At 58.0% G+C, this 56894-nt stretch carries 55 protein-coding genes (2 of these 55 only partly in view); 23 read left to right on the top strand and 32 right to left on the bottom strand.

All coding sequences use genetic code 11. The features are described 5' to 3' along the window. Positions 1 to 14, bottom strand: the start of a protein-coding gene (locus YBN1229_RS11260) for a threonine synthase (RefSeq protein WP_046479216.1). Its footprint begins 1129 nt before the window's first position; the window shows 14 of its 1143 coding nt (coding positions 1-14); the start codon lies at positions 12 to 14; its stop codon lies off the left edge, out of view. Positions 15 to 128: 114 nt separating this feature from the next. Between YBN1229_RS11260 and YBN1229_RS11255 the strand changes: the two genes are divergently transcribed. Then, positions 129 to 1217, top strand: a complete 1089-nt coding sequence (locus YBN1229_RS11255) for a zinc-binding metallopeptidase family protein (protein WP_076605346.1) — start codon at positions 129 to 131, stop codon at positions 1215 to 1217. Here YBN1229_RS11255 and YBN1229_RS11250 read toward each other — a convergent pair. From YBN1229_RS11250 to YBN1229_RS11210, 9 genes are all read right to left on the bottom strand, one after another. Continuing rightward, positions 1214 to 2089 (bottom strand): transglutaminase family protein, encoded by an 876-nt coding sequence (locus tag YBN1229_RS11250; protein WP_046479217.1) that lies wholly within the window; start codon positions 2087 to 2089, stop codon positions 1214 to 1216. The two genes, YBN1229_RS11255 and YBN1229_RS11250, sit on opposite strands and share 4 nt — an antisense overlap. Then, positions 2086 to 4629 (bottom strand): circularly permuted type 2 ATP-grasp protein, encoded by a 2544-nt coding sequence (locus YBN1229_RS11245; RefSeq protein ID WP_046479218.1) that lies wholly within the window; start codon positions 4627 to 4629, stop codon positions 2086 to 2088. Before YBN1229_RS11245 ends, YBN1229_RS11250 begins: the two co-directional genes overlap by 4 nt. Positions 4630 to 4869: 240 nt before the next feature. After that, positions 4870 to 8166 carry a DUF2126 domain-containing protein gene (locus YBN1229_RS11240; RefSeq protein WP_046479219.1) on the bottom strand — a complete coding sequence of 1099 codons (3297 nt, stop codon included), beginning with the start codon at positions 8164 to 8166 and terminating at the stop codon, positions 4870 to 4872. Positions 8167 to 8220: 54 nt separating this feature from the next. After that, on the bottom strand, positions 8221 to 9288 hold the full coding sequence (locus YBN1229_RS11235; RefSeq protein WP_052743878.1) for an alpha-E domain-containing protein: 1068 nt from the start codon (positions 9286 to 9288) through the stop codon (positions 8221 to 8223). Then, positions 9285 to 10766 carry a circularly permuted type 2 ATP-grasp protein gene (locus YBN1229_RS11230; RefSeq protein WP_052743877.1) on the bottom strand — a complete coding sequence of 494 codons (1482 nt, stop codon included), beginning with the start codon at positions 10764 to 10766 and terminating at the stop codon, positions 9285 to 9287. The genes YBN1229_RS11235 and YBN1229_RS11230 overlap by 4 nt, the downstream gene beginning before the upstream one ends. 265 nt (positions 10767 to 11031) lie before the next feature. After that, a complete protein-coding gene (gene otnI, locus YBN1229_RS11225) occupies positions 11032 to 11826 on the bottom strand; it encodes a 2-oxo-tetronate isomerase (protein ID WP_046479220.1) in 795 nt (264 codons plus the stop codon). 66 nt (positions 11827 to 11892) lie between these two features. Continuing rightward, the gene (gene arfB, locus YBN1229_RS11220; RefSeq protein ID WP_170832454.1) at positions 11893 to 12315 is read right to left on the bottom strand and encodes an alternative ribosome rescue aminoacyl-tRNA hydrolase ArfB; all 423 of its coding nucleotides are present in this window, start codon (positions 12313 to 12315) and stop codon (positions 11893 to 11895) included. A gap of 43 nt (positions 12316 to 12358) precedes the next feature. Then, the gene (locus tag YBN1229_RS11215; protein WP_197540865.1) at positions 12359 to 12883 is read right to left on the bottom strand and encodes a flavin reductase family protein; all 525 of its coding nucleotides are present in this window, start codon (positions 12881 to 12883) and stop codon (positions 12359 to 12361) included. A gap of 126 nt (positions 12884 to 13009) precedes the next feature. Then, on the bottom strand, positions 13010 to 14632 hold the full coding sequence (locus YBN1229_RS11210) for a phytoene desaturase family protein (protein ID WP_046479222.1): 1623 nt from the start codon (positions 14630 to 14632) through the stop codon (positions 13010 to 13012). A gap of 213 nt (positions 14633 to 14845) precedes the next feature. On the opposite strand from YBN1229_RS11210, the gene YBN1229_RS11205 reads away from it, so the two are divergent. Then, entirely contained in the window at positions 14846 to 15127 is a 282-nt protein-coding gene (locus YBN1229_RS11205; RefSeq protein ID WP_046479223.1) for a hypothetical protein, read from the top strand. A 401-nt stretch (positions 15128 to 15528) separates the two neighbouring features. Here YBN1229_RS11205 and YBN1229_RS11195 read toward each other — a convergent pair whose 3' ends face one another. After that, positions 15529 to 16425 (bottom strand): branched-chain amino acid aminotransferase, encoded by an 897-nt coding sequence (locus YBN1229_RS11195; RefSeq protein ID WP_046479224.1) that lies wholly within the window; start codon positions 16423 to 16425, stop codon positions 15529 to 15531. 295 nt (positions 16426 to 16720) lie between these two features. Here YBN1229_RS11195 and YBN1229_RS11190 point away from each other — a divergent pair, with 295 nt between their 5' ends. From YBN1229_RS11190 to YBN1229_RS11180, 3 genes are all read left to right on the top strand, one after another. Continuing rightward, positions 16721 to 17224, top strand: coding sequence for a MarR family winged helix-turn-helix transcriptional regulator (locus YBN1229_RS11190; RefSeq protein ID WP_046480676.1), 504 nt, complete (start codon positions 16721 to 16723; stop codon positions 17222 to 17224). 37 nt (positions 17225 to 17261) lie between these two features. Continuing rightward, positions 17262 to 17966 (top strand): response regulator, encoded by a 705-nt coding sequence (locus YBN1229_RS11185; RefSeq protein ID WP_082101105.1) that lies wholly within the window; start codon positions 17262 to 17264, stop codon positions 17964 to 17966. Between the two features lie 139 nt (positions 17967 to 18105). Next, positions 18106 to 19533: an ATP-binding protein gene (locus YBN1229_RS11180; RefSeq protein WP_082101104.1), complete on the top strand. Its 1428-nt coding sequence runs from the start codon at positions 18106 to 18108 to the stop codon at positions 19531 to 19533. Positions 19534 to 19535: 2 nt separating this feature from the next. Here YBN1229_RS11180 and YBN1229_RS11175 read toward each other — a convergent pair whose 3' ends face one another. The 5 genes from YBN1229_RS11175 to YBN1229_RS11155 form a co-directional block, all read right to left on the bottom strand. Next, on the bottom strand, positions 19536 to 20276 hold the full coding sequence (locus YBN1229_RS11175; protein ID WP_052743876.1) for a TetR/AcrR family transcriptional regulator: 741 nt from the start codon (positions 20274 to 20276) through the stop codon (positions 19536 to 19538). 59 nt (positions 20277 to 20335) lie between these two features. After that, positions 20336 to 20743, bottom strand: coding sequence for an arsenate reductase (glutaredoxin) (gene arsC, locus YBN1229_RS11170; RefSeq protein WP_046479226.1), 408 nt, complete (start codon positions 20741 to 20743; stop codon positions 20336 to 20338). A 97-nt stretch (positions 20744 to 20840) separates the two neighbouring features. Further along, on the bottom strand, positions 20841 to 21665 hold the full coding sequence (proC, locus tag YBN1229_RS11165) for a pyrroline-5-carboxylate reductase (protein ID WP_046479227.1): 825 nt from the start codon (positions 21663 to 21665) through the stop codon (positions 20841 to 20843). A gap of 31 nt (positions 21666 to 21696) precedes the next feature. After that, positions 21697 to 22194: a YbjN domain-containing protein gene (locus YBN1229_RS11160; RefSeq protein WP_046480679.1), complete on the bottom strand. Its 498-nt coding sequence runs from the start codon at positions 22192 to 22194 to the stop codon at positions 21697 to 21699. 288 nt (positions 22195 to 22482) lie between these two features. Then, on the bottom strand, positions 22483 to 22740 hold the full coding sequence (locus YBN1229_RS11155; protein ID WP_046479228.1) for an accessory factor UbiK family protein: 258 nt from the start codon (positions 22738 to 22740) through the stop codon (positions 22483 to 22485). A gap of 185 nt (positions 22741 to 22925) precedes the next feature. Here YBN1229_RS11155 and lgt point away from each other — a divergent pair, with 185 nt between their 5' ends. The 5 genes from lgt (at position 22926) to YBN1229_RS11130 (ending at position 28240) form a co-directional block, all read left to right on the top strand. Further along, the gene (gene lgt, locus YBN1229_RS11150; protein WP_046479229.1) at positions 22926 to 23753 is read left to right on the top strand and encodes a prolipoprotein diacylglyceryl transferase; all 828 of its coding nucleotides are present in this window, start codon (positions 22926 to 22928) and stop codon (positions 23751 to 23753) included. After that, entirely contained in the window at positions 23750 to 24877 is a 1128-nt protein-coding gene (locus tag YBN1229_RS11145) for a class I SAM-dependent methyltransferase (RefSeq protein WP_046479230.1), read from the top strand. The genes lgt and YBN1229_RS11145 overlap by 4 nt, the downstream gene beginning before the upstream one ends. Positions 24878 to 24917: 40 nt before the next feature. Beyond that, entirely contained in the window at positions 24918 to 25703 is a 786-nt protein-coding gene (gene pgeF, locus YBN1229_RS11140; RefSeq protein ID WP_244464945.1) for a peptidoglycan editing factor PgeF, read from the top strand. A 199-nt stretch (positions 25704 to 25902) separates the two neighbouring features. Then, positions 25903 to 26979, top strand: a complete 1077-nt coding sequence (locus YBN1229_RS11135) for a hypothetical protein (protein ID WP_052743875.1) — start codon at positions 25903 to 25905, stop codon at positions 26977 to 26979. Between the two features lie 283 nt (positions 26980 to 27262). Next, a complete protein-coding gene (locus tag YBN1229_RS11130; RefSeq protein WP_046479231.1) occupies positions 27263 to 28240 on the top strand; it encodes a ribose-phosphate pyrophosphokinase in 978 nt (325 codons plus the stop codon). 37 nt (positions 28241 to 28277) lie between these two features. Here YBN1229_RS11130 and YBN1229_RS11125 read toward each other — a convergent pair whose 3' ends face one another. Genes YBN1229_RS11125 through YBN1229_RS11115 form a run of 3 tightly spaced genes read right to left on the bottom strand, consistent with a single transcriptional unit; the run spans position 28278 to position 30209 of the window. Further along, a complete protein-coding gene (locus tag YBN1229_RS11125; RefSeq protein WP_046479232.1) occupies positions 28278 to 28742 on the bottom strand; it encodes a cupin domain-containing protein in 465 nt (154 codons plus the stop codon). Between the two features lie 45 nt (positions 28743 to 28787). Next, complete coding sequence (locus tag YBN1229_RS11120) at positions 28788 to 29099, bottom strand: MoaD/ThiS family protein (RefSeq protein ID WP_052743874.1); 312 nt, start codon at positions 29097 to 29099, stop codon at positions 28788 to 28790. Positions 29100 to 29126: 27 nt separating this feature from the next. Next, a complete protein-coding gene (locus tag YBN1229_RS11115) occupies positions 29127 to 30209 on the bottom strand; it encodes a WD40/YVTN/BNR-like repeat-containing protein (protein WP_046479233.1) in 1083 nt (360 codons plus the stop codon). Between the two features lie 91 nt (positions 30210 to 30300). Here YBN1229_RS11115 and YBN1229_RS11110 point away from each other — a divergent pair, with 91 nt between their 5' ends. The 4 genes from YBN1229_RS11110 (at position 30301) to YBN1229_RS11100 (ending at position 34131) form a co-directional block, all read left to right on the top strand. Beyond that, the gene (locus YBN1229_RS11110) at positions 30301 to 30747 is read left to right on the top strand and encodes a MarR family winged helix-turn-helix transcriptional regulator (RefSeq protein ID WP_046479234.1); all 447 of its coding nucleotides are present in this window, start codon (positions 30301 to 30303) and stop codon (positions 30745 to 30747) included. A gap of 125 nt (positions 30748 to 30872) precedes the next feature. Continuing rightward, positions 30873 to 31805 (top strand): AEC family transporter, encoded by a 933-nt coding sequence (locus tag YBN1229_RS11105; RefSeq protein WP_139165329.1) that lies wholly within the window; start codon positions 30873 to 30875, stop codon positions 31803 to 31805. 129 nt (positions 31806 to 31934) lie between these two features. Then, positions 31935 to 32171 carry a hypothetical protein gene (locus tag YBN1229_RS18705; protein ID WP_152025025.1) on the top strand — a complete coding sequence of 79 codons (237 nt, stop codon included), beginning with the start codon at positions 31935 to 31937 and terminating at the stop codon, positions 32169 to 32171. A gap of 550 nt (positions 32172 to 32721) precedes the next feature. After that, positions 32722 to 34131, top strand: coding sequence for a sodium:proline symporter (locus YBN1229_RS11100; RefSeq protein WP_046479236.1), 1410 nt, complete (start codon positions 32722 to 32724; stop codon positions 34129 to 34131). A gap of 76 nt (positions 34132 to 34207) precedes the next feature. On the opposite strand, the gene YBN1229_RS18560 is transcribed toward YBN1229_RS11100, so the two are convergent. Then, the gene (locus YBN1229_RS18560) at positions 34208 to 35791 is read right to left on the bottom strand and encodes an OmpA family protein (RefSeq protein WP_244464946.1); all 1584 of its coding nucleotides are present in this window, start codon (positions 35789 to 35791) and stop codon (positions 34208 to 34210) included. 257 nt (positions 35792 to 36048) lie between these two features. On the opposite strand from YBN1229_RS18560, the gene YBN1229_RS11090 reads away from it, so the two are divergent. The 3 genes from YBN1229_RS11090 to ychF all read left to right on the top strand — a co-directional run bounded on the left by YBN1229_RS11090 (position 36049) and on the right by ychF (position 38704). Beyond that, positions 36049 to 36702 (top strand): 50S ribosomal protein L25/general stress protein Ctc, encoded by a 654-nt coding sequence (locus YBN1229_RS11090; protein WP_046479237.1) that lies wholly within the window; start codon positions 36049 to 36051, stop codon positions 36700 to 36702. 98 nt (positions 36703 to 36800) lie between these two features. Further along, the gene (gene pth, locus YBN1229_RS11085; protein ID WP_046479238.1) at positions 36801 to 37544 is read left to right on the top strand and encodes an aminoacyl-tRNA hydrolase; all 744 of its coding nucleotides are present in this window, start codon (positions 36801 to 36803) and stop codon (positions 37542 to 37544) included. 62 nt (positions 37545 to 37606) lie between these two features. Beyond that, complete coding sequence (gene ychF, locus YBN1229_RS11080; protein ID WP_046479239.1) at positions 37607 to 38704, top strand: redox-regulated ATPase YchF; 1098 nt, start codon at positions 37607 to 37609, stop codon at positions 38702 to 38704. 80 nt (positions 38705 to 38784) lie between these two features. Here the strand turns inward: ychF and YBN1229_RS11075 are convergent, their stop codons facing one another. Further along, positions 38785 to 40200, bottom strand: coding sequence for a PLP-dependent aminotransferase family protein (locus tag YBN1229_RS11075; RefSeq protein WP_046479240.1), 1416 nt, complete (start codon positions 40198 to 40200; stop codon positions 38785 to 38787). A gap of 109 nt (positions 40201 to 40309) precedes the next feature. Between YBN1229_RS11075 and YBN1229_RS18700 the strand changes: the two genes are divergently transcribed. After that, the gene (locus YBN1229_RS18700) at positions 40310 to 40525 is read left to right on the top strand and encodes a DUF1127 domain-containing protein (protein ID WP_046479241.1); all 216 of its coding nucleotides are present in this window, start codon (positions 40310 to 40312) and stop codon (positions 40523 to 40525) included. Between the two features lie 16 nt (positions 40526 to 40541). Here YBN1229_RS18700 and sthA read toward each other — a convergent pair whose 3' ends face one another. The 4 genes from sthA to YBN1229_RS11045 all read right to left on the bottom strand — a co-directional run bounded on the left by sthA (position 40542) and on the right by YBN1229_RS11045 (position 44974). Then, a complete protein-coding gene (gene sthA, locus YBN1229_RS11065; RefSeq protein ID WP_046480685.1) occupies positions 40542 to 41966 on the bottom strand; it encodes a Si-specific NAD(P)(+) transhydrogenase in 1425 nt (474 codons plus the stop codon). A 190-nt stretch (positions 41967 to 42156) separates the two neighbouring features. Then, the gene (locus YBN1229_RS11060; protein ID WP_082101102.1) at positions 42157 to 42966 is read right to left on the bottom strand and encodes a class II aldolase/adducin family protein; all 810 of its coding nucleotides are present in this window, start codon (positions 42964 to 42966) and stop codon (positions 42157 to 42159) included. Next, positions 42963 to 44054 carry an S-methyl-5-thioribose-1-phosphate isomerase gene (gene mtnA / locus YBN1229_RS11055; protein WP_046479242.1) on the bottom strand — a complete coding sequence of 364 codons (1092 nt, stop codon included), beginning with the start codon at positions 44052 to 44054 and terminating at the stop codon, positions 42963 to 42965. The genes YBN1229_RS11060 and mtnA overlap by 4 nt, the downstream gene beginning before the upstream one ends. 389 nt (positions 44055 to 44443) lie before the next feature. Then, complete coding sequence (locus YBN1229_RS11045) at positions 44444 to 44974, bottom strand: adenine phosphoribosyltransferase (RefSeq protein WP_082101101.1); 531 nt, start codon at positions 44972 to 44974, stop codon at positions 44444 to 44446. Between the two features lie 148 nt (positions 44975 to 45122). On the opposite strand from YBN1229_RS11045, the gene YBN1229_RS11040 reads away from it, so the two are divergent. Next, positions 45123 to 45551: a hypothetical protein gene (locus tag YBN1229_RS11040; protein WP_046479244.1), complete on the top strand. Its 429-nt coding sequence runs from the start codon at positions 45123 to 45125 to the stop codon at positions 45549 to 45551. A gap of 82 nt (positions 45552 to 45633) precedes the next feature. Here YBN1229_RS11040 and YBN1229_RS11035 read toward each other — a convergent pair whose 3' ends face one another. From YBN1229_RS11035 to petA, 5 genes are all read right to left on the bottom strand, one after another. After that, positions 45634 to 45849 carry a 2TM domain-containing protein gene (locus YBN1229_RS11035; protein ID WP_046479245.1) on the bottom strand — a complete coding sequence of 72 codons (216 nt, stop codon included), beginning with the start codon at positions 45847 to 45849 and terminating at the stop codon, positions 45634 to 45636. 136 nt (positions 45850 to 45985) lie between these two features. Further along, entirely contained in the window at positions 45986 to 46861 is an 876-nt protein-coding gene (locus YBN1229_RS11030) for an S-methyl-5'-thioadenosine phosphorylase (protein ID WP_170832452.1), read from the bottom strand. A 195-nt stretch (positions 46862 to 47056) separates the two neighbouring features. Continuing rightward, positions 47057 to 47938 carry a cytochrome c1 gene (locus tag YBN1229_RS11025; protein ID WP_046479246.1) on the bottom strand — a complete coding sequence of 294 codons (882 nt, stop codon included), beginning with the start codon at positions 47936 to 47938 and terminating at the stop codon, positions 47057 to 47059. Positions 47939 to 47969: 31 nt separating this feature from the next. After that, positions 47970 to 49268 carry a cytochrome b gene (locus YBN1229_RS11020; RefSeq protein ID WP_046479247.1) on the bottom strand — a complete coding sequence of 433 codons (1299 nt, stop codon included), beginning with the start codon at positions 49266 to 49268 and terminating at the stop codon, positions 47970 to 47972. Positions 49269 to 49286: 18 nt separating this feature from the next. After that, complete coding sequence (gene petA / locus YBN1229_RS11015; protein WP_046479248.1) at positions 49287 to 49859, bottom strand: ubiquinol-cytochrome c reductase iron-sulfur subunit; 573 nt, start codon at positions 49857 to 49859, stop codon at positions 49287 to 49289. 337 nt (positions 49860 to 50196) lie between these two features. Here petA and YBN1229_RS11010 point away from each other — a divergent pair, with 337 nt between their 5' ends. Further along, on the top strand, positions 50197 to 50682 hold the full coding sequence (locus YBN1229_RS11010) for a tRNA (cytidine(34)-2'-O)-methyltransferase (protein WP_287958987.1): 486 nt from the start codon (positions 50197 to 50199) through the stop codon (positions 50680 to 50682). 20 nt (positions 50683 to 50702) lie between these two features. Here YBN1229_RS11010 and YBN1229_RS11005 read toward each other — a convergent pair whose 3' ends face one another. Then, complete coding sequence (locus YBN1229_RS11005) at positions 50703 to 52553, bottom strand: ABC transporter ATP-binding protein (RefSeq protein ID WP_152025026.1); 1851 nt, start codon at positions 52551 to 52553, stop codon at positions 50703 to 50705. A 244-nt stretch (positions 52554 to 52797) separates the two neighbouring features. Between YBN1229_RS11005 and hemF the strand changes: the two genes are divergently transcribed. Both hemF and YBN1229_RS10995 read left to right on the top strand, forming a co-directional pair. Then, on the top strand, positions 52798 to 53700 hold the full coding sequence (hemF, locus tag YBN1229_RS11000) for an oxygen-dependent coproporphyrinogen oxidase (protein ID WP_046479249.1): 903 nt from the start codon (positions 52798 to 52800) through the stop codon (positions 53698 to 53700). 228 nt (positions 53701 to 53928) lie between these two features. Further along, the gene (locus tag YBN1229_RS10995; protein WP_052743871.1) at positions 53929 to 54711 is read left to right on the top strand and encodes a DUF2147 domain-containing protein; all 783 of its coding nucleotides are present in this window, start codon (positions 53929 to 53931) and stop codon (positions 54709 to 54711) included. A 244-nt stretch (positions 54712 to 54955) separates the two neighbouring features. Here the strand turns inward: YBN1229_RS10995 and YBN1229_RS10990 are convergent, their stop codons facing one another. Further along, a complete protein-coding gene (locus tag YBN1229_RS10990; RefSeq protein WP_152025027.1) occupies positions 54956 to 56173 on the bottom strand; it encodes a hypothetical protein in 1218 nt (405 codons plus the stop codon). Positions 56174 to 56457: 284 nt separating this feature from the next. Between YBN1229_RS10990 and YBN1229_RS10985 the strand changes: the two genes are divergently transcribed. After that, positions 56458 to 56894: the 5' portion of a CoA pyrophosphatase gene (locus YBN1229_RS10985; protein WP_046480692.1), read on the top strand. 232 nt of this gene lie beyond the right edge of the window; 437 of the gene's 669 nt are visible here — the first part of the coding sequence; it begins with the start codon at positions 56458 to 56460; its stop codon lies beyond the right edge, outside the window.

Genomic DNA, 56894 nt, shown 5'->3' with positions numbered 1-56894 from the left:
CCCACGGCAGTCATGACCTCATTCGCTTTTGAAGCAGGCGGCGCAACCCATCAGATTGCTCGTACGTTATTCAGGACGGTTTTCTTCAACTCAACCGGGGTTACCCGACATTAGGGTATCGTTGTTCCATGCAGAAATTCAACTGCTCGAATTGCGGGCACATCGTTTATTTTCAGAACGTGCATTGTGTGCGGTGCGGTAGCCCGCTTGGTTTTCTCCCCGAGCGGCTGACGATGTCCGCGCTGCAGCCCACGCCAGATAATGAGTTGGAAACGATCGGTGAGCAGCCCCTCAGGGTTCATTATTGCAGCAATTCACAGCATGGCGTGTGTAATTGGCTGATGCGGCGGGGGGACTTAAGCGGTCTATGCCGAGCATGTGACCTCAACAGAACCATTCCCAACCTTTCCGATAACGGTAGCACCGCCGCATGGGCAGCTCTCGAGGATGCCAAGAAGCGGCTTATCTATGCTTTGATGCGGCTCTCCCTTCCCTTCGACGAGGAGATCGATGGCAAACCCGGATTGAAGTTCGATTTTGTCAGCGGGGCGATGACGGGTCATGCAGATGGCTTGATTACCGTCAACCTGGCGGAAGCCGATGCCGTGGAGCGTGAGCGTGCGCGTCAGCTATTTGCTGAACCCTATCGGTCCCTTCTCGGTCACCTCCGGCATGAAAGCGGCCATTACTACTGGACAATTCTTGTCGACCGTACGCCGCACATCGATAAGTTCAGGCGCTTGTTTGGAGATGAACGCATCGACTATGAGTGCGCGCTCTCACAGTATCGTGCGGCAGGTCCGCCGACTGACTGGCAATCCAGCTATGTGTCGGCGTATGCCAGTTCACATCCGTGGGAAGACTGGGCAGAGACCTGGGCGCATTATCTGCACATAATCGACGCTGTCGACACCGCCGAGGCAAATGGCATTACGCTCGCGAACGATCAAGATTCCGCCAATAGGTTTGACAGCTATTCAGCAGAAGCCTTCGATGCTCTCATTGAACGGTGGGTGCCTCTGACACTGGCGCTCAACAGCCTCAGTCGCAGCATGGGGCATCAGGATTTCTATCCTTTCGTCAACCCGTCAGCGGCGCTGGAGAAAATGGCCTTTGTTCACGGCTTGGTGCAAGCTGTGGGAAAAGAGCGGGCCGTCCGCCGGGCAAGCGGCTGGCATGGTGAGCAAAAGGTTCTGCCTAACCTTTCCAATCACTAGCTAGTGGGTACGACGTCAACGGCGACACGTACCCCGTGCTCGCGTCCGCCCAACAGGACGCCACTGATCGGACATACATCATCATAGTCACGGCCATAGGCGATGGTGATGTGCTCCTCGCCTGGCATGATCTTGTTGGTCGGATCCATATCGACCCAACCGCATTCCGGCGCCCAAATCGACACCCATGCATGGGAGGCATCGGCACCCTGCAACCGCTCGCCCCCTTCAGGTGGCTTCGTCAATATGTAACCGCTCACGTAGCGTGCCGGGAGATGCATCGCGCGCAAGCAAGACAGCATAAGATGCGAGAAATCCTGACAAACACCGCGGCGGTTCCGCAGGACTTCACTGAGCGGCGTAGAGAGATCCGTGGCGGTCGCGTCGAACTTGAAGTCTTGAAAAATGCGTTGCGCAAGATCCCAGGCTGCCGCGATGGCTGGCCGCCGCTCCGGAAACGACGGGCGCGCATAAGTCAGAATCGCCGGTATTGGCTGCGTCAGCCGCGACGGTGACAAGTACTGGATCACATCAAGGTCCAAGTCGCCGTTCCCTGTCGTCACGCGTTGCTGCACATCTTCCCACGCGCAAGTCGCTTCTGGATCAACGGGCTCTGGAGGTTCTGCGACGATCGTAGAACGGGCATGGACGACGAATTCGGAATGCGCCCCGTCGATGCTAAGGATCGAGACAGGATTGCCGAAGTAATCAATCCTATCGATGCGGGTCGTCGGCGCCGGCTCGATCATCAGACTGTGACGCTCGACAGTCTGACGGGCGATAGGGCGGGGCGTCAGGTGCACGCAATGGCTGGAGTGGGAGACCATTGCTGAATAATTGTAGACAGTCTTGTGACTGACGTCGAACTTCATTGAGTGGGCTCTAACCGTGTGAACACACGACTTGGACGCTCGTCGCTCGGATTAAAATAACTACGCATTATGGCATCGGACAATCGCGGAAGCTTGTCCATTTGTTCGGTTAGAACATCCCGGAGCTGGCTATCGCCACTCTTGTCGGCCAGCAATTCGGCCTGCGCGAGCTGGACCGAAGTCCGCAGCCCCAGCACCAGACGCCGCTCCTCCGAAAGGGTATTTCCGAGCCGCCCCTTGGGCAGGTGCTCGAGATGGTTTGAAATAGCAGCGAGCTGGAACGCTATGCTCCGCGGATTTGCTTCGTCGAGGCACAATAAATCTAGCACAAGATGCAGCATTGGCTCGAGACGATAACGGGAGCGATACGTCATAAAGCTATCGCCCAGTTCAAGCAAAAGAACCAATTCCGCGGAGGAATGTTCTTCGCTTTTCACGATCAGGGCATCGATCGCTTCTGAGAGATTGTAAGCGCGCTCCAGCCGCCTTCCCATATCGAGGAAAGCCCAACCGAAGTTGCGTGTCATGTTCTCGTGGACCAGGCCATTAAACGCGGCAATGGAGGTCAGCCCATCTTCAAGCCATTCCAGCGCGTCGATACGTGCGACGCCACGCAAATCCGCTGCGCGAAGCCGTCTGAGCGTGCGCCATGCTTCGAGTGATAGCCGATCCCGAATATGTCCGAGTGTCCGATGAAGTGCCTCGACGGTTTGGATGAGGCCGCAGACGTGGGTGTCATTGCAGAGCAGCTGGCCGATCATCCAGTTCAACGCATCGACGTCGGATACTTCAGGCCCCGGCAGGTCCACGTCGCTGTCGCGCGCAATCAAACTGGACAAACAGCGCCGTGCCGCTCGCGGTCCGTCAGGCGAAGCCCCCACATCCTGATCAAGCCGCTCCAGAGCACTCCGCAGCGCTCGCATAATCCAATCCGTCCGTTCGGCGTAACGTCCCAGCCAAAATAGGTTGTCGGCGACGCGGCTTTGCAGCGCGCGCTGCGACCGATCTACGGTGGCTGTTTCTATTGCCGGACGCCACAAGCTCGTGTGCGGGCGGCTACGGGTATCGGAACTGATCCAGACGTCTCGGGTCAATGCAGAGGGGGCGCTCAGCGCGACGGATTGGGTCTCCACGGTCATCGCAATGCCACCGGGCATCACCCGATACCCGTCCTCAGTCGCGCTGACGAATATGCGAACGGCGTACGGCACGGGATGCAGACCGTTCTCTCCCAGCGAGGGTGTCGTTGCGAACCCTACGGGTGCTTCCGCGACCATGGACTGACCGAACAGTTCAACCTCTGTGCGGAGCGACTCGGTCGTCCCGGAATCGAGTGCGGAAAGAATGCGGCCCGCTGTTGCACGGCCCGGTCGTCCTGTTCCTTCGTGCGCGGCGCGGAAAATCCATTTGTCCGGATTCCGCAGCACTTGCTCGCGGGCCTCCGCATCACCCAGCCAATAACGCGGCGCATCTCCTAACGTCAGGGGTTCGCCGAGCAGTTCCTGGCACAGTCTCGGAAGGTAACCGCTCAAACCACGGTTTTCGACGATCGCTGATCCCAGAGCGTTGACGATCAAATCCGGGTTGTATTGGGCAGCTTGAACCAACCCTACCGGGCCGCCGAAATCGCTGGGGTTCAATTCGAGCGGATCAGACGAGGCCGCCTCGGTGCAGCGCACCACTTGATCGATGGCCTTCAATCCCTCAAGCGTCTTCAAGTACAGACGCTCGTTCACCACGCTGAGGTCGCCTCCCTCAACAAGGAGGCACCCAAGATATCGAGCGATGTAGGCGTGCGAGAAATAATCGCTATTCGTCGGCCCTGACGTCAGCAGTGCAATGCGGGGATCAGGTCTTTCCGACCGTGCGAAGAGGCTGGCCTGCATGTCGCTGAAAAACGACGACAGGCGCATGATATTTGCGGTTTTAGACAGGTCGCCAGCGACCTGGGTCAGCACAACGCGATTGGCTAGTGCGAAGCCGATGCCGGCCATCGTTTCGGCATGGCTATCTATGATCCGCCACATGCCGTCCGCGCCGCGTGCGATATCCGCTGCGTAAAATTGAAGGGGGGAGCCTGTCGGTTTTATACCAACGCAAGGGCGCAGAAACGCCGGGTCGGAGAATACGAGAGATGGCGGCAAAAGGTTGCGCCGCATGAGGTTTTGTTCGCCGTAGACGTCCTTGAGGATCTCGTCCATCAGGCGCGCGCGCTGGATCATCGCCGCTTCAAGCCAACGCCACTCAGCGGGAGAAATGATCAGCGGAATGAGATCCAGATGCCAGGGTTGTTCGGTGTTGCTCGGGTCAGCGTAGATATCATTCGCTATGCCGAGTTCGCGAACGCGATGGTTAAGACGGTCAGAGCGCTGATGCCGCTCGTGATCACCGAGACCTTCAAGAGCTTCTAGCACATCAGCCCAATGAGCCCGGAGCCGGCCGTGCTCATCGAGCAGTTCATCACGAACGCCTGCGATGGGCCGGTAACCGGCTAACAAGCTCCCACTAGGGGGCAAGGCTTGCTGTGCACTCATCGTCATCTATTCGGTGCTCCAGGTCACCGCAGGTACTCATGGTCACGTAGGGAATACATTGCGCGTCCTTTTGAGTTCGCGCCATGTCTTTCAAGAAACGTGCTTTCGGCTGGCTTCTACTTACCGACGACTCGCCCCAAGCTGTCCGATTATAGGAGGCTGCTTTGCCAATCAACGTGACCAAATGAATACACTTGGCCTATGTTTCGGCAGATTCGGCGTAGATTTATGCTCATACGGGTCGAATTAGCGCACAAGACGCAGGTCCAGGGTGACCGGATAGTCCGGATTTCTGGGAGGATTGATCGGCGTGGTGGCTCCTGCCGTGTGGCCATTCCCCTCGAATCTGGCCAACCGCCGTCCCTCCGCCTCAAACGCATTGACCGGAAAGTTTTCGAAATTGCGGCCGCCTGGATGCGACACATGATAGCGACATCCGGCTACGGCACGGCCGCTCCAGGTGTCGTAGATGTCGATGGTCAAGGGCACGTGTGGTCCAATCGTGGGATGGAGGCATGAGGGTGGCTGCCACGCCCGGTAACGTATCCCTGCGACCGCTTCGCCCGCACCACCCGTTTTGGTAAGGGGGAGCTTCACCCCATTGCAGGTGATTTCAAAGCGGTTGTCCGACTGCCCTGTGACCTTGATCTGGACACGCTCAAGCGAGGAGTCGACGTAACGCGCGGTGCCGCCGACAGCACCTTCCTCTCCCATAACGTGCCAGGGTTCGAGCGCCTGGCGTAACTCAACCGTCAATCCGTGGGTCGCAACCTGGCCATAGCGCGGGAAACGGAACTCAAAGTGGGGCTCGAACCAGGATAGCTCGATGGGAAGGCCCGCGGCTCGCAAATCAGCCACAACATCCGCAAAATCCGACCACACGAAGTGAGGCAGCATGAAACGATCATGGAGTGACGTGCCCCAACGGACGAGAGGCCGACGATAAGGCGTTTCCCAGAACCACGCGATGAGCGCCCGCAGAAGTAGTTGTTGCGCCAAGCTCATGCGCGGGTGCGGCGGCATTTCAAACGATCGAAATTCCACGAGGCCCAGGCGACCGGTCGGGCCATCGGGCGAATACAGCTTATCGATGCAGATTTCGGCACGATGGGTGTTGCCCGTCACATCGATGAGCAGGTTTCTAAAGATACGGTCGACGAGCCAGGGTGGCAGGTGCCCCTCCCCGGGGCCCGGCACCTGGGCAAGCGCGATTTCCAGCTCGTACAGACTTTCGTGCCGCGCTTCATCAACACGCGGAGCCTGGGAGGTGGGGCCGATGAACATCCCGGAGAATAGATAGGACAGTGAGGGATGGTTCTGCCAATAGGCGACAAGGCTCGCCAACAGATCCGGCCGGCGCAAGAATGGACTGTCGGCCGGCGTCAGCCCACCCAACACGATGTGATTGCCGCCCCCCGTACCCGTATGCCGGCCGTCGAGCATGAACTTCTCTGTACCGAGCCAGCACTGATGTGCATCTTCATATAGCCCCTCCGTCACTTTGAGAGCCTCCGCCCAGGAACTCACCGGCTGCGTGTTGACCTCAATGACGCCGGGGTCCGGCGTGACCTTGATTTCGTTCAATCGGCTATCGTGAGGTGGGGAATACCCCTCGATGTGGACCTTTACTCCCGTTTTTCCAGCCGCTCCCTCAATCGCACCTGCGAGGGCCGCATAGTCTTCAGCGTCCTCAAGCGGAGGCATGAATACACATACGCGGCCATCTCGCGGCTCGACGGCAAGGGCCGTGCGCACGGCCCCATAAATTTCATCCTTCTCCGGTGCTGTCACGGGCTGTTGCGCCGTAAGCGTCACTGTGCGTCGACGCTGCAAAAGCACTTGCCGTTGCGGCAGCGGCTCGCGGGGCACTTGCGGATCGCGAGGGATGACTTGTGGGTAGTCGACGGGGGCTGCGTAGTTCAGCGAGGCTAAAGGCAACCGGAATCCGATCGGGGAGTCGCCCGGCGTGAGGAAAAGTTTGTCCCGCCGTAGCGCCCAGCGTTCGGTGACCCAACGCCGGCCGCGGTCGTGCGTCTGCCACACCTGAATAGGTAAAACATAGCCCACCGGAGCTCCTAGCCCGCGCTCAAATACCCGGATAAGACGGGCGCGGTCGGCTTCATTTTCGAGCTTGTTGTCTTCCGGTGTCAGGTTGATCGGTAACTTCTGCTCAATGAGCATGAAGTGAGCGACATCCTCGTATGCGGGAATCCCGCTATCGTCGGGCAAGCCCAGTTCATCGCACAACGCTTTCGTGAATTTTTCTGCGTCCAGCTTTGTGGGTGGTGGCCCCTCTTGCGCCTCGGGAGCTATGAGCGCGTCATCGGTCCAAAGCGGTTCCTGATCAGCGCGCCAATAAATCGAGAAGGACCAACGCGGAAGCTCTTCACCAGGATACCATTTGCCCTGACCGTAGTGCAGCAGGCCGCCCGGCGCGAAGCGGTCGCGCAGACGACGCACAAGATCCTCTGCGTACCGCCGTTTGGTCGGTCCGACTGCCGCCGTATTCCATTCGGCGCCATCCATGTCGTCGACAGCGACGAATGTCGGTTCACCGCCCATCGACAAGCGCACGTCGCCTTTGCTCAACTGCACATCGACGGCGCGACCTGCATTCACGATGTCTTGCCACTGAGCATCGTCGTATGGCTTTGTCACGCGCGGCGTTTCGCGCACGCGTGTTACGGCCATTTCGAAGTCGAACTCGACTTCGGCTTTTTCATGCGCGCCTGTAATGGGCGCCGCGCTCACGGGATGCGGTGTCGCGGCTAGCGGAATATGGCCTTCTCCGGCTAAGAGGCCGGACGTCGGGTCGAGGCCGATCCACCCAGCGCCCGGAACGTAAACTTCGGCCCAGGCATGCAGATCCGTGAAATCCGTTTCGGCCCCGGATGGCCCCTCGAGGGCTTTCACATCCGGCTTCAGCTGGATCAGGTAGCCAGAGACGAAGCGCGCCGCCAATCCGAGATTTCTCAGGATCTGAACAAGCAGCCAGGCGCTATCCCGGCACGAGCCGGAGGCGTTGGTCAGCGTTGTCTCCGGCGTCTGGACGCCTGGCTCCATCCGGATCAGATACCGCACGGCGGATTGCAGTTGGCGGTTCAGGTCGCAGACAAAATCGATCGTCGTTTTCGCAGAACGATCGATGGTCGCAAGGTAAGCCTTCAGCTCGGGGCCTATCTCTTCCGGCAACAGGTAGGGCTGAAGTTCCCTTTGCAGAGCCGGATCGTAGGCAAATGGCCATTCCGCCGCGCTCTCTTCGATGAAGAAGTCGAACGGATTGATGACGGCCATATCGGCGATCAGATCAACCGTTACCGAGAACTCATCCGTCGGTTCCGGCAACACGACCCGGGCCAGGAAATTACCGAACGGATCCTGTTGCCAATTGAGCCAATGCGACTTCGGGGACAATGTGAGCGAGTAGCTCAAAATCGGTGTTCGACAATGTGGGGCAGGACGCAGACGGATAATCTGCGGGCCCATGTTGATTGTCCGGTCGTAGCGATATGTGGTCCGGTGAGTCAGTGCGACATGAAGCATGGAGACCGATGATGAGGTTGCAGCAACGAAGACATTTCGGTCGGGGGAGCGTGCTTAGGAGGGCGCCGAGCCTTGGCTCTGACTTTGGCTCTGACTTTGGCTCTGACTTTGGCTCTGCGTCACATTTCCGATCACAGGCATTCCCGGCTCTGGTGTCTGGACGATTGGTTGATGCGGTGCGTATCCGAAGAACGTCGCCCCCAATTCATCGGCAATTGCGTTGAGGCGCCGCTGAAGGCCGTCGTTGAAGACATGCAGGTTCCCGACCAGATCGGCATGCTGCTGAGCCACCTGCAGGTATGCCGTCAATTCATCGAGATGATGCAACGCACGTCCTGTCCTCGCCAATCGACACCGCATACGTAGTTCGTGCAGCAGGCGTTCCATCTGATGGGTGCAGAAGGAAACGGAGCGCGGATGGCTTGGGTTGAGAAGTAAGAAGACAGCGATGCGATCCGGGTCGACGCGGCAGGCTTCGATCCGCTGGAATGCCTGATACGCGGACGCCGAGCGCAAAACCAATGCCCAAAATGTCGTGTCGGCGATGCGGTCTTGCGGAGACTCTTCGGCAGCGAGCTGTGCGAACTTCACATCGAGCAGCCGGCTCGTCTGGTCGGCACGTTCAAGAAATTGGCCCAGGCCGTAGAAGCGCCAGCCTTCATCGCGATAAAGCGTGCTGTCGGCGATACCAAACTGAGCCTGGCAACCGCTCTTGATCATGCCACACGTGCGCGAGAGGTGTACGATGTCGATTTCCGCTTCGCCTGTCAGCATGATGCGATTGTAGAACTCGTTGAGCTGCGACCACATCTCTGTCGGCAGATAGGCCCGGAGTGCGCGCGCGTTCTCCCGCGCCGCCTTTATAGCCGACAAAATCGAACCTGGATGGTCCAGGTCTCGGATGTAAAAATGCAGGACGTTACGCTGAGATGCGTCGGTGTATTTTTCCTCGAACTCCTCGTCATCTGCGTAGAGCTGCACGAGCCACTTCCACGACGTCTCGGACTCGCGCCCTCGATCGTAGGCCGCATGCGTTTCAATAATTCGGGCGAGACTGTCAGCCCGCTCCATATAACGGGCCATCCAGAACAAGTGCTCGGCGTAGCGCGCCAGCAGACTCACTTACACGCCTCCTTCAACACCCACGTATCCTTCGTGCCGCCGCCTTGCGATGAATTGACGATGATTGACCCTTCCTTCAACGCCACTCGGGTCAGGCCGCCGGGAAGCACCCAGGTGTCACGTCCCGTAATCGCATAGGGCCGCAGATCGACATGTCGTGGGCGCAAACCGTGTTCGGTCAGGGTGGGGCAGACGGAGAGGTCTATCATTGGTTGCGCGATGAAGTTCGCCGGATCGCGCAGGATGCCCTCGCGGGCCTCGTCGAGCTCGGCTCGTGTCGCCTTCGGACCAACGACGATACCGTAGCCTCCCGATTCACCGACCGGCTTAACCACCAGCTTGTCCAAGTTGGCGAGCGTATAGGATAGCCCTTCCTTCTCCGCGCAGATGTGTGTCTCAACGTTCCCGAGGATCGGCTCTTCGTTGAGGTAGTACTGGATAATGCGCGGCACATAAGCATAAACCGCCTTGTCGTCCGCAACGCCAGTTCCGACGGCATTGGCGAGCGTGACATTACCACGGCGCGCCGCGCGCATGAGCCCCGCGGCCCCAAGCATGCTCTCGGGATTGAATGCCTCTGGATCGAGGAAATCGTCATTTAGACGACGATAGATGACATGGACCGGCTCTAATCCGGCAACGGTTTTCATAAAGACGCGATCGTTCTCGACGATCAGGTCACGGCCCTCGATGAGCGGGACGCCCATTTCGCGCGCGAGGAAGATGTGTTCGAAGTACGCCGAGTTGTAGACTCCCGGCGACAGAAGAACGACCGTGGGATCAGTCACGCCCTCTGGCGCGACTTCCGCCAGCTTGTGATGGAGGCGTTCGCCATAGTCGGAGACCGAACGCACCTTCAACCCCTGCATGAGATCGGGGAAGGCCCGCTGCATCAAGTGGCGGTTTTCTACGACGTATGAGACGCCAGAAGGCGCGCGGCCATTGTCCTCAAGGACCAGAAACTCTCCATTGGCGTCACGAATAATATCTGTGCCGTTAATGTGGATGTAAGTGCCGCATGGCGGATCGAGGCCAATCATTTCTTCGCGGTAATTGGCATTCTTCAAAACGAGATTGGCTGGAATGACGCCATCTCGAAGGATTTTCCGTTCGTGGTAGACGTCCCATAAAAAGAGATTCAGCGCTTTCACCCGCTGCTGAATTCCCTTTTCCAACAGGTCCCACTCATTGGCCGGAATGATACGGGGGATCACGTCGAAGGGAAGAATACGGTCTATCGCCGTGCGCTCGGTATAGACGGTGAATGTAATACCTAAATTGAAGAGTTCATTAGCCGCTTCAGCGGCTCGCGTTTGCAACGCGTCGAGGCCGAGAGACTGAAGACGCTGCCAGATGCCTATGGCGCTGCTTCCGGGTTCCAGTTTCGTGCCGAGGAGTTCGCAATAGTGACCCCTTGGATCATAATTATCGAAGGGTGCTGGCTGGGTCGGATCCGTCAAGGCTGCAATTGTTGCCATCGATTGCTCTGTAGCTTGAGCCTGTGGAGAGCATTAGCTGTCTTATTGCTAAGCAATCGCAGTATCACCCAGGCAATCGTTAGCCGCAACGATAGTCTTTTGGGCGATGTGCTGAATATATAAGCAGACAACGCGCCAATAACGCATCGTGTTCCCGATTATCGTAGCAAAACTAAAATCTATCTCGACGGGCTGAGAGATCATCTCCCGCAGGTAAAAAATTGTAACAGCGAAATAACACGCATTATCCCGGCTTTTGCGTCGATCAAGCTGTATTGGGTTTGCCGTCAAAACGGACACCGCAGCGCTGCGCCCACATAAGCCCCTCTTTGGTGGCGGCGCGCGGACGATATTCGCAACCGACCCATCCGCGAAAATCACTAGCATCCAACAGATTAAAAATCGCCGCGTAGTCGAGATCGCCAGCATCGGGCTCGCCACGATCGGGAGGGCCGGCGACCTGATAGTGGCGCGCGAGATAACCGAATTCCGTAATGGCGTTTTCCACGCCGCCCTGCTCGATGTGCCGATGATAAAGGTCGAATTGCAGGCCGATGTTGGACACGCCGACAGCTTCAATCGTTGTGCGCGCATCCTCTGTCCGGTTGAGCAGGTAGCCCGGCATATCGCGGGAGTTGATCGGCTCAATCAGGATGTCGATCCCGTGGGATGCCGCCATGCGCGCAGCGCGTGAGAGGTTCGCGTAATAGGTTTCAAAATTTGCTCCGTGCTCGGCTAATCCCGCCATGGCGTGGAGGCGCAGACAGCCAAGTTCGTCAGCATAGCGCAAGGCCTGAGCCACGCGCTCCTCAAAGTCGGCTTCACGACCCGGGATGCCTGCGAGCCCGCGTTCCCCTGCAGCCCAGTCGCCGGGCCAAATATTGAAGAGGACCAAGGTGAGGTCATTGGCCTTAAGTGCCGCGGAAATCTCGCTCGCGGGCCAATCGTAAGGGAACAGGATCTCGACCCCTTCAAAACCAGCCTCAGCAGCAGCCGCAAAGCGGTCCAGGAATGGCAGCTCTGTGAACAGAAAACTTAAATTGGCGGCAAAGCGAGGCATGATCGTTCTATTCCGTTATTGTTGAGGATTAGGCAGACAGAACTCATGCCGCCGCCTTTATGGACTTCAACTCAGATCGGGCTTGGAACGGCGCAGTCGCTTGACATCACTACGCTGCGTTTTGGCCCGTAGACGTCGCTCTTTAGAGGCCCGCGTCGGTTTGGTTGCGATGCGGCGCTTGGGTTCGATGAGAGACTCGCGGATCAGGTCAGCCAGTCTCTCGCGCGCGTCAGCCCGGTTGCGCTCCTGCGTGCGGAAACGGTCGGCCTTGATGATGATCACATCATCATCTGTCAAACGCGCACCAGCTAAACGCCGAAGACGCGAGCGTGCCCGATCGGGCATTTGCTCACACCGAGCCAGATCAAACCGTAATTCTACGGCAGTCGAAACTTTGTTGACGTTCTGCCCACCGGGACCCGACGCACGAATGAAGCGTTCTTCCAGAACGCTGTCGTCAATCGTTAGAGCGTGCGTGATGCGCAGCATCAATGGCTATCCTTCGAGAGATGCCCCGGCCCCATGGCCTCACTCAGCGGGATTCCAGCTTCCAGTAATCCCCACGGAAATACAAAAGCGGTTCGGCCTCGGCGCGAAACGTTCCGGCGATAACGCGACCGATGAATATCGAATGCGTCGTGAACCCGTGGCTTTCCAGAACCTCACAATCAAGGCTGGCCAAGGCACGTTCCAGAACGGGTGCTCCTGTTTTCAGCGTCTGCCAAGCGAGACCGGTGAACCGTGCTTCACCGCTGAGACCTCTCTTGCCGGAAAACCGCTGGGCAATCTCCTCCTGGTCGTTCGCCAGCAGGTTGATGCTGAAGACGCCAGCCGTCGCGATCACATCGTGTGCGCTCGCGTTGCGGCCGATGCAAGCGAGCAGCGTTGGCGGATTATCCGACAGCGACGATACAGCGGTCGCGGTGAGGCCCGCTCGTGCACCCACCTCGCCAGCAGCGATAACCGTCACGGCTCCCGCCTGATGGCGCATCAGAGCTCGATAGCTCGCACCATCCATGGCATGTGCCACAGGCGTAGGCTTTTCAAATCGCGACACGCCGATCCTTCCTCTATCCTTCGTCTGTAAGACCCCGCAGCAACCGGGTGAGAGCCTCTGATCTATCACTTAGCAAACTGCTCGTTGCACTGCACCTTTCGGCTGCGTCGTGGGACAGATGGTATCTCAGAGCCATTGGGGCCAGCGCTTTAGATCCTTCGCAATTTCCTGAGCTGCATTGCGACCTGGCAACCCTGTGACGCCCCCCCCAGGGTGGGCTCCCGAACCGCAGAGATATAATCCGGGCAGTCCGAGCCGGTAGTTGGCATTTCCCAAAACTGGCCGGGTGGAGAAGAGCTGATCCAAGCCCAGTTGGCCATGGAATATATCACCATCGACGAGGCCCAGGAGGTTTTCAAGATCGAGCGGTGAGAGCACTTGGCGCGCGATGACTGCTTCGCGGAAATTAGGCGCGTAACGTGTCACCGTATCGATGACGACGTCGGCGAATGCTTCGCGTTCAGCCGGGTCGGCCCAGCTTCTATCGCCTGGCAAGTGCGGCGCGACATGCTGGATAAAGAGGCTCGCAACATGTTGGCCGGATGGCGCCAGCGTATCGTCCAGTGTCGAAGGGATCAGCATTTCGATGATCGGCGCCCGAGACCAGCCCTCCAGGCGCGCATCGATATAGGCTCGTTCCATGTAGTCCATAGAAGGCGCGATGATGATGCCTGCGCCATGGTGCGGCTGCATGGCCTTGCCGGGACGGCTGGTAAAATCGGGCAGCTCCGACAACGCCACGTTCATGCGAAACGTGCCTGAGCCGGACTTGATCGCCAGCATGCGCCGCCGCAGTTCCGGATCAATCGCGGTGTCAGGGACGAGATCGCGGAACAACAACTTCGGCGGTACGTTGGCGGCAACAACTTTGGCTTTAATACGCTCTCCCGAGGTCAGTTCGACGCCGGTTGCTCGGCCGTTCCCGACGATTACTTTCGCCACCGGGGCATCTATTCGGATTTCAGCTCCAGCGGCGCGCGCGGATGCAGCCATTGCCTGAGTGATCGCCCCCATACCGCCAACGGCATGCCCCCACACTCCGGCCTTGCCGTTTACCTCGCCGAAGCAATGGTGGAGGAGAACGTACGCCGTACCCGGCGTCGATGGTGCTGCGTAAGCGCCCACAATCCCGTCGAAGGCAAAGGCCGCCTTGACGACATCGTTTTCAAACCAGCCGTTCAGGAAGTCGGCCGCGCTCTTCGTGAACAAATCAACCAGCAGGCGTTTGTCGTTCAAGTCGAGCCCGATAAGACGGCGGCCCAGCCCTGCCCCTTTGATCAGTTCGATAATGCCACCACCGGCATTGGGTGGCGTTCGCAATGCTAGATCTCGCACGACATCGGCCGCGCGGTCGAGCGCCGCTTCATATACGGGGAGCCGCTCGGCATCCGCCGCCGAGAATTCGGCGATCGCGCGCTGGCGCGCCGCTGTGCCGAACGGCATGACCAGGGCCCTTCGTTCGTCCACGGGCCAGAAATTCGCGACGGGCCGTTCGACAATGCGCAGGCCGTGCGCATGAAGGTTGAGATCCGCGATGACGCGCGGGTTGAGCAAGCTGACCGTGTACGAGGCCACCGAATTGCGGAAACCGGGGTGAAATTCTTCGGTAACAGCAGCACCGCCCACGCATTTGCGGCGTTCTAAGGCTACGACGCGCAATCCTGCTTTGGCGAGGTATGCGGCGGCGGTCAATCCGTTGTGCCCAGCGCCGATAATGACGACATCGTAGGCGCTATCGCGTTTTGACATATCCCGTCCCTAAAGAGGAGGCCTTTCCATAAGCGAACTCACGCCCACTAAATTTCGCGCCGCATCAATCGGAACTCTTAGGACGTAAACGGCGTTATCTGGTCCAATTTGTCACCAGAATGGGTGATTTTATTATCGCTGCGTTAACAACCTGATTGCACGTTGCAGGCCCATACAATTTTGTAAGGGCTCATCTGTTGCGAGGAAGCGGCCATGGGGCGATCCGCCGGTGTTGTACTCGATAACCGTTCCGGCAAAACGGCGAGAGTCGATAACCTGCTTCTGCGCCGGGCCAATCCCACGCTTGGGCTCTTTTTAGTTTGCCTTATCCCTGCAAAGTTCTGGACCGCCGCCTACTTGTTCGTGGCCCATCTGCACGACATTTATTTAAGCTTATCGGTGGTGTTGGCCGTAGGCGCAGGCATCGCAGGGTTCCTGGCGCTTGTCCTCAGCGGACTATGGCGGATGCGGCCTTGTACCGTTGAAGGTCCTTAATCATCAGCCCCACGTGCAACGGATACGTTGGCAGGTTCGCTTCTGCCCCCCGACCTGACAGTTGGCCGGAACGAACTTGCACACCCTGCAGGAATACGAGGATATGCAGCCCCGAAAGGAGCCACCCTTCTTGTAGTTGCACTTGAGGATCGTTTGACAATCCCTGCCGGGATTGATCGCTCCGCCCGGCCCCTCCTGGGCCAGAGCGGAAACGCCCGAAAAACTGAGCGCTACGACTGCTGCAATGATTAATCCGGCTCTCTGCATCGCCTTAGCTCACCTAGATTGCCGCCAATATGCGGACAGTCTCAGCGAGAACGCAGCGCTAGACAATCAGTTGCGTATTTCTTGGTAGACGGACGAACAAGCGACGTGCCGCCATAGCCAAAGTGGGTTGGGTCTCACTCCGCGGCGAGCTGCTTCGAAGGCTGGACCAACTCCATGTAATCTTTCAACAAAGTCTCCGAGATGGTACCAGGTGTGTACTTATATTCACCGATTTCAGAGACTGGCGTCACTTCTGCTGCCGTGCCCGTAATGAAGCATTCGGAGAAAGAACCGAGCTCTTCCGGCTGAATATGGCGTTCGATCACCTCATACCCGCGCTTCTTGGCGAGGCCGATAACGGTGCGACGCGTAATGCCGTCCAGGAAGCAATCCGGCGTCGGCGTGTGGATCACGCCATCCTTAATGAAGAACACGTTTGCTCCGGTGCACTCGGCGACGTAACCACGATAATCGAACATCAGAGCGTCGGCGTAGCCTGCGCGCTCGGCGCGGTGTTTCTCGATGGTGCAGATCATATAAAGACCCGCCGCTTTAGCCTTGCACGGGGCCGTCGCAGGGTCAGGACGGCGGTATTTCGCGAGGGTTAGCCGCAAGCCTTTGAGCCGCTGCTCCATCGGGAAATAAGAGCCCCAATCCCAAGCGGCTACGGCTAGGTTAATGCTATTGTGTTGAGCGGAAACGCCCATCTGCTCGCTGCCACGCCATGCAATGGGGCGCAGATAGGCTTCAACGAGATTGTTTGCCTTCATCACCTGACGGCAAGCTTCGTCGATCTCAGCAACAGAGTATGGAATTTCAAAATCGATAATGCGGGCACCTTCGACCAAACGCTCAGAGTGCTGCGTCAATTCAAAGATCTCGCCACCGTAAGCGCGGATACCTTCAAAGACGGCGCTCCCGTAGTGCAGCGCATGGGTGAGGACGTGAAGCTTGGCGTCGCGCCAGTTGATCAGCTCGCCGTTGAACCAAATAAAGCCATCACGATCATGGAATGGGACCAGAGCAGCCATTTTGAGGTTTCCTCGAAGGTGTCTTGAATGCGACCACAACGCAACGAACACTGGTGCCGCTCATCGGCGCAAGGGCCTTGGGCATCAAACAGCAAGTTGCGTTCGCCATTCTGGCGCTTGGGATGGGCTTATTTCAAGGGTGTTCACCCCCTGAATCGGTCTCATAATTCCGCGCTAAATGGACTTGCCAGAGGTATCAATTGGACGCAAATATGTCAACATGACTGACATAAATGATCCGGGCCCCGTCGAGGCATCCAGTCTCCCGGCCGATCAACTACAAGAGAACCCTGGCATGGACGATGCTGACGCGCTGCAGCGCGAACGTCTCATCGCCTGTATCGAGTTGTTATTTTTCGCTTATCGTGACTTCACGGGCGATCCCGATGTCGTGCTCGAACGCTATGGTTTCGGCCGCGCGCATCACCGCGTCCTCCATTTCGTTCACCGCAATCCGGGCTTGCGTGTCGCCGATCTCCTCGACATTCTGAAGATCACAAAGCAGAGCCTAGGACGGGTTCTGAAACAGCTGATTGATGAGGAGTTCATTGCACAGAGGGCCGGAAAGTCCGACCGGCGCCAGCGTCTGCTCTTTACAACGGCGAAGGGTGCGAAGCTGGTGGATCGGCTTACCGAACTGCAATTGGTCCGCATCCGTTCTGCGCTCGATCTGGCGGGTCCAGGCGCAGATGAGGCTGCCCGGCGTTTTCTTTTTGCCATGATTAGGCACGAAGACCGGGCCAAGGTGGAAGCTTTGATCCGGTCGCACACTGGATCAAAGGCCATTAAGTCTACGTAAGCGGGGCCGACAGATCGGAGCTCCCATGGGGAACCCAATGAGACCAATCGGTGACGAGACGTTGCCGGACGATGCGCCGCATGTGTTGGTTATCGACGATGATCAGCGCATTCGGGATCTTTTGGCGCGCTACCTTTACGAGAATGGCTTCCGCGTCACGACGTCCAAAGACGCCGAAGCGGCGAAAGCCGCCATGCGTGGCCTATCCTTCGACCTGGTCCTTGTTGACTGGATGATGCCGGGCCAAAGCGGGCTTGACCTTGCCCGTGAATTAAAGGCGACGAAGGACATTCCGATTTGCATGCTCACGGCCCAGTCCGATCCCGACCACCGGATTACAGGACTAGAGGCCGGCGTCGACGATTACATCCCCAAACCCTTCGAACCGCGTGAGTTGCTGCTACGTCTGCGCAACATCATTCGCCGCGGGCATGCTCCCGGCGTGCCGGGGGATGAAGTCCGGATGGGGGCGTATGTGTTCCACGTTGGACGTGGAGAACTCAAACGCGACGATGAGAGCATCAAGATCACCGAGCGCGAACGCGAGTTGCTGAGACAGTTTGCGAGCCGTCCGGGTGTTCCTATCCCCCGACACGAGCTATCGAACGACGACTCGACGGGCAACGAGCGGGCTATCGACGTGCAGATCAACCGTCTGCGAAGAAAGATTGAAAACGACCCCTCCAACCCAGTCTATTTGCAGACGGTACGCGGCAAGGGGTATATCCTCTACACCGACTAACACTTGACGCGCACTCATCCGAATTTGCAACGTCGACCGGCGGCACTCCGGAGACGAAATTTGTGTCATGGTGCCCACCGCGCCTGAACTTTTTTGAAGGGCCCCGCGTAACGCTTGGAAGAAAGGGGGGAGTTATCGCATGACGTTCCTCCGCACAGCTTCCGGAGCTCCACCTCGTATTAGATGGAACCGCTTCCTGATTAGCATCACGGCGTGGTTCCGGTCGCTGCGGGAGCTTGGCGCGCGCCGGCTTTCGGATGTCGTGCCGAAGGGGCTTTATGCCCGCGCCCTCATTATCATCATCGCGCCTATCGTCGTGCTCGAGGGTGTCGTCGCCTTCGTCTTTATGGAACGTCACTGGCAAGCCGTGACGCGGCGCCTTTCCGAAGCGACCGCGCGTGACGTGGCGGCCCTCATAGAGATCTACGACAATTATCCTTTCAAGGATGGGCACGGACGTCTCGTCGAAATGGCGCGGGACCGGCTCAACCTATCCATGCAGATTCTACCCGCAGGCGATCTGCCGGCCGCCCGTCCTAAGCCGTTCTTCGATCTGCTAGATCGAGCGCTTTCGCGCGAGATTAGCCGGCAAATCGATCGGCCGTACTGGATCGACACCGTTGGCAATTCTCGGCTCGTCGAAATCCGGGTCAAGCATGACAATGCCGTGCTGCGGTTCGTGGCCACGCGAAAACAAACCTACGCTTCGAACTCGGAGATATTCCTGCTGTGGATGGTGGGTTCGTCGGTGATCCTCTTGACGGTCGCCATCATGTTTCTGCGCAATCAGATACGTCCCATCGTGAAACTCGCGGAAGCCGCCGATGCGTTCGGCAAGGGGCGTCCCGCACCAGCGGACTTCCGGCCGCGCGGCGCGCGTGAGGTACGCCAAGCTGCTCTGGCGTTCATGGAAATGCGCGAACGCATCATGACGCACGTCGAACAGCGCACAACGATGCTCGCGGGTGTCAGCCACGACCTGCGCACGATCTTGACCCGCTTCAAGCTCCAGCTTGCGTTTCTCGAAGACACACCCGAAGTGCAGTCGCTACGTTTCGACGTGAACGAAATGCAGCATATGCTGGAAGATTATCTCGCGTTCTCTAAGGGCGACGGTGGCGAAGAGGCCAAACCCTCCAGTCTCAAGAAAATGCTTCGGGAAGTCTGCGACGAGGCGGAGGTGTTAGGTGTCGACATTTCGTTCAAGATGCGGCGTCGCAAGAAGGATATCGTGCTTCCTCTCAAGCGGCACGCGTTCAAACGTGCGATCACCAATCTCGTTTCGAATGCGAGCCGTTATGGAACTTGTGTGGTAATCCGTGCAGCCACGGAGCGCCGTTGGGTTCGCATTGAGGTTGATGACAATGGACCCGGTATTCCGGAGAACGAGCGCGAGAACGTGTTCCGTCCATTTTATCGTATCGACGTCAGCCGCAACCAGGATTCGGGGAACACGGGACTTGGTCTCGCAATCGCGCGGGACATTGCACGCAGCCACGGTGGCGATATCACCTTAGGCGAAAGCTCCATGGGCGGCCTGCGCGCAATCATCAGCGTGCCGCTCTAAAGTCACGGCGCCTCTGGCTGCGGTGGCTGGGGTGCCGTCCCAGCCGGCGGAGCGGACGTTTCGTGCTCTCTGCCTGATTTATCCTTACGCCGCATTGCCGAACGGAATATCCCGCCCACGCGACCGACAAACCCTGCCGCGTCCTCAACAGTCTCCAAAGCACGCTCTCCGCGCCGCAAACGACGATCAAGCACGGCCATCGTTCGCGCGAGACCAGGGTCGTCATCCTCAAGCCACGTCCGCAAAACCGATGCGTAGAGAGTCGCGAGACCCGCCACGCGCAAAGACCCTCTTGCGCCATCCGTATTGATGCCAGCTGCCTGCAACATCCAGGACTGTGAAGCGAGCGACGGTGCAAGCAAAGATGGCTCAAGCCCCACACCGTTCATGATCGAGCGAACAGCCTCTTTATGCGGTTGCAGCGCATCGAACCGGGTCATCAGGACTTCGAACAACGCATCCCGATGTGATTGTCCCTTTTCCATCGGTGGTATCTTGGTCAGAACCTCATCGTCGATGCGCCGGGTGAAGGCCGCGATAATGTCGGCTTTGGAGCTGAAACTGCCACGCAGCTCAACCAAGTTCGACCCCGCAGCCTGAGCAATCTCGCGAAGGGAGATTTCACCCCACGGGCGCGATACGGCGAGACGCAACGCAGCGTCGATTATCCGATCCTTGTAGGTGTCTGGATACGCTCCGGACTGGCTCATGTCGGCGCTTTCTCCAAGATTCAAATTACTCATGAGTTAGGAGCGTGCCGGCTCAATTGCCAGAGGCGTGGCATATAAGATACAGCTCGGACTTACCGGCGGCTGGTAACCACTTCGCCATCTTCCTTGGTGAAGCTGCCGATATCGGGGTTGTCGAGAAGATCAAGAACTTGCTCGGAAGGCCGACATAAACGCACCCCCTTGTCCGTCACCACAATCGGGCGGTTGATGAGGATAGGGTGTTCGATCATGAAGTCGATGAGTTCGTCATCGCTCCACTTCGGATCGTCGAGGCTCAATTCATCATAGGGCGTTCCCTTGCGGCGTAACAGGTCACGGACGGGAATTTTCATGGCCGCGATGAGTTCAACCAACCGTGCCCGAGACGGTGGGTCTTTCAAGTACTCAATTACCTCCGGCTCCGCGCCGCTGGCCTGTATCATCGCCAGCGTGTTGCGCGACGTTCCACATTTCGGGTTGTGGTAAATCGTGACCGTCATCTCTATCTCGCTCAAAATGGCTGAAGGACAGCTCGGTGCGCCTACTTAGCATGGAGCCGCCGCCTGCCTAGGTGATAGAGAGTTGACGGCCTTCTTGCTAGCCTGCGAGTTCGCGTCCGCGTTTCACCGCGGCGGCCACAGCGGCCTTCATCAGCGGCTTCAAGCCGTCATCGGCCGTCAAGACTTCCAAAGCTGCCGCAGTCGTGCCCCCGGGAGAGGTCACATTCTTACGCAATGTCGCGGCATCGTCATCCGCCGCTTCAAGAAGACGGCCGGAACCGGCGACGGTCGCACGGGCGAGGCGCGCGGAGAGTTCAGCATCGAGGCCCGCAGCGATGCCTGCGTCCGTTAGCGCCTCTACCAAATAGAAAACATATGCGGGGCCGGAACCTGAGACCGCAGTGACCGAATCCATCAAGGCTTCGTCTTCGATCCATGCCACATCGCCGACTGCGCGCAACATCTCCTCGGCAATCAACTTCTGGCTTTCGCTGACGTGCGCGTTGGCGCAGCAGACCGTGATCCCGGCACCGACGGCCGCCGGTGTGTTGGGCATGGCCCGGATCACCGCAGTCCCCGTCGGCAGGTGCTGCTCGAAGCTCGCGATCGTTCGGCCAGCGGCGATGGACAGCAAAAGCGTGTCGGGACCGGCCAATTGCGCCAGTCCCGGCATCACCTTGTCCATGATCTGCGGTTTGACGGCCGCGAGAATGACCGATGGCGGAGCCTCAAGCGACGTGATCGCGGGTGCGCAGCGTACACCCTCGCGTATCACAAAGTCCTGCACCTCAAGCGATGGCGCGGGATCCTGAATAATGACCTGGAACGGCTCAAGTCCCGCCTCTAACAAGCCGGAGAGCATGGCGGTCCCCATCTTGCCGGCTCCGGCAATCAACAACGGTCCTTCGAGGGCCAAAGTCATAATGAAAAGCTTTCTACGGCTGCGATCGCCGTCAGGCTTGGCCTTCAGTCTCGAACATTGTCGAGATCAGAGCCTCACGGCTCTCCTTGCCTGCCCATACGACGAACTGGAACGCCTGATAGTAGCGCTCACAGCTCTCGAGTGCAGCCTGTAACAGCGCTTCACACTGCATCGGGGTGACAACCGACCCATTCAGCAGCAGGGCATGACGGTACATCACCAGACCTTCCTGTGTCCAAAGGTCGAAGTGGCCCAGCCAAAGCTGCTCGTTGATCTGCCCCACGAGACGGTACATCTCACTGAGGCGCGTATCGGGCACCTTAAAGTCAAAGGCGCAGGCAAGATGCAGAGCTTCCAGATCATCGCGCCAATTGAGCGAGATGTGATAATCCGTCCAGGTTCCTGAGACGATCAGTGTCAGTTCATCGTCGCCGGTGCGATCGCAGGCCCACTCGTGACGTCCCGCCAGTTGCTCGACAAGGTCGATGGGGTTCGTCACACGATCGTAGCCCAGCTCAGAAGATGCCATTCTTTTTCCCCAAATTGCGGACGCGTGCCGCGCCATATGTGGTCTTCAGTCTGCCCCGGCCCTCACCGGAGCTCGTCGCGCGGCGTCACGAAAGCATCTGTCGTGCACGAGTCGCAACCAACTGAACACGAGTGTCCACGGTCATGATGGCGAGCCCCCGACATTCGTGGGGCAAGTGCCGTCAGATTCCGGAAAACTGTTGAAAACGCGTGGATATTTAGCCAGAGGCACTTTCTGGCACTCGACATCTTCCGGGTACGCCCCTCATCCCCGGCGAGTCACGTTCGATCAGCTCGTTTGACCGAGCTTAGCCTCAAGAGCGGCAATACGTGCTTCGAGCCGTTCGTTCTCTGCTCGCGCCTTTTCCGCCATGGCTCGTACAGCCTCAAACTCCTCGCGTTGAACGACATCCATCTCGCGAAGAATCTTTTCGCCTTGGGACCGAGCCATCGTCTCGAACTCCTGCTTGACGCCTTGCGCTGCGCCGGCCGCATCGTTCATGAGCTTGGCGAGATCGTCGAAGAGGCGGTTTGATGTTTGCGTCATGTTCGGTCCTTAAGAATCAACACGTGTGGGCGCGTTACCGTCACCACACACGACAAGTGTATCTGGGGAATGACTATGAGCCCGCTGCCCCGCGCGTTCAAGCCTCGCACAGCATGTCACCTTGACACTCGCGGGGCTATGTTCATCCCTGGCGTCCAGCTTTCCCCGCGCAGCCAAGGATTCACATGAGTTTGCTCGCCATTTCTTATCCGCAGATCGACCCGGTGGCACTTCAAATCGGACCCATCGCGGTCAGATGGTACGGGCTCGCCTATGCTGCAGGGCTGATCCTGGGATGGGTCTATATCAAACGGCTAGTCGCCAACGCGTCGCTCTGGCGTGATAACAAGCCGGCGATGACCGCCGATGACGTCGATGAATTGCTGTTGTGGGTCGCTGCGGGCGTCGTTGTCGGCGGCCGACTTGGCCACGTACTCTTTTACGAGCCATCATATTATTTTGAGAACCCGTTACAGGTGTTCGCGATCTGGCGTGGAGGCATGGCCTTCCACGGTGGCCTCCTGGGCTCCGGCCTTGCGATGTTTCTTTTCGCGCGCCGGAAGGGGCTTGTCGCCCTATCCGTCATGGATGTCGTCGCGGCGGCCGTTCCGATCGGCTTGTTCTTCGGGCGTATGGCCAATTTTGTGAACGGCGAAATCGTGGGCACGCCGACCGACATGCCTTGGGGCATGGTGTTTCCAGGTTGGGGCGAAGAGCCAAGGCATCCGGCCATGCTCTATGAAGCGGCGCTTGAAGGCATCGTTCTCTTCCTGATCCTGCGTTTCGTGACGCACAAATGGATGGCTCTGAAACAGCCAGGACTGACCACGGGGATCTTTCTCGTGGGCTACGCCGTGTTCCGCATCTTCTGCGAATTCTTCAAGATCATCGAATACCGCCAATTCTCGCCTGAGTATCCGATCACCAAGGGTATGGTGTACTCCATCCCCATGCTGCTCCTTGGCATCTGGTTCATAATGCTGGCGCGCTCCAAGTCACGGGCCTCTACGTGAACTATGATCCAGATGCGCGACGCGATACGCCCCTGTCGTGCAATCTTATCGCACGGATAAAACGCGACGGGCCGCTGACTGTCCGACAATACATGACGGCGTGCCTGCAGGATGCCGATCATGGATACTACCGGCGGCGAGAGGCGATTGGCCGGACGGGCGACTTCATAACGGCCCCCGAGATCAGTCAGATTTTCGGCGAACTCATTGGGTTATGGAGTGCCGTCGTCTGGCAGCAGATGGGTGGCCCGTCCAGAATTAACCTGATCGAGTTGGGGCCAGGTCGCGGCTCCCTCATGCGCGATGCTTTGCGTGCACTTCGCCTTGTGCCCGATTTCCTCTCCGCAGCGAACGTCCATCTTGTAGAGAGTAGTGAAACGCTCCGCGCCGCGCAGACCGAGACGCTTGGGGCAATAGATTTACCGATCAATTGGCATCCTCGCCTGGAGGACGTTCCAGAAGGGCCGACGATCGTCATTGGAAATGAATTCCTCGATGCGCTTCCCGTTGAGCAGCTGATCGCGACGCCGTCGGGCTGGCGCTGCCGTTCGGTCACCGTAGACGACTTGGACCGACTGCAATTCGGCGAAATCGCTTTGCCTCCCAGTGGCCGGCTCGATATTCCAGTGCATGCTGAGAACGCGCCTGCGGGAAGTATCCTCACCGTGCCTAATTTCAGCGAACTTTCCGCTCCGCTCGCCTCACTGGGCAAGAGCGCCCCGCTCGCAGCTTTGCTGATCGACTATGGTCATGCGGCATCTGAGATCGGTGACAGCTTGCAAGCGGTGCGAGACCATCATCACGAACATCCCCTCACCTCACCTGGAGAAGCCGATTTGACGACGCAAGTCGACTTCGAGGCCGTTCGCACCCAAATCACTATGAGTGGATCTGAGAACGCCGCCGACCCGGCTCTGGTTGTTGATGGTCCTATTACGCAGGCAGAATTTTTAGGAGCACTCGGTATCGTACAGCGGGCGTCACGTCTGATGGCGGCAAACCCCATTGAAGCAGGCAACATCGAATTGGGTGTCGCACGGTTGTTGGCTCCGCAAGGTATGGGTACACGCTTCAAGGCATTAGGCGTACGTTCCGGCGGGTTGCCGACGCTTCCCGGCTTCTGAACACAATCACGGATTGTCTCAACCGAGACACCTGAGGATCATGGACCTCGACATGCTGACCCCATTGACCGCAGATACGCTGGACGACGTCGCCGGTATTCGTCACGGCTTCTTTACCCGGGACGGCGGTGTTTCAGAGGGGCTCTACGCCAGTCTCAACTGCGGCTTCGGCTCACGTGACGACCGTGAGGCTGTTGCTGAGAACAGATCTCGCGTTGCTGCGCATCTTGGTGCCACCCATTCGCATGTTCTGACACCATATCAAGTCCACTCCGCCGAAGCCGTCATTGTTGATCAGGTCCTTGCACCGGAAGACATGCCGCAAGCTGATGCACTCGTGACGTCTGTGCCGGGCCTTGCGATTGGAATTTTGACCGCCGACTGCACCCCGGTCCTCTTCGCGGACCCACAATCGCGGGTTGTCGCGGCAGCCCACGCGGGCTGGCGTGGCGCCGTTGGAGGCATTCTCGAGGCGACGGTCGCTAAAATGGAAGAGGTTGGCGCCCAACGCGATCGAATAATCGCGGCGATTGGACCGTGCATTCACCAGAATAACTATGAAGTAGGCGATGACTTCGAAGCAAATTTCACATCCACCCAAGACGACAACCTTCGTTTTTTCCGGAGATTTCCTGGACAACCTCGGCCTTACTTCGATTTGCTTGGCTATGTCGCTTCAAGACTTGGGGCGCAAGGCGTAGGCACCATTGCCTTGGCCACTGCGTGTACCTACGAGAACGAATCGAAATTTTTCAGTTTTCGGCGCACCACGCACAGAGGTGAACCTGACTACGGGCGTCAAATCTCTGCCATTCTCGTGGCATAAGTGCATTATCCACAGCTGGACTGTGCGTAACGACCCGTTCATTAGCCGTACGAACAGGTTAGAGCGCCGGGGGTCTGGACGGCATGTTGGCGTGCAGGTTAAATCGGTGGCTAATGTGTACCGGTTATAGGAGTTTTAGGCCGCAGGGTTTGTACGCCGGCCGCCGGATGATCAGTGGATCATAAAGGGGGACGTCGTCGTGACGACCATTACTTTTGCTGCGGCGCAGCGCGCTACCAGGGATGGCGCGCAACGCGCAAGGCGACCGCTTACGCTGGCGAGCCTTGCTGCGGTTTTGGGCTTTGCACTTGCTGGCTGCGGGACCACCGCCACAGATATATTCTCAACCGCCGGAGGCACGGCGGTCGCTCCTGAGCAAGCCGCACCGGCCTCTGCGACACAGGGCACTAAAATTGCCATAGCACCGGTTATTGGCGCACCTGATGGTGTAGCTAAGCAATTGCAGGCGCAGCTCGGCACCGCGATGCAGCGTAAGCAGATCGCTGTTGTCAACTCTCCGAGCGAGCCGTCGCAATACACGCTGCGCGGCTACGTCGTGTCCGCTCGTGAAGCGAGCGGCACCAAAATCTCGTACATTTGGGACGTGACAGATCCGGCCGGAAAGCGGGTTAACCGCATTACCGGCGAGGAACTGGCTCCGGCAGGCTCCGGGCGTGACCCATGGGAAGTCGTAACTCCGCAAATCCTAGAGACGATTTCGGAAAAGACCGCGACTTCGCTGGCGACTTGGTTGCCAAGCCAGGCTTCGAATTCTCCTGCAATCGCGGGTAACGCAAGTGCCCAGCCCATGGCTACCGCCAGCAACGGCGGGGCAATGGTGCAGACTGCAGCAGCAACGACATCCGCGACACCCCAAAATGCGGCGGCTACGACCGGAAGCATTGGCCGTGCAGGGGCTGTGAGTGCGATTGTCCCGAGTGTGACTGGAGCCCCTGGCGACGGAAGCGTTTCGCTGACGAATGCGCTGCAGAAGCAGCTCACCAGCAATGGCGTCGCACTGGCGAGTGCCGCTTCGCCTCAGACCTATCGTATCGAAGGTAAAGTGAAGGTCGGCGCCGGTACCGGGGGTAAGCAGCCAATTCAAATCGATTGGCGCGTCAAGGATCCTGCCGGCAAGACGCTCGGCACGGTGTCCCAGAAGAACGAGATACCGGAAGGTTCTCTGGACGGCTCTTGGGGGCAGACCGCAGACGCAGCAGCTGCAGCAGCCGCACAGGGTATCCTGAAGCTGCTTCCGCAAACAAAGACGAACTAGGTTCGGCGCCCTCGGCCTTGGCACATATTTCGGAGATCCCCCTCCCCGGATAAAGCGCTAGGCGTCTGACGATCGAACCGATAGCCCGGGCTGGATGACGAAAGTCACCTCCCGGGCTTCTTTCTCTGTGAACAGCAGCCCGAGTTGCGAGTTTCGGACGGTATCTCAACTCTTTGCTCAAAAAAGTTCATTATTCGATGGGTTCGTTGCTCGCACGGTGTTTACATTAGCGGGTGCCGCTTGCTAGAGACCTGTCATCGAATTGTCGTGGAGTGCCCTAGTGATGTCCTTCGATGCGCACTCAGGTGGTCGTCCTGACGGCCTCCCTCTCAAGCTCGTCGCCGGCAACAGCAATCGTCCCCTCGCGGAAGGTATCAGCAGCTATCTCAACGTGCCCCTGGCCAAGGGGCAGGTGAAGCGTTTTGCTGACATGGAAATCTTCGTCGAGATCCAGGAGAATGTTCGCGGCCAGGATTGCTTTGTCGTGCAATCGACGTCGTTCCCGGCGAACGACAACCTCATGGAACTCCTGATTCTCATCGATGCCCTGAAGCGCGCATCAGCGCGGCGGGTCACAGCAGTCATTCCTTACTACGGCTATGCGCGTCAGGATCGTAAACCCGGTCCGCGCACGCCGATCTCGGCTAAGCTCGTCGCCAACTTAATTGAACGGGCCGGTGCAGACCGCGTTCTTACTCTCGATCTGCATGCTGGCCAGATCCAAGGTTTCTTCGACATCCCGACGGATAACTTGTTCGCGGCACCGGTCATGGTGCGTGACATCGAGAAGAACTACGAAGCCGATGACCTCATTGTCGTTTCGCCTGACGTCGGCGGCGTGGTGCGTGCCCGGGCACTGGCTAAGCGCATCAACGTTCCGATCGCGATTTGCGACAAACGGCGTGAGGCCCCCGGCAAGTCGGAAGTGATGAATGTGATCGGTGAGGTCGAAGGTAAGCGTTGTATCCTCATCGACGACATTATCGATTCCGGCGGAACGCTGTGTAACGCAGCTGAAGCTTTATTGGCGCACGGCGCGACTGAAGTCATGGCCTACATTACGCACGGTGTCTTGTCTGGCGGCGCCGTCAGCCGGATCAAGAATTCGCGGCTCAAATCGCTCGTGATTACGGATTCTATTTTGCCGACCGCTGCCGTTCAGGCGGCCGCCAATATCCGCGTTCTTCCGATCGCGGCCTTGATTGGTGAGGCAATCCTGCGGACGAGCCGCGAAGAAAGCGTCTCAAGCCTGTTCTATTGAGCAACGCAGTTTTGATGCCTCGCGCTAATTGGCGATTCTATCCGTAAGGACTGGATGCGGGGTTTCCGGCCCCGTCAGTCCAAATGTCGCTCGGCAGCGACCTGTCGCGATGGCAGACCCGGTCGTGATCCGGATAGGTTATTTTATCGACTGGTGCACGGCTCCCTACGACCAAGCAACGCGTAGCGGCCTCTCCGCGGTTTTCGAGGAAGTGCCCGGTAGGATCTCCTGCCCGAAACGTTGCGGCATAGCCAGGCTTCAGGAGTGTTTCCGTATCACCTTCGACCAGCGTGATTTGACCTTCCAGCACGAACACCATTTCGTCCTCGGCGCTGTGCCAGTGCTTTATCGATGAGCGGGAACCGGCCGGTAATATCTCTATAAACGCGCCGAACTGCGTAAGACCTCCCGCTTCACTGATCCACAGCGTCTGGTTTGGACCGCATGGATTTTCCGCAGATCCTTCTTCCACTATCATGCGATCCGGTGTGACGACGGTCATAAGGGTCCCTTGGGGTCGGCACTAGTTGTTGATCGCATCAACACGTTAGCCACCTGAAATTGCGGTCAGGAGGTAGACGTCGGAATTCTCCGTCAACGGCGTGTCCAACAATGCCCTTTCGCCACGCACAAAGACATTGATGTGACGACGAATGCGGGGTGTTGAATCACACAATCGGTCGCGCATTCCTGGCCAGCGCTCGTTTAGCTGGTCAATCAAGTCACGCACCGTTGCGGCGCGCAACTCTACGCGCCGCGGTGCTCCTGGGAACAAGTTCACCAATGCCGGAGCAAGTACCGCCGTCACACTCGGCGGTACGTCAGGAACCTGTGTCAGGGATGATCCTGGATTTGTCATCTCACATAGCCTCTTCGCGAAATTTAATTATGCGTCGAGGACGACCGTCTCCACGGAATGGATGGCGGGGAGATAGTCAGAGAGGCAATTCCAGCTATCCCCTTCATCGGCACTGGCGAACAGTGCTCCACCGCCAGTGCCGAAGTAGACGCCAGCTGGTTCGAGGCTATCTGTGGTCAATGCTTGACGCAACACGCCGAAGAAGGCGTTGGTTTGCGGGAGACCGTCGCGAAGCGCCTGCCACGTGCCGCCACTGTCGCGTGTGCGCCAGACCGCCGCCTTACCGTCCGGCATGTAGCGTCCGGCGATGTCGCCGTTCAATGGCAGAAGGAAAAGGCTGTCCGGATCGCGTGGATGGGCGGCTGCCGGGAATCCAAACGATGATGGCAATCCCGCCTCGATACTTTCCCACTGCTGGCCACCGTTCTCACTCCGGTACATCCCGCAATGGTTTTGCTGATAAAGCCGGTTGGGCATCCCTGGGGCCATAACCAGGGAGTGAACGCACTGACCAAGTTCAGGGTAGCGCTGATCTTCGGGGAGGTAGTCGGCGCGGGTGCCCTTATTGCGTGGTTGCCAAGTCTCACCACCATCCGCGGTGTAGAATACGCCTGCCGATGAAATCCCAACCCAGATCTGTTTGTCGTCTTCGGGATGGAGAACAAGAGAGTGCAAAATCAAGCCACCGCCGCCCGGATGCCAATCTTGGCGAGAAGGATGGTTACTTAGCCCTTCGATATGCGTCCACGTCTGGCCTCCATCTGCGCTATGGAACAACCCTGCTGGCTCGACGCCCGCGTACAGCCCACCGGGTCCAATCGCCAGGCTCCACACGGCTTTCACGGGCTCTTCACCCTCCTTATAAGCGAGCCCCTCGCTCGAATGGGTCCAGGTTTTTCCCTGGTCTGTCGATTTCCAGACTGCAGGTCCGAACCACTCGTTACCTCCGCCGGCATAGATCGTTCCCGTCTTGGGATCGGCGATCACGTGGTTGATAGGCCAAGTATCGCAAAATGGCCCGCGGAGCTCCCATGAGCGCCGCGACGCGTCGCTTTCCAGAATGAACGTTCCCTTCTTGGTTCCGGCCAGAATAAGGACTTTCCTCGCCATTTACGCGCTCCCGTTGGTTGAGGGCCGGCATCGCGGAATGCCGCAGCCAAGAGCCCTAGACAATTTGGGTTGATATCAACATTATTGTTTCATGTCAAAAATCGATAACCTGCCGTTTTCACTCACCTTGGAAGTCCGCGATGCGTGCCTCTGCCTGCACGTACGCCGTGCAGCAAGAACGCTGGCGCGCCGCTATGACGAAGCACTGAGACCCGTCAACCTGACCAGCGGGCAGTTCTCGCTACTGATGTCGCTTAACAGGCCGCAGCCCCCGACGATGGGGGACGTTGCGTCAGTACTCGCGCTGGACCGCACAACTCTAACCGCCAACCTCAAGCCGCTTGTGCGGCGGGGGCTCGTAGACATGAGCGCCGATGAGACTGACAAGCGGAGTCGTCGGATGACGCTTACGGCCGCCGGCCGCGATGCCCTTATTGCTGCGATGCCCCATTGGCGCGCCGCGCAGGAAGCAACCGCAGAGCTCCTGCAAGACCGCGACGCCGAGCGTTTGTGCGCCGATCTGCTGAAGCTTTCTTAATAGAAGCAATCTAATTACCGCTCTCAAAAATCGCTGTCATTCATGTGGTAGTTCGGGGGATCGTCAAAGCCTTTTTCTTTAATCGGCTGACCTATGCCCGACGTCCCGTCGCATAGGTGGATCCATTGTCAATCAACGCCTTGAACACCATTCTTCCGCTGTTCGGAGTAATGTTGGCCGGCTACCTTTTTGAGCGTTTTCGCATTCTGAAACGTGGTAGCAGCGAGATACTCAGTGGTTTTGTTTTTCTGGTTTCCCTGCCCGCGTTGATATTCATCTCGCTCGCGCGTGTTCCGGTCGGCGAGTTCTTCAACTGGCCATTTCTCGGTGCTCTAGGGGGCGGCATGCTGGCGATGTTCGCCATAAGCTTGCTGATCGCACGCACTGTTTTTCCTGAGAGCCTGACTGCCAACGGGCTGCATGCGCTCGCCGCAACATTCTCCAGCACCGGCTATGTCGGACTGCCGCTTGTCTTAATTGTATTTGGGGAAACGGTACTCGTACCGGGCATCATCGGTGTCGTTCTGCCCGTCGCGCTCCTCATGCCTTTGGCGATCATCATCGCCGAAGCCGACAAGTGTCGCGATGGGGGACGCATTCTCCAAGCTTCGTTGCGCGGTCTCATTCGAAACCCCATGATCGTTGCAACCATCGCAGGCCTTTTAGTTTCCTGGTCTGGGATTTTCATTCCCGAGGCTATTGCAAATGGCTTTCAACTCCTTGGGGATGCATTCATCCCGTGCTCGCTCTTTTCGGCAGGGCTTTTTATGGCCGGCGCGACGGTCAAAGGGGAACGCGTGGAAGTTGGCTGGGTGGTCCTTACCAAACTCGTTTTGCATCCACTCCTTACGTTCTGGCTCGCCTACTGGGTGCTTAAGCTGGAAGAACCGCTGGCCGCGATTGCCGTCATTATGGCTGCGGTCCCCACAGGAGTGACTGTATTTATTCTCGCGCAACAATACGGTGCATTCGTTGCCCGTTCGAACGCCGTTATCGTTGTTTCAACAGTACTTTCTCTTGTGACACTCACCAGCCTTATCGCGATCCTAGGCCGTTGAATTTCAGTTCAAATCGAACAACTTGCTCTTCGCTGAATATTTTTTTGAACCTTTTCCGCTGTCGCCCCGACGAACTCTTCAACAGCGCAATGTCGCGCCGTTTAAGTGATCGAAAAAGGAGACACGGACATGTTGAGGACCACCGCTTTTACTCTCGCTCTCGCTTTAGGTGTCTTGGCTTCAGGCTCTGCAATGGCCAAGAAAGTCTGTACAAACACCTACCATCCGGACGGCACGCGCTGCACATTCTGCTACTACACAACCCAGCCTGGCAGTGGCAGCACGAAGTGCATCAAGATTAAAGCGCCCTCAGGCTCCAGCTCTTCAAACACCAAATCCCCGACCGGTCTTAAACTCGCTCGTTAAAGAGCTGTGGCGTCTGGCCCTCAAGCGGGTCCACGCCCCTCAAACTATTCAGTATCTTGAGAAAAACTTCGCCTCCGGCGGCTAAGCCGGAGGCGTGCTCGTTACCTTGCCAAGCGCTTATCAACTGCCGAAGAGGTAAGGGCTGCCTCCTTATCTTCCGGCTGGATCGGAAATTTCTGGCGGCGGTCCACCATCCGCATCGGCTCCCGCGCAGCCACCAAGAAGCACGGCCGCCAGCAAGCTGGCCACTAAAAGGCTCACACAGGTTTTCATGGCTTTATGTTTCCACGGGTCCCGGCGCCGACAATCGGCCCCGGCCGGACCTCAACAGCGCCCGAATCTCTCCTTCAGGCGCGGATTTTGAGACGCCTCGATTGCGGCTGATCGATGGCTAACACCATTTCCGTTGTTGCCCAGTGTTTGCTCACGGCTCAAGCTAGTTACGCGCTTTTCTAGTTGGCTCACGTTCGCGTCATGACTTAGTTGGGGGAGTTGGCATTTGCGGCCCACGGTGTATCGATGAGCGAACACATACGGGGAGCCGCCGCCCATGCCGGACAATATCTCTACGCTTATCGCGGTTATTGCTGTCGTTGCGATTGCCAGCATGTGGCTCAGTCCGCGAGCGAAGACATTTCTTTCTTTTTATCGCGGCCACCATCCTGATGGCAGAACCCCAGGTGTCGTGGCGCTGACCCTGTCCCAGGTCACAACCTGGATTTTTGCCCGGTCAATTCTCAACGCGGCAATCCTTGGGTACGCTTTTGGAATTGCGGGTGCGCTCTCCTATACCGCCTATTACCTGTCATTTCTGACCGGCGCCTGGATCATTTCCAGTCTGCGCTTTCGCAATGGCTTTGAAAGCGTGCAGGCCTTTCTCCAAGCCCGCTTCGGCAGTGTTGGAACGTCCACGTACAATTTTGTTATTGGCGTTCGGTTGCTCTCAGAAGTGTTCGCCAATTTGCTGGTGATCGGGCTTATCTTCGGAACCGACGGGTCCGTGGCTTATGTCGCTTCCATTCTGCTCGTCGGCGCCGTGACACTGGGCTATTCACTCGTGGGTGGGCTCAACGCTTCGATCCGAACCGACGTATTCCAAATGGCGGTATTTCTGATCGCGCTGGCTCTTCTCGCCGGCATCGCTTTGTCAACCGGAACGTTCGACATTGCAGCAGTCACGGCCTCCTCTGCCGATATGACCAATCCCGGCTGGGCATTGTTGGCGGTCGCTTTGCTGCAGGTGTGGAGCTACCCAATGCACGATCCGGTTATGATGGATCGGGGCTTCATCGCCGACCGACGCACAACTATGGCGAGCTTCTACCATGCCGGTTGGATTTCCATCCTATGCATCCTCGCGTTCGGCCTCCTCGGCGTGTGGTCCGGCCTCTCGAAGGCCGAAGGAGAGGCCTTTATTCCAACCCTAACGCGGCTCATCGGCGACGGGCCAATGCTCGTGTTCAACGTTGCGCTGGTCGTGTCTTGCATGTCGACGATCGATTCAACGTACTCCAGCGCGGCAAAACTGACGGTTGTTGACATGCGGCTTGCGCGACCGACGCTCGCCAATGGACGCAAGGCCATGGCGTTGTTCCTGCTCGGCGGTCTCATCATGGTGTTCCTTGGATCCAAGGACCTGTTCGCCGCGGTTGCTGTATCGGGAACAGCTTCTATGTTCCTTGCGCCAGTTGTGTTTTTCTCGCTCTGGGGCGGGTATCATAATGTCCCGGTCTGGAGTTACCTCACCGGGTTTTTCGCCGCGATGACTGCGGCTGCGCTCTATTTCACAGAGTCTTCGGGCTACTCTAATATTGTCGCTTCACTGACTGGGTTCGAACACAAATACTCGGTCCTCCTGATCCTTTCGGCCGCGACGTTGATCATTGGCTGCGGCGCGTTTGCTCTGGGGCTTGCCATGGGCGGATCGCGCGGTGACCTGCGCACCGCCGGAGAAACCTGATCCACGCGTTCCTCTCTACTGAACGAAAAAGGGCCGGTCGAACCGGCCCTTTGCATTCCTTCTTGCGCGCGTTCGTTTAGCGGTTCCGGCTTAGAAGAGGCGTAATTCGCCGGATGGTCACGCGCCGATTTCTGCGCTCCGGTTCTGGTGTCTCAACCAGCAAGTATTCCTCACCATATCCCTGTGTCGTCAGGTTTTCGGGGGGAATGCCGAAATCTTCGCTCAGGACAATCGCGACGCTTTCGGCACGACGATCAGACAATGTGAGATTGTCTTCATCCTCGCCGACGGCGTCCGTGTGTCCTTCGATAAGGAAGATCTCATTCGGGTTCCGATCCAGAGCGCGATTGATCGCCCGCGCAACCTCTTCCAGGTGATCGAGCGCTTCGTTATCAAGCTCCCACGAACCGAACTCAAAGTTGACCGTGTTGAGGTTGATCGAACGCATTCTGGCGCGCAGCGGATAGTTGTAGCGCACCTCATCAAGCGAGTATTCACGCTCGATATCGACGACCGGCGGTGCAATCAGCGTGTCATACAGATCGTCTTCCGAGGCCCTATCGGCGTCCACAACATAGTAGCGGCGCTCAATGTTCACCCGCGGCATGGTGAGGTCTAAAAGGAACCAGAGCACGTTATCGCCACGCCGATCCGACCCGTGACGGTGATGGCGACGGTTGTCGATAAGCACAACTTCGCGGCCGTCACGTCCACGCCGGACGCGTCGCAGCAAGCGACCGTTTTCATCTTCGATGGTAATGATTGTAACACCGTTGGGGCGTGTGATCGTGGTGATCCGCTCGCCGTTGCGTCGGCGGACATCGACATTGCGTGCATTGCGGCGGAAGCGATCGGCATCATCGTGACGGATAATCGTGCGCCGGCCTTCGCGAATTATGCGACGGTTGCCCGGTTCTTCAATAACTACCCGACCACCCTCGCGGCGCTCTTTACGCTGGCGTCGAATTTCCGAGATATTACCCTCGCGACCTTTGCGGCCTTCGCTCGGTCCCGCGCGCCGCTGGTCGCGCTTTTCCCGACGCTCATCGCGTCTATCGTCCTTGGGATCGGCACGATTGCGCTCGCGGTTCTCTTGACGATCGTCGCGTCGCTCTTCCTTACGCTGTGCACGATCCTCTTTGCGCTCGGCTTTATTCTCGCGCTTTTGTTCGCGATTGTCCTGACGATCATCCCGCCGCTCTTCTTGGCGTTGCGCGCGATCCTCTTTGCGCTCGGCCTTGTTCTCGCGCTTTTGTTCGCGATTGTCCTTACGGTCCTCGCGTCGTTCTTCCTTGTGCTGTGCGCGATCTTCTTTCCGCTCGGCTTTTTGGTCGCGCTTGCGTTCTTTGTTTTCCTTGCGATCGTCGCGTCGCTCCCGCTTACGCTCTGCGTGATCGTCCTTCTTTTGCTCGCGTTTTTCCTTGCGTTCAGACCGTTGCTCTTGCTTGCGTTGTTGCTGCTGCTTTTTCTTTTCTTCCTGAGCCTTTTGGTTTTGTTTTGCGCGTGGATGAGGTTCATCACCGCTTCCTGCCTGCGCCAAAATAACTGGATTGGAGACTGGGACAGTTGTGTCAGCAGCCTGAATTGGCAGTGGCCAGGCTACAGAAAGGCTGATGGCGCCTCCCAACGCCATGTATTTCGCACGTGTTGTAGTGCTCATTATTTTATTCACTCCAATGGCTGCATAGTTGTTCATACCCGGCGGAACCTGCCCAACGCATGGCGGAACAAACCGTTGCAATCAAGGCGAATGCGTGTTGCCGATTGTATATCGTGCGTTGCCAAGGGGTCCCCATGCCGTTATAAGCCAGTCTTCTCACTTAAATCGTGTGAGACGCGTGACGGCACCCTTGGAGGCCGCACAGCGTGTTTGGGGCCCAATCCAGGGCCCCTCTTAGCATTTGGAGACGCAAGCTAATGGCTACATCGACCGTTGAGCTCGATGCCTTGGCGCGCCCGCGTGTTGGCAAGGGGGCCGCACGCCAGGTTCGTCGCGAAGGTAGAGTTCCCGCCGTAATCTACGGCGACAACAAGCCACCCGAGGCTATCGCCCTCGACTATAATGAAATCTGGAAGCAATACCTGAAGGGTCATTTCACCTCGACGGTATTCAAGCTGAAGATCGACGGTGAAGAGCGCCTCGTCATTCCACGCGACATGCAGCTCGATCCCGTGCGTGACACGCCGGTGCACATCGACTTTCTGCGCATTGGTAAGGACGGCTTGATCCGTGTTCTCATACCGGTCCGCTTTATCAATGAAGCGCAATCACCCGGTCTGAAGCGCGGCGGTGTCTTGAACATCGTGCGCCACGACGTTGAAGTCTGGTGCCCCTACGACAAGATCCCAGCTGCTTTCATCATCGATCTTGCTGGCGTGCCGATCGGTCGCTCGATCCACGTTTCTTCGATCAATATGCCTGAAGGCGTAGTGCCGACCATCACCGATCGCGACTTCACCGTCGCTACTGTGGTTGGTCGCGGTAAGCAGCAGGCAGAGGAAGACACAGAAGCTACCACTACGGCGGAAGCTGCTGCACCGGCTGCTGCTGCTGCTGAAAAGAAGAGCTGATGTGCTGCTAGAATTCGGAGACAGCGCAGGAGCTTAAGGCTTCCGCGCTGTTCCTTCGGCGATCCTCATGAGATGTCGCCAAGCCATCGGAAGGCCTCATGAAGCTTTTTGTCGGCCTCGGCAATCCCGGAGCAAAATATGAGCGCAACCGCCATAACGTCGGGTTCATGGCGGTCGACCGCATTGCTGCGGACCATGGGTTTGGCGCATTTCGTCGCCGCTTCAAGGGACTCGTAGCGGAAGGGACGATTGCAGGCGAGCGCGTCCTTATTCTCAAGCCTGACACATATATGAACGAGTCCGGGCAAGCTGTTGGCGAAGCCGCGCGTTTTCTGAAGATTTCAGAAGCAGACATCGTCGTGCTTTACGACGAAATCGACCTCGCGCCCGGCAAACTCAAGGTCAAAACCGGCGGAGGGAATGCCGGACACAACGGATTGCGCTCGATTTCGGCGCATCTTGGCAATGACTATGTGCGTGTGCGGATCGGCGTGGGCCATCCGGGCCAAAAGGAGCTTGTCGCGCACTATGTGCTGCACGATTTCTCTGCTGCTGACCGGGATTGGCTAGACCCGCTCCTCGAAGCCATTTCGAAATCCGCTGGCCGTCTGGCTAAAGGAGATCAGGCCCGCTTTCTCTCGGAGGTCGCGCGCGCCACTTCGGCCGATGAGACTTCGAAGGCGGCCGCCCCCTCACCATCTGACGTTCCAGATGCCGCATCTGAACTCAAGCGGCCTACGTCTAAACGGCATCCCTCAGGCGAACGCATGTCAAAGCGGCAGAGCGCGCTTGCGGAAAATCTTCAAAAGTGGCTCAAGGGACGCGACCCGAACCGGAGCTGATATTCCAAGGCTCCCCCCTTAGCGCCGGACGCAAAAAGAACATTCAAAGGACCGGATAAATCATGGGCTTTAAATGCGGTATCGTCGGTTTGCCCAACGTCGGCAAGTCGACCCTCTTCAATGCGCTGACCCAAACGGCGGCAGCTGAAGCGGCGAATTATCCGTTCTGCACGATCGAACCCAACGTCGGTGAAGTCGGGGTTCCCGATGACCGGCTCCAGAAACTTGCGACAATCTCCAAGTCGCAGCAGATCATCCCGACGCGGCTGACGTTCGTCGATATCGCCGGACTTGTCCGAGGCGCCTCTAAGGGTGAAGGTCTCGGCAACCAGTTTCTGTCTCATATCCGCGAAGTCGATGCGATTGCCTACGTGCTGCGTTGCTTCGAGGATGACGATATCACCCACGTTGAAGGCCGAATTGACCCGCTTGCCGATGCAGAGACGGTCGAGACAGAGCTCATGCTTGCCGACCTTGAGAGCTGCGAGCGGCGCACGCTCAGCCTCGAAAAACGCGCGAAATCCGGCGACAAAGAAGCCAAGGCGCAACTCGCGGTTATTGACAAAGCGCTTGAGTTGCTACGCGCCGGCAAACCAGCGCGCCATGCCGTTCTGACGGACGAAGAACGGCGCGCGTTTGAAATGCTGCAGCTGCTGACAGCCAAGCCGGTCCTCTATGTCTGCAATGTTGATGAGGGCTCGGCTGCGGATGGCAATGCCCATTCCCAAAAAGTGGCCGAAGCCGCTGCCGAACAAGGAGCTCAGTCCGTTGTCATCTCGGCAAAAATTGAATCGGAGCTTGCCGGGCTTGAAGATGACGAGCGCGAAGCTTTTCTGAGTGACCTCGGTTTAAAAGAGCCCGGCCTCAACCGCCTGATCCGTGCTGGCTATCGCCTACTCAATCTTGTTACCTACTTCACTGTTGGGCCGAAAGAGGCTCGCGCGTGGACGATTACGGTGGGAACCAAAGCTCCGCAGGCTGCCGGCGTCATCCATACTGACTTCGAGAAGGGCTTCATCCGAGCCGAAACGATCGGTTACGACGATTACATCAGCCTCGGCGGAGAAACCGGGGCCAAGGAAGCGGGCAAAATGCGGCTTGAGGGCAAGGAATACGTCGTCAAAGACGGCGATGTGATGCACTTCCGCTTCTCCAACTAGGGTCTTTGCTCGCCCGTGTGCTTCTTATCGGAAAACCGGTTCCCACTTTTCCGGAAGCACTCGGACCGGCAATCGCTTCCTCAAGCAGGTGTTTTGTATTCATCGATCGCACGCGCCAGATTTTCGTAGATCTTTTGATTGCGCGATTGGGCGATGTTGAAGCGGAGGTATTCACTTGCGCTTCGCGACACGCTGAAAACGTTGCCGGGTGCCAGCGCGATACCTTCTCGCGCTGTTTGCCGCGCGATTTCGGTCGCATCCACACCTTTCGGCAATTTTGCCCATAGGAATATACCGCCTGCCGGTTCCGTCCAAAGCTTCAATCCCGTCTGCTCAATCTGTCGGCGAACAACAATGGACGTCCGGCCAAGGCGCTCCCTTACGCCCGCGACATACCGGCGATAACCGCCATCCTGCAAGACGTTGTGGACGAGCTGGGCCGACAGTTCATTGCTCGTTACTGCGATCGCGAGCTTCAGGTCGCGGAGCCCTTCTAACCAATCCTGGCGACATGCGATCCAGCCACATCGACAGGCGGCCGACATGATTTTCGAGAAGCTGCCGACATGGATGACGCGGTCGAGCTGATCCAAAGTTGCCAGGCGCGCCGATGGCGTTTCCTCAAAATCGGCATAGATGTCATCTTCGAGGATGGGAATGTCGTACTGCTCAGCGAGCTTTAAGAGCTGATGCGCTGTTGCGGGGCTGAGCGTCGCGCCGCTCGGATTATGGAGCGCGGAGTTGGTGATGTAGAGGGCGGGCCGCTCGCGTTCGGCGGCGGCGGCAAAAGCCTCAAGATCTGGGCCTGTTCGCGTGTACGGGATACCGACAATGTTTGTACGCTGCACTCGCAAGTTGTTGAGTAAATTGAAATAACCAGGATCGTCAACAAAGACGGTCTCCCCCGGCTTCACCAGAAAGCGAACGATCAAATCGATGGCCTGCGAAACGCTGTCCGTCAGCATGATCTGACTCGGAACCGCTGCAATCTCTCGACTGGCCAGAACGATCTGAAGCTGATGCCGGAGCGGCGCGAATCCGAGGGGCTGACCGTAACCGACCAGCTGTGCGTCGGCAGAACGGGAGATTTTGCGAAGGGAACGGCGGATACTATCTCCATCCAGCCAGTCATCCGGCAGCCAGCCACAACCTGGCTTCAGCATGGACGGATCGTCCTTGAGCGCCTGACGCATCATCCACAGAGGATCCACCTCACGTTCGCAAGGTTCGCTCGCGTCAGCTAGCTCAAGCGGCGCTGTTCGGCTAGCGACAAAGAAACCAACTTTGCTGCGAGAGCTTACCAAGCCGCTCGCAACAAGACGGTCATAGACCGTCACGGCGGTAGATTTTGATATGTCATTCTGTTCGGCGAAGCCACGCACAGACGGCAACTTATGACCAGTCGGCAAACTCCCGGACTGTATCATCTCGGTAATGCGCGACACTGCTTGGTCGGCGAGCCGTCCCTCTCCTCTTGTTAGTTCCAGCCGCAGCATCTGTGCTTTCCATTGTACCGGTACAGTCTTTTTGTATTCCCGAAATCTGTACCTGTCCAGTGCAACACAGATCGGGAATATTCGGCCCGCTCAAGTAGCGGAGACGAGCATGTCAGAACTAAGCAAGACCCACACTCATCCAGCGCATATCGACGCTTCTGGTTGCGCTTCATCGCAGCGCGGACTGTGCTTCAGGCTGTCCGCAGCTCTCCAGCGTTGGTATCAGCGCCGTCGTCTGCTTCGGCTCGACGAGCGCATGCTGCGCGATATTGGGCTCAGCCGGTGTGATGCGGAACGGGAGGCCGCAAAGCGCTGGAGAAAATAGCCTCCCGGGCAAGTTCTCAGGCCATGGCGCGGGAGGTCATCGCCATGCGGTTCCAAGCATCGAGGGCGGCGATTTTGTAGGCTTCCGCCAGGGTCGGATAGTTGAAGGTGTTTTCAAGGAAGAAATCTATCGTTCCCTTGAGATTAATGACGGCTTGGCCGATGTGGATCAGCTCTGTCGCCCCTTCGCCGAGGATGTGGCAACCAAGCAATCGCCCTGTCTTGATCGAGAAGATCATTTTCATCATGCCGGACTGGATGCCCATGATCTGTCCGCGAGATGTCTCCCTGAACCGTGCAATACCGCATTCATATGCGATACCACGCCCGGCGACTTCCGCTTCACTCATTCCGACTGTCGAAATTTCAGGGACGGCGTAGATGCCATAGGGGAAGTATTCCGGCGCTGGCGGTGGCGGAACGCCGAAGGCGTGGCAGGCCGCGATCCGGCCTTGTTCCATCGAGGTCGACGCGAGGCTTGGAAAGCCTATGACGTCCCCCACGGCATAGATATGCGGGACAGACGTTTGGAAGGTGTTCGAGTCTACCGTCACGCGGCCACGATGGTCCACTGCCAGCCCGATGGCCTCAAGATTAAGCGGACTGGTGGCGCCCACTCTGCCGGCCGCAAACAAAAGCATATCAGCATGAACACTGCGGCCGCCGGCGATCTGGACGATGGGCCGCATTCCTGAAAGCGTGATCTGCTCGACCGTGGAGCCCAACCGCATTGCGACGCCGCGATCGCGCATCTCGTGAGTGAATTCGGCGATGATTTCGCTGTCGACGAAATCCAAAATCGACGTTCGCGGTTCAATCAACGTGACCTGCACATCGAGCGCACTGAATATGGACGCGTATTCAACGCCAATCACGCCAGCTCCGATGATCGCCATACTGCGGGGGATGTGATCTATCTGAATGATGTCGTCGGTATCGAGAACAGTGACCTGATTGAACGGAACGTAGTCTGGTCGGAATGGTCGCGTGCCGACGGCAATCACGAACCTTTCGGCACGGTAAGTGCCGATAGAGCCTTGTGCCGTCATCACCTCGACACGCCCCGTGTCTACGAAGCGCGCCGTCCCGTAGATGGTTGTGACACCATTTCTCTGAAACTGATGTTCAAGAACCTCGACTTCATGATCGAGCGTCTTGTGCTGGCGTGACAATAGATCGACGGCGCGGATGTCTTTCTTCACCCGGTAGGACCGGCCGTAAAATCCGCGCTCGCGCCAGCCCGTCAGATTCAGCACTGTCTCTCGCAGGGTCTTCGAAGGGATCGTTCCAGTGTGCAGCGAGACCCCGCCGACGCGGCGGTTCTTCTCGACAACGAGGACCGATTTTCCAAGTTTTGCCGACTGAACGGCGGCGCGTCTCCCGGCCGGACCGCTACCAATTACAATGACATCGTACGTGTTCTGCGCAGTCACGTAGTTCATGCTCAGATCCTCGCCACGGACGACCCGCCATGAATGCCGCACGTACCGTTGCTCATTCGGGTTCCGCCCCAAGCAATCCGCAATGGAGACCTCGTTGCCGTCACCGGAACCTTTTGGCTCCGATGGCTTCAACATTCGACTTGTCGGTACTTTGCTTAAGGACGATTCCTTGCGGCAGCCTGAGCGGCTGTTAGTCCTGGGCGTGCTGGCCGTAACCCTTGAACCGCTCCAGAACGACTTTCATTTCCGAGGTGGACAGCAGCTTCGGCTTGCCCAGGGTCAACACCTTGAAATACTGCTCCGCCAGAAACTCGACCTCGTGAGCTAGCTCCAGTGCGGAACCAAGTGTTGTGCCGACTGCGATCTGGCCATGATTGGCCATCAGGCACGCATCGCGTTCGGCGAGCCCGGCCGCCACGATATCCGCGAGTTCTTTGGTGCCAAACGTTGCATAAGACACAAGGGGGATGTCCATCCCACCAGCGATCGCGACCATATAGTGGAAGGCCGGAATCGATTTATGCGCGCAAGCAAGCACCGTCGCGTGCATTGAATGGGTATGTATCACGGCGTGGCGATCAGGGCGCGCATGGTAGGCAGAGAGATGGAACTGCCATTCACTTGACGGCTTCCGCGACTTGGGCCGGACGCTGCCGTCATCAGCTACGAAGACAATGTCGGCGGGTTCGATCTCTTCGTACGCCATACCGGACGGCGTAATCAGCATACCGCCCGGCCATCGGCACGAGACGTTGCCGGAGCGTCCGGGCGATAAACCCGTCCGGCACATGTCAAGCGCCGTTGCGATTACCGCTCTACGTTGCGCGACCTCGCTCGTCTTCGCTTTGCGAACAACAGGACGTTTGGCGCGCGCCGTCTGGGACCGGGTTTGGCTTGCCGATTTCTTTGCAGGTTTCTTCGCGACCTTCGCCGCAGGCGCGGACGCTCGCGCGGTTTGTGCCCGAACGGTACGCGGCTTACGGGTACGGCGGTCGCTCATTTCTTTTCCGAATACAAAGATGCCAAACCGTCGGAGGTCGCTTCGCAGATGCCACGCTCGGTAATGAGGCCAGTTACAAGCCGTGCGGGCGTGACGTCGAAAGCTGGATTACCGGCGGGTGAACCTGGCGCAGCGATCTCGACCGTCACGACGGTGCCGTCAGCCAAGCGCCCCGGCATTTTCAAAACTTCATCGACCGGCCGTTCCTCGATAGGGATGATCCTGCCGTCGTTGAGGGTCCAATCGATCGTGGTGTGTGGTAGGGCCACATAGAAGGGAACGTTATTATCCTTGGCCGCCAGAGCTTTGAGATAAGTTCCAATTTTGTTGGCAACATCGCCATTGGCGGTAACCCGGTCGGTCCCGACAATACACACGTCCACCTTGCCATGTTGCATGAGATGGCCGCCGGCATTGTCGACGATGATCGTGTGCGGAACCCCGTGGGCCCCGAGTTCGAACGCCGTGAGGGCCGCACCTTGATTGCGTGGGCGGGTTTCATCGACCCAGACGTGAACGGGGATACCCTTATCGTGCGCCATATAAATCGGCGCGGTGGCTGTCCCCCAATCGACGCAAGCAATCCACCCCGCGTTGCAGTGCGTCAGAATATTGACAGGCTCGCCCGGGGCCTTCCTGCTCGCGATCTCTTCGATAATCTTGAGGCCGTGCGTCCCAATCAACCGGCAGGTCTCGACATCCTCATCGCAAATCTCGGCAGCCCGCTTGTAAGCAGCAGCAAGACGCTCCTCACGCGGCAGATTCTGGATCGCCTTGCGCATCTGATCGAGCGCCCAGCGGAGATTGACCGCCGTCGGTCGTTGCTTGGCGAGATAGGCAATCGCTGCGTCAACGGCTTCGTCCGACGCATCTTCCTGGAGGGCGAGGCAAACGCCGTAGGCGGCCGTCGCGCCGATCAAGGGTGCACCACGCACCTGCATCGTTAGAATGGCGCGCCCAGCGTCTTCCAACGTTCGCAGGGTTGCCGTTTCAAATTCATGAGGCAAGCGCGTCTGATCGATGATTTCGACGCTCTCACCATCCTCGGCGCGCCAGATGGTGCGGTAATGCCGGCCGTTTATTTTCATAAGCCTCTAACTTCCTAAAGGTTGTGCTGTTTTGATCCGGCTCGATGATGCGGGGCACACCCGTTTATCGCGATCTCTAGCCCTACACTAAAAAGTATATCGTTTGGTTGAGCGAGGATCAGTTGCGATATGCAACGAACCATAACTAGGCTCGATATCCCGGACATGAAGCCCGATGGAGGGGCGCGTCAAGCCCACAGGACTTACAGGTAAACAGGTACCACTCAGCGTGCGGGCGTGCCGAACAATCGCGAATGGTCACTCCAGCGGCACCGCATCGCGGACAGCGGCATTCAGCCATTGGATCTGCCTCCCACGCGAGCAACTGGGCGACCGCGGGCTCTATTTCCTCGGCGAGGAGCCGCTTCTCTATGGGCCCGCGGTACATATCAATGTCCTTCGAAAGCCATCAGGGTATGGCTTTTTACGCCCATAGCGTCGAGACGTTTCAAGCCGCCCAGGTCAGGCAGGTCGATAACGAAGGCCGCCGCAACGATGTCGGCCCCGGAGCGCCGGATCAGCTTTGCGGTTGCTTCTGCCGTGCCACCCGTGGCGATCAGGTCATCGACAATGAGAATGCGCGATCCCGCTGCCACGGCATCTTCATGCATCTCTATGACGTCAACTCCATATTCGAGCGTGTATTCCTCACCGATCGTTTTCCAGGGCAGCTTGCCCTTCTTGCGGATCGGTACGAATCCGCAGCCAAGGCGGTCTGCGACGGCACCGCCCAGGATGAAACCCCGGGCCTCGATGCCGGCCACCGCGTCGACGGGTATCGTGCGGAACGGCTCAGCAAGTTGAGCGATCGCCGCTTTGAAGCCCTGCGCGTCACCCAGAAGCGTCGTCACGTCACGAAACAGGATACCGGGCTTGGGATAATCCGGGATCGTACGAATAAGGCTCTTTAGATCTTTCAATGACCACCTCCACGTCAAAATAGGGGCGCAAAATAGCAACAACCTGCCCGCTGGGGTAGGACGTAGCGGCAATGTCGCGGGCTTTTTGATCGCAGAGTGATTTGATTGCGGCGCTTAAAACTGTGCTGCTGATTACCGAGGTGAAGTGATGGCCAGTATCGATTATCCGTTGGCGGCGGATGAGGGGCTCGACGACCTGCCGCGCACGTTTCGCCGCGAGCGCGAGGCGCGCGAAAGGGAAGCCCGAGAACGCGAAGCACGCGAAAGGGAAGCTCTAGGGCGCGAGGAGCCGTCCATGAGTGCCCAATCCTTCCCCCATGACGAATTCGGCGCACCCTTCTCGGCAAGCTATGATTACACTGCTGCAACAACGTATTCGGTCGAGCCCGTCCCGGCGGCTGTCAAACGCTTTGACGTGCCGTTTACGACGCTGAGCTTGTTTTTCCTGAAGGCTGTGGTCGCGGCAATCCCTGCCCTGATCCTTCTGGGTGCCATTTTATGGGTCGCGGGCGACATTCTGCAGGCCTACTTCCCGTGGCTTATCAAGATGCAGATCTTCATCCATTTCCCGGAATGAAGACGGTGCGCCGCCTGCAAAACCATAACCTACGGATGCAACGCTCCGCCGGACGAATTTTCGCGGCAACACACGCGCTTCGTCAGGAAGCCGTTCGGACGCTTTGATAGACGGCGAAGGCGTGACCGATCAATCCGAGGCCCCAGCCCGCCAACGGCCAGAAGAACCAAAGATTGTTCGGGTTGGTCATCATATTGATGACAAAGAGGAGCACGTTGACTGCGAGGTACACGATGAGGTGTATCCGAAAGCCTTGATCTGCCAACACCGATTTCATCGTATTTTGAAGTGCTGCCATTTTTTGGTATCCGCTAAAATTAGCCTGACGTCGAAAATCGGCCTCGCGGCAGTATTATACGGCCCCTTGCATTCTGGGGCGAGGAAAATGCTTTCGTCTGAAAGGATGAAGGGCCGGCTTTGACCGGCCCCCATCGTCATCCTTTAAACACGCGACCGGCGACTGCTTCCAGCTTGGCGAGCAGCGCGGGATCTCGCGCTTCCGGCGGCGTGATGATCGCCACGTCCAAGGCCTTGTCAGAACCGATCGGGCACGCGGGGTGCTCCTTCGGCATCGACTTCGCCAAATTCAGGACAAGCCGCTGAGCCTTTGCCGTATTGTCCTTCATCACAGCAATGACCGAGGCGACATCGACGTGCGCGTGCTCGTCATGCCAGCAGTCGTAGTCGGTCACCATGGCAAGCGTCGCGTAACAAAGCTCGGCTTCGCGCGCGAGCTTGGCTTCGGGCATGTTGGTCATACCGATTACGCTGCAGCCCCAGGAGCGATACAGCTCGCTTTCCGCTTTGGTCGAGAACTGCGGGCCTTCCATCACGAGATAGGTTCCGCCGCGTGTTGTGGGAACGCCTTCGGCGCGTGCGGCGGCTTCAATCGCATCGGCCAAGAGCGGGCTTACCGGCTCGGCGACGGACACGTGCGCCACACAGCCTGCGCCGAAGAAGCTTTTTTCGCGCGCGAACGTCCGGTCGATGAATTGATCGACGATGACGAAGTGTCCTGGAGGCAGTTCCTCTTTCAAGGATCCGCACGCCGACACGGAAACAAGATCCGTGACACCGGCGCGCTTAAGCGCATCGATATTCGCCCGATAGTTAATGTGAGACGGTGAAACCTTGTGGCCGCGGCCATGTCTCGGGAGGAACCGGATCGGCAATCCATCGATTTCAGCGAATAGAATGTCATCGGAGGGGCGCCCCCAAGGACTGTCAACGTGACGCCATTCGGCGTTATCGAGGCCGGGGATGTCGTAGAGGCCACTGCCGCCGACAATGCCGAGTACCGTTTGCACCATTGTTCAGATCCCTCCTGATACCGATGCGCTCTTTGTCTGGTCGTGCTTCTTGCAGGAAAACCGGTTCCCACTTTTCCGGAAGCACTCAAACTACGCCGGGGCAAGGCTTTAACGAGAAAAGGCCCCGCACGCGAGGCCTTTTCTTGATTTTATCGACGTCCGGCGCATTCCAGCGCCAGGGTTACACGAAACACATTAGCGCTTCTTCACGCGCGCCCAGATGCGGTGCTTCGCGATATAGAGCAGGACTGTCGTGACCAAAAGGTAGAGCATAACCTGCCAGCCGATGCGCTTGCGCGATTCCAGCGACGGGTCGGAAGCCCAGGCCAAGAACGCCGTGACATCCCGCGCGTTCTGCTCAAGCGAAGACTTAGCGCCAGCATTTTCCTGATACTCTACCGCACCCTCTGGTGGGATCGGCGGGTTCATAGCGATCTGGTGGCCAGGGAAGGCTTTGTTGTAGTGCATGCCTTCGCTGAGCTCGAACCCCGATGGCGGATCAGTGTAACCCACAAGCAGAGCATGGACGTAATCCGCGCCTGCTTCCTGATACCCCGTCAGGATATCGCGGCCCATCTTGAACACATGTGCGTACCACGCATCGTGATTTTCGATGGTACGGGCTTTGATGATGTTCGAGAGGTCTGGCGGATACGCACCATTGTTTACGAAGCGCGCTTCCTGCTCGTTCTTGTACGGGCCGTGGATCGGATCCGACAATTTTGCCGGACGCTGGAACATGTTGCCCTCATCGTTAGGGCCATCCGTGATCTGGTTCGGCCAGTCCTTCGCCAGCGCCTGGACGGACGCTTCGTCGAACATGGGGCCACCCGGCTCCGCAAGGTTGCGGAAGTAGACGCGGCTGAGCCCATGGCACGCAGCACAGACGTCCTTGTAGACCTGGAAGCCGCGGCGCAACTGGGGACGATCGAAGTGGCCAAAGAAGCCACCGAAGCTCCAATCCTCACGCTCGATGTGGATCGGTTCGCCACCTGCAGCGTTGCCCGGGCCGGTCATGACAGCGGATGTCGCCAGCACTGCGGCCAGCATTCCGGCGGCCCGAAGGGTGTTGCTCATTAGCGTTTTCATCTTGTCTTCGTCCCCCGTCCTATCGGCTTTCTGGTGCAGCAGCAGCACCCTTGGGCTTGGCTGCGCCACCTGAACCGTCCCCTTTGCCGCCGAGCACAGCGTCAGTGATCGAACGCGGCAGTTTCTTGGGTGTTTCGAGGATGCCGACGATGGGCATTACCAGCAGGAAGTGCGCGAAGTAGTAGAAGGTGAAGATCCGCGCCCAGAAGACGTAGACGCCTTCCGCCGGCTTCGATCCCAGATAGCCCAACGCGAGGCAAGAGAATGCGAACAGCCAGAAGAACCACTTGTAAATCGGCCGGTACTTCGTCGAGCGGACACGCGAGGTGTCGAGCCAGGGGATGAAGACCAGGATAGCGATCGCTGCGAACATCGCGATTACGCCGCCGAGCTTGTCGGGAATGGCGCGAAGGATCGCGTAGAAGGGCAGGAAGTACCACTCCGGCACGATGTGCGGCGGCGTCACCAGCGGGTTCGCCTCTATGTAGTTATCCGCGTGCCCAAGGTAGTCCGGCAGGAAGAACACAAACCAAGCGAACATAATCAGGAAGATAAACATCCAAAGCAGGTCTTTGGACGTTGCATAAGGGTGCATCGGCACTGAATCCGACTTGGTCTTGATATCCAAGCCCGTCGGATTGTTCTGTCCTGCGACGTGCAGAGCCCAGACGTGCAAGACGACGAGGCCAGCGATTACGAACGGCAGAAGATAGTGCAGTGAGAAGAAGCGATTGAGCGTCGTGCCGGTTACGGCATACCCGCCCCATAGCCACTCCACAATCGCCGTGCCTAGCCCTGGGAAGATGCCATCCAGAGACGAGAACAGGTTGGTGATGACCGTCACACCCCAGAAGCTCATCTGACCCCAGGGGAGCGCGTAGCCCATGAATGCGGTCGCCATCATCACAAGGAAGATGAGAACGCCGAGGATCCATAGGATCTCACGCGGAGCCTTGTAGGATCCGTAGTAGAGACCGCGGAAGATATGGATATAAACCGCGATGAAGAACATCGAGGCACCAACCGCGTGGAAGTTGCGGATCATCCAGCCGTAGTTGACGTTCCGACGGATGTGCTCGACCGAGTTAAAAGCTTCCGCAGCGCTCGGCTGGTAGTGCATTGCAAGCACAATGCCCGTCAGGATCTGCGCCACGAGGCAGAACGACAGGATCCCGCCGAAGGTCCACAGATAATTGAGATTGCGCGGCGTCGGATAATCCACGAAGGAATCGTGAAGGAGCCGCATCAGTGGCAACCGCTCATCCCACCAGCGAGCAGTTGCGGATTTGGGCACGTAGGTCGATTCGTGTTGAGCCATGGCGCTCTATAGGCTCCCTTACCCGATCTTGATTTTTGTGTCTGAGACGAAGTCGTACGTCGGCACTTCGAGGTTGCGCGGCGCAGGTCCTTTGCGGATGCGGCCAGCGGTGTCGTAGTGCGAACCATGGCAGGGGCAGAACCAACCGCCGAAGTCCCCCTTTGTATCAGAAAGCGACTGGCCCTTGGGAATGCAGCCAAGGTGCGTGCAGATACCGACCATTACTAGCCAGTTCTCGTGGCCCTGCAGCGTACGATTTTCGTCGGTCGCCGCTGCATCGGCAGCAATGTTGTCGTTGCGTGCCGCTTCGTCGGGAAGATCGGTGAGCGGAACCTTCTTCGCCGCGTCGATCTCTTCCTGGGTACGGTGACGGATGAAGACCGGCTTACCGCGCCACATAACCGTGATGGCCTGCCCGACCTTGATCGGCGAAAGGTCAACCTCGATCGAAGCCAGAGCCTTTGCGCCTGCGTCCGGGTTCATCTGCTGGACGAACGGCCATATCAAGGAAGCGGCGCCGACAGCCGCAAAAGCGTTGCCCGCGATTATCAGAAAGTCCCTACGTTGGGGATCTTCTACATCAGTTGCCACACATGCCTCCCTCGAGCTCGGACCGTTGCGGCATCAAGCGCAACGCATAAAGATAGTCATCGAACCCCTGCGAGCGGGTCGCGTCCGCGGTACTGAAGTAGAATGGCGCCAGCGATTGAGCCAGAGAGAAGGTGTTCCGCCCTTGGCCCGGCGCCCCGTTTGCGCAGGATTCAGATCAGCGCCAGAACGGCGCAAATATGTACGCGACCTTTTGGCATCCTTTCGTTGTTGCCTCAAGGCTGCACTAGTCGGAGCTAACAGGGCAATTTGGCGCATGCGACCGGTAACGGGGCGTCGCCTTCAGTTTATCGTCTATTGCACCAACATGGATTGTGCGATGCGCATTGCGCTTTATCAGCCGGATATTCCTCAGAACACCGGCACCATCCTGCGCCTCGGGGTATGCCTCGGTGTGCCTATCGACATCATAGAACCTGCCGGTTTCAGCTTGAGCGACAAAGCCTTAAAGCGCGCCGGCCTCGACTATCTGACGCATCTCGACATGCATCGCCACGAAAGCTTCGCGGCTTTCGACACCTGGAGGCAGCAACAGGGGTGCCGGCTTGTTCTACTCACGACTGCTGCGGCGCAGCGATACGCTGAAGCTGCCTTTGCGCCCACTGATATTTTACTTTTAGGCCGGGAAAGCGTGGGAGTTCCGCGCGAAGTCCATGCTCAGGCCGACCTATCAGTGCGGATTCCGATGCAACCGGGAATGCGATCTCTCAATGTCGCCGTCGCCGGGGCGATGGTCCTCGGCGAAGCGCTACGTCAAACCGGACAACTGCCGGTCGAGGCTGTCAGAAGTGGGGCCACTGACTGAGTCCGGCCCCACCTCGCAACTTACTCCGCAGCTTCACGGGCGAGGAACCCGCCCGACTGGCGGGCCCAAAGTTCAGCATAAAGCCCACCACTTTTGATGAGCTCGTCGTGCGTTCCTTCTTCGACGATGGCACCGGAGTCCATCACGACAAGCCGGTCCATCGCGGCAATCGTCGATAGCCGGTGAGCGATGGCGATCACAGTTTTTCCGCTCATCAGGCTCGCTAAGCTGTCCTGAATTGCAGCTTCCACCTCGGAATCGAGTGCGCTGGTCGCTTCGTCGAGGATCAAGACCGGAGCATTCTTCAAAAGTACGCGCGCGATGGCGATGCGCTGGCGTTGGCCGCCTGACAGCTTCACGCCACGTTCGCCGACGTGGGCATCATAGCCCCTGCGCCCTTTCATATCGACTAGGCCCACGATGAAATCATGCGCGTGAGCCTGTTTGGCGGCCGCGATTGCATCTTCGCGCGTGGCCTCGGGACGGCCGTACACAATGTTGTCATGCACCGAACGGTGCAGCAACGAGGTGTCCTGCGTGACCATTCCAATGGCGGATCGGAGACTCTCCTGGCTGACCCTCGCGATATCCTGACCGTCGATTAGAATGCTGCCTTTCTCCAGGTCGTAGAAGCGCAGCAACAAACTGACGAGTGTCGACTTGCCCGCACCGGAGCGACCGACGATACCGATCTTCTCTCCGGGCCGGATCTTGAGCGAGAGGTCCTGAATGACTCCGCCCTTCTTCCCATAGTGGAAGCCGACATTCTGGAACTCGATGGCTCCGTGATCGACGCGGAGGGGACGTGCCCCCAGTTCGTCGACAACGGTTCGCTCGCGTGAGAGGGTGGAAATACCATCCTGAACCACGCCGATATTCTCGAATAGGCCTGCGATCTCCCACATGATCCAGTGCGACATGCCTTGAAGCCGCAGAACGAGCCCGACAGTCAATGCAATCGCACCGGTCGTCACCGCCGAGATGGACCACAGCCAGATCGCCAAAGCAGCGACAGAGAACAAAAGGAATGCGTTGAGCAGGTTAAGGGCAACCGTGAGCAACGTGACCAGGCGCATCTGACGGTGCACCGTGCTCAGGAAGGTGTCCATGCTGTCACGCGCATAGTGGTCCTCGCGCTCGGCATGGGCGAACATCTTGACGGTTTGGATATTGGTGTAGCTGTCGACAACGCGCCCCGTCATCACCGAGCGTGCGTCAGCCTGCTCCGCGGAAATTTCCCGCAATCGCGGGATGAAGTAGCGAACGGCGGCGATATAGCCGACCAGCCAGAGCAACATAGGTGCGGCCAGCCGCAGGTCCGTCGCGGCGAATGCGATGACCGCACCGACGAAGTAGACCGACACATAAACCAGAACCTCTGCCATGATCATGACGACCTGGCGGACAGAGACCGACGTTTGCATGATTTTCGTGGCGACGCGGCCTGCGAAATCGTCCTGGAAAAACCCAAGCGACTGGCGCAATACATAGCGATGCGCTTGCCAACGCGTGCGCATTGCAAAGTTGCCCATCAATCCCTGGTGCACACAAGCTTCGTAAAAGAACTTGAGCAGCGGCAGAACGATCAGGACAAGGCCCCCAAGCATCACAAGGCGCGAGCCGTGCTCCGCAAAAAATGCCTGAGGATCCGAGCTGGACAGCCAATTCACGAGGCCACCGAGGACCGCAAACAGCGAAACCTCAATCAAAGCAATTGCACCGCCGAGGATCGAGGACGCGAGCAGGAGCGGCCAGAACGGGCGTGTATAGTGGATAATGAATGGCACGAGTTTGTCGGGTGGCATCTGAGCAGCCCCGCCAGGAAACGGGTCCCGGCTCGACTCCAGCCATTCAAAGATGCGAGTAAACATTTCAAGGGCTCCTCGCGCCGGATCGGCAGAAACGCCCCCGCACGCCGACGCGAAGTGCCCAGCGCGATATAACACGCGCAGAAAGGGTCAGCTCGGTTGGATTGCAGGGCGCAGCCGGAAGCCGTCGGCGCGTCTTATGAGATTTGATCCGCGTCAAAGTAGCTATCGCCTCACATAGTCAAGATGATGGCGGATTAAACAATAGTAGCCAAAGGGATAACGCGAGAATGGTGCAGATCGATCGATGACAACGCAGCTTACGGGACGCCAGGAAAAGGCGAGGGAATGGTTCGAGAAGCTACGCGACGATATCTGCGCGGCATTCGAGCAACTTGAAGAGGAACTGCCGAAAGGACTGCCGCTGTCGCTAAGACCGGCCGGTAAGTTCTCGCTCGAACCCTGGACACGCACCGATCAAACGACTGGCGAAGCCGGCGGCGGTGGCGTTATGGGCATGATGTCTGGTCGCGTGTTCGAAAAGGTGGGCGTGCACACGTCAACCGTCCACGGCAGCTTCGCGCCAGAATTCGCCAAACAGATTCCAGGCGCAGCGGAGGATCCGCGTTTTTGGGCGTCAGGCATCTCACTTATTGCGCACATGCAAAATCCACATGTGCCTGCGGTTCACATGAACACCCGCATGGTGACGACGAGCAAATGGTGGTTCGGCGGCGGCGCTGACCTTACCCCGGTGCTCGAGGCGCGCCGCACGCAAGAAGATCCGGACACGGTTGCTTTCCATGAAGCCATGCGCTCGGCTTGCGAGGGGCACAAGGTCGCCGACTACGACCGCTTCAAATCCTGGTGCGATGAGTACTTCTTCCTGCCTCACCGTCAGGAGATGCGTGGTATCGGCGGGATCTTTTACGATTATCTGACGCCGTCTGAGGAGGACGGGGGATGGGATGCCGCCTTCGCCTTCACTCAGAGTGTCGGTCGTGCGTTCCTCAATATCTATCCCGAATTGGTGCGCCGCAACTTTGCGACGGACTGGACTGAGGCCCATCGGGATGAGCAACTGATCCGCCGCGGACGCTACGTAGAGTTTAATTTGCTCTATGACCGCGGCACGCTGTTCGGGCTGAAGACCGGGGGCAACGTGCCGTCGATCCTGTCGTCCATGCCGCCTATGGTTAAATGGCCTTAACGAAGAGCGGCGAATGTGAACCATTTGCCGCAATTTTTCCCGCCTTCGACCTACGGCCGCCACATAAAGTTCTTAACAATCTCGTGTCATGATGAAAGATGGCTTGAGAGAATGTATTGAAAGCAAACGCTTTTCGCGAGGCTCTTTCAATTCTCTCGGAGAACAGGCACGGGGGGACCCTGCCGAAGCTCACAACCCCAGGTTTGAAGTTCTAGTAAGGGGCTACTCGTGAAGTTTTCAGCGCAGAAACTGGCACTGGTAACACTATGTGCCGCAACTGGTGGTCTAGCCTCAGTTCCAGCTTACAGCGCCGGTGCACCGCTCGGCGTGTGGGTAGATGAAGAAGGTCGCGGTGCCGTCGAAGTACGCGAGTGCGGCGCGCGGCTTTGCGGCTATGTCGTCTGGGTTCGCGATCGCAAGGACCGTCACGGCTGCGGACGTCAGCTCATGGGCGACGTCGTTGAGGTTGCTTCCGGATGGGACAACGGCTGGATCGCCAGCCCCGACGACGGCACGAAGTACAGTGTCGCGCTAGAGCCGGTCAATCGTTCTACCATGAAGGTTATCGGCTATTCCGGTAGCAAGTTCTTCAGCAAAACGATGATTTGGCGTCGCGCACCAAATAATATCGAACGTTGCGACAAGCCCGCAGCCGAAGTCATCACGGCGAGTGCAACTCCGAAGGTGGCCCCGAAGAAAGAACCTGTCTGGACAGGGCCGCGTGACGCCCCAGCCCCTCAACGCAAGCCACTTGTTGTCGCTGCTATGAGCGAGCCCGCAATTGTCGCACCTGCACCCACGCTGGCACAGCGACCACGTCCGTTACCTCAAGCCATGGGGCTTGGAAGAGGAACGGACGACATCGTCGTGGTCAGCACACGGGTTGCCTCAGCAGCTGAGACCGGCACATCCCCCGACACGCGTGCAGACGCTGCATTGAATGACAATGACTGCGGCCTCCGTGCACCATTCTTCGCGTTGTTTGGCGCTTCCACCTGCGGCAAGAAATAACGCCATCGCGTGAGACGTTGAGGCTGGCACAATTTATTGCCGGCCTCTTTTCCCGTTGGCGCGCGCTTTGTTTATTAGCTCACGACCTTTTATTTCTACGCTCAAATCTATTTGGACGAAGCCACAATAGAACCCCATTACCGTCTGGCTTTGCGGCCGCTTATTTCCCCCAAAAAATAAGGGGACCGCCAGAACGCGATCCCCTTAAACTGCGATGATCCAGCTTGTCGCCGTACCGCACCTTCTAGCGGCGTGCCTCGGCAGTCAGCATGTCAAAAACCTCAGCGAACTCGACAGCGCCCGAGTTTTTGACGTTGTGGTTCATGCGATCTTCCAAGGCTTTCAAAAGCTCAGCCGACGTTCTCCCACGCACGATCGAATTGCGCTCATAACCGCGGCGAGAAAAGAAATTGACCGTGGGCATACGCAGCCCCACAGAGGTCATCATCTCAACACCAGTGCCTGGACCAGCCAAGTTCATCAGCTCAAGTTCCGTCGGATCCAGATTGTAGCGATTCTTTCGTTCGGCAAATTCCTTGATACCTTTGAGTTTGATGACCTGCAGCCACGGTCCAATGTCCCCATCCAAATTGATGGGGTGAATACCCATTCCGTGCCCCGTTTTGGCGAACGCTTGGTGTCTCGACCAGACATGCGGGATGCTTTTCGCCTTTTTGAGCATCCTGCGTAATATGCTGGCCTTCTTTTGAAGATTTTGGCTTCGTTCAGCACTCACCTCGTGACTGCGGGACATCCGTTCCAAACGGGCGACGAAGTCAGCGCCATGCTTGACGAGCTCGTCTACCGAATTCGCACTGAGTAGCTGGGCATAGCCGAGGGCCGAAGAAATGGGGCGGCCTGTTTTTCTCAAAGGGTGGATCCCAGCTTGCATGTCGGCGGTACCGATGCCACCGGTCTCCAACGCGTAAACACGCACGACCTGATCCTTGGAAAGCCCTAACCGCAGGGCTTCTCGTGCGTAGCGTAGTTTGAATTCGCGTTCGGAAATGCGCTCGGGAACAAATCCATAGTGGCGTTTTGCGGCGGCCAAGTAGTCATTGATACCCGGCAATTCGTCACGCGGACGCTCTGGCTTTTTTTCGTCACCCGCCAGGAATTTCGCCCAAGCGGCCGCCAAACGTTTGCTGAGGTTGGGTCCTTCGAACTCGGGCGGATAACCAGTCACGTAATCCGACTTCCTGACGAGGTCGCCCCGGCGAATCTTTTTTCGGCGCGCACTGCGCTTAGATTCCACCTGGTCCCAAAAGGCATCTTTTTCCGCCTGATGAAACGTCCACGCCTTGTAGTACTCTTCAAATTGGCGGCGATCGTCCGCTGATAACTGTGTAGCAAATTCGGAGGCGCTCCCTCTCGCGTGCGCCTCGGGAACCTGTACGCTTCCGGTCAACAGCAGCGCGCCCAGCAGCATCGAGGCTGCCATGCAGCGTTTTTTGACTATCATCGTGGATCCCATATCTTTTTTTAGAGTACTAAGTTTCACGCCACCCGTAGGCGAGCCACTTTCCCACACGATGCCCGCTTGCTCGTTAGCGTCGCTCACCGCTTTGCCTGTTGCATGTGCGTAAAATGGGGCAAAGTCCTTGCAAAGGTCCAGTTTCATTGCTTGTTCGGGGGGCGGCACGTAAGTTGGTCGCCTACGGAGCGATATCTACTCCCAAGGTCTTGCTGAGGAATTTAGAAAGGGTGGCTACCATCATCGAAAGTGGGCCGATCCTCGGAGAACGCATGAGCACCAGTACGGCGGATTCATTCACTGCTGCGGACAATTTTCGCCAACTCGCGGAGCGGGTGCTTTTTCGCGATCCCCCGTCAATCGATGAAGATTCGACCGCGAAGCCTGCCAGCTTGGGCGATTACGATCTCAATCCCGGTATCTTGCCGGACCCAGCGCAGATCCTTCCCCCCAAACCTGCTGCTGTTCTCATACCTATTCTCGCCACGACGCCTCTGAGTGTGTTGCTCACCGTACGGAGTGACCACCTGCCGAATCACGCCGGACAGATCTCTTTTCCAGGCGGCAAACTCGAAGAACGTGACGCCGGACCGGCCGCGGCGGCCATGCGGGAGGCTGATGAAGAAATCGGTCTCGATCCGCGCTTCATCGAGCCTGTGGGCTTTCTAGACTGGTATCGTACGGGGTCGGGATACGTTATCAGTCCGCT

The organism is Candidatus Filomicrobium marinum (genome assembly GCF_000981545.1).
Taxonomy (GTDB): domain Bacteria; phylum Pseudomonadota; class Alphaproteobacteria; order Rhizobiales; family Hyphomicrobiaceae; genus Filomicrobium; species Filomicrobium insigne.
Note: the sequence above shows the minus strand (reverse complement) of the source record. Positions and strands in the feature narration are given on the sequence as shown.

Bases quoted from the DNA above. Each gene is read 5' to 3' on its own strand.
- YBN1229_RS11110 (WP_046479234.1), top strand. From the start codon at position 30,301: ATGTCAAAAATCGATAACCTGCCGTTTTCACTCACCTTGGAAGTCCGC.
- YBN1229_RS11125 (WP_046479232.1), bottom strand. From the start codon at position 28,742: ATGACCGTCGTCACACCGGATCGCATGATAGTGGAAGAAGGATCTGCG.
- YBN1229_RS18700 (WP_046479241.1), top strand. From the start codon at position 40,310: ATGTCAGAACTAAGCAAGACCCACACTCATCCAGCGCATATCGACGCT.
- arfB (WP_170832454.1), bottom strand. From the start codon at position 12,315: ATGCTGCGCATCACGCACGCTCTAACGATTGACGACAGCGTTCTGGAA.
- YBN1229_RS11005 (WP_152025026.1), bottom strand. From the start codon at position 52,553: ATGTTTACTCGCATCTTTGAATGGCTGGAGTCGAGCCGGGACCCGTTT.
- YBN1229_RS11155 (WP_046479228.1), bottom strand. From the start codon at position 22,740: ATGACGCAAACATCAAACCGCCTCTTCGACGATCTCGCCAAGCTCATG.
- YBN1229_RS11020 (WP_046479247.1), bottom strand. From the start codon at position 49,268: ATGGCTCAACACGAATCGACCTACGTGCCCAAATCCGCAACTGCTCGC.
- YBN1229_RS11130 (WP_046479231.1), top strand. From the start codon at position 27,263: ATGTCCTTCGATGCGCACTCAGGTGGTCGTCCTGACGGCCTCCCTCTC.
- YBN1229_RS11240 (WP_046479219.1), bottom strand. From the start codon at position 8,166: ATGCTTCATGTCGCACTGACTCACCGGACCACATATCGCTACGACCGG.
- arsC (WP_046479226.1), bottom strand. From the start codon at position 20,743: ATGACGGTCACGATTTACCACAACCCGAAATGTGGAACGTCGCGCAAC.
- pth (WP_046479238.1), top strand. From the start codon at position 36,801: ATGAAGCTTTTTGTCGGCCTCGGCAATCCCGGAGCAAAATATGAGCGC.
- YBN1229_RS11255 (WP_076605346.1), top strand. From the start codon at position 129: ATGCAGAAATTCAACTGCTCGAATTGCGGGCACATCGTTTATTTTCAG.
- sthA (WP_046480685.1), bottom strand. From the start codon at position 41,966: ATGAACTACGTGACTGCGCAGAACACGTACGATGTCATTGTAATTGGT.
- YBN1229_RS11180 (WP_082101104.1), top strand. From the start codon at position 18,106: ATGACGTTCCTCCGCACAGCTTCCGGAGCTCCACCTCGTATTAGATGG.
- YBN1229_RS11190 (WP_046480676.1), top strand. From the start codon at position 16,721: ATGGACGATGCTGACGCGCTGCAGCGCGAACGTCTCATCGCCTGTATC.
- YBN1229_RS11230 (WP_052743877.1), bottom strand. From the start codon at position 10,766: ATGGCAACAATTGCAGCCTTGACGGATCCGACCCAGCCAGCACCCTTC.
- YBN1229_RS18705 (WP_152025025.1), top strand. From the start codon at position 31,935: ATGTTGAGGACCACCGCTTTTACTCTCGCTCTCGCTTTAGGTGTCTTG.
- YBN1229_RS11040 (WP_046479244.1), top strand. From the start codon at position 45,123: ATGGCCAGTATCGATTATCCGTTGGCGGCGGATGAGGGGCTCGACGAC.
- YBN1229_RS11030 (WP_170832452.1), bottom strand. From the start codon at position 46,861: ATGGTGCAAACGGTACTCGGCATTGTCGGCGGCAGTGGCCTCTACGAC.
- YBN1229_RS11195 (WP_046479224.1), bottom strand. From the start codon at position 16,425: ATGGCTGCTCTGGTCCCATTCCATGATCGTGATGGCTTTATTTGGTTC.
- ychF (WP_046479239.1), top strand. From the start codon at position 37,607: ATGGGCTTTAAATGCGGTATCGTCGGTTTGCCCAACGTCGGCAAGTCG.
- YBN1229_RS11175 (WP_052743876.1), bottom strand. From the start codon at position 20,276: ATGAGTAATTTGAATCTTGGAGAAAGCGCCGACATGAGCCAGTCCGGA.
- YBN1229_RS11115 (WP_046479233.1), bottom strand. From the start codon at position 30,209: ATGGCGAGGAAAGTCCTTATTCTGGCCGGAACCAAGAAGGGAACGTTC.
- YBN1229_RS11245 (WP_046479218.1), bottom strand. From the start codon at position 4,629: ATGACGATGAGTGCACAGCAAGCCTTGCCCCCTAGTGGGAGCTTGTTA.
- YBN1229_RS11090 (WP_046479237.1), top strand. From the start codon at position 36,049: ATGGCTACATCGACCGTTGAGCTCGATGCCTTGGCGCGCCCGCGTGTT.
- YBN1229_RS10990 (WP_152025027.1), bottom strand. From the start codon at position 56,173: ATGATAGTCAAAAAACGCTGCATGGCAGCCTCGATGCTGCTGGGCGCG.
- YBN1229_RS11100 (WP_046479236.1), top strand. From the start codon at position 32,722: ATGCCGGACAATATCTCTACGCTTATCGCGGTTATTGCTGTCGTTGCG.
- YBN1229_RS11120 (WP_052743874.1), bottom strand. From the start codon at position 29,099: ATGACAAATCCAGGATCATCCCTGACACAGGTTCCTGACGTACCGCCG.
- YBN1229_RS11035 (WP_046479245.1), bottom strand. From the start codon at position 45,849: ATGGCAGCACTTCAAAATACGATGAAATCGGTGTTGGCAGATCAAGGC.
- proC (WP_046479227.1), bottom strand. From the start codon at position 21,665: ATGACTTTGGCCCTCGAAGGACCGTTGTTGATTGCCGGAGCCGGCAAG.
- YBN1229_RS11060 (WP_082101102.1), bottom strand. From the start codon at position 42,966: ATGAGCGACCGCCGTACCCGTAAGCCGCGTACCGTTCGGGCACAAACC.
- YBN1229_RS11205 (WP_046479223.1), top strand. From the start codon at position 14,846: ATGGGGCGATCCGCCGGTGTTGTACTCGATAACCGTTCCGGCAAAACG.
- YBN1229_RS11160 (WP_046480679.1), bottom strand. From the start codon at position 22,194: ATGGCATCTTCTGAGCTGGGCTACGATCGTGTGACGAACCCCATCGAC.
- YBN1229_RS11010 (WP_287958987.1), top strand. From the start codon at position 50,197: ATGCGCATTGCGCTTTATCAGCCGGATATTCCTCAGAACACCGGCACC.
- YBN1229_RS11185 (WP_082101105.1), top strand. From the start codon at position 17,262: ATGAGACCAATCGGTGACGAGACGTTGCCGGACGATGCGCCGCATGTG.
- otnI (WP_046479220.1), bottom strand. From the start codon at position 11,826: ATGCCTCGCTTTGCCGCCAATTTAAGTTTTCTGTTCACAGAGCTGCCA.
- YBN1229_RS11250 (WP_046479217.1), bottom strand. From the start codon at position 2,089: ATGAAGTTCGACGTCAGTCACAAGACTGTCTACAATTATTCAGCAATG.
- YBN1229_RS18560 (WP_244464946.1), bottom strand. From the start codon at position 35,791: ATGAGCACTACAACACGTGCGAAATACATGGCGTTGGGAGGCGCCATC.
- YBN1229_RS11210 (WP_046479222.1), bottom strand. From the start codon at position 14,632: ATGTCAAAACGCGATAGCGCCTACGATGTCGTCATTATCGGCGCTGGG.
- mtnA (WP_046479242.1), bottom strand. From the start codon at position 44,054: ATGAAAATAAACGGCCGGCATTACCGCACCATCTGGCGCGCCGAGGAT.
- pgeF (WP_244464945.1), top strand. From the start codon at position 24,918: ATGGACCTCGACATGCTGACCCCATTGACCGCAGATACGCTGGACGAC.
- YBN1229_RS11075 (WP_046479240.1), bottom strand. From the start codon at position 40,200: ATGCTGCGGCTGGAACTAACAAGAGGAGAGGGACGGCTCGCCGACCAA.
- lgt (WP_046479229.1), top strand. From the start codon at position 22,926: ATGAGTTTGCTCGCCATTTCTTATCCGCAGATCGACCCGGTGGCACTT.
- YBN1229_RS11025 (WP_046479246.1), bottom strand. From the start codon at position 47,938: ATGAGCAACACCCTTCGGGCCGCCGGAATGCTGGCCGCAGTGCTGGCG.
- hemF (WP_046479249.1), top strand. From the start codon at position 52,798: ATGACAACGCAGCTTACGGGACGCCAGGAAAAGGCGAGGGAATGGTTC.